The organism is Rhizobium mayense (assembly GCF_030272705.1).
GTDB lineage: Bacteria > Pseudomonadota > Alphaproteobacteria > Rhizobiales > Rhizobiaceae > Rhizobium > Rhizobium mayense.
Genome location: NZ_JARFYM010000001.1, coordinates 456,964 through 512,987, shown reverse-complemented (window position 1 = coordinate 512,987; position 56,024 = coordinate 456,964). Strand labels below are relative to the sequence as shown.

56 protein-coding genes, 1 pseudogene and 1 riboswitch (1 of these 58 running past the window's edge) are annotated in these 56,024 nt (G+C 60.5%); of the genes and pseudogenes, 22 read left to right on the top strand and 35 right to left on the bottom strand.

Annotated features, from left to right (window positions below; genetic code table 11):
- Positions 1-100 precede the first annotated feature (100 nt).
- The 4 genes from PY649_RS02505 to PY649_RS02490 all read left to right on the top strand — a co-directional run bounded on the left by PY649_RS02505 (position 101) and on the right by PY649_RS02490 (position 2,842).
- Entirely contained in the window at positions 101-883 is a 783-nt protein-coding gene (locus PY649_RS02505) for an adenosylcobinamide-GDP ribazoletransferase (RefSeq protein WP_285866517.1), read from the top strand.
- Between the two features lie 19 nt (positions 884-902).
- Positions 903-1,124, top strand: a complete 222-nt coding sequence (locus tag PY649_RS02500) for a DUF1289 domain-containing protein (RefSeq protein WP_285866516.1) — start codon at positions 903-905, stop codon at positions 1,122-1,124.
- On the top strand, positions 1,121-1,822 hold the full coding sequence (locus tag PY649_RS02495; protein ID WP_285866515.1) for a TIGR02281 family clan AA aspartic protease: 702 nt from the start codon (positions 1,121-1,123) through the stop codon (positions 1,820-1,822). Before PY649_RS02500 ends, PY649_RS02495 begins: the two co-directional genes overlap by 4 nt.
- A gap of 114 nt (positions 1,823-1,936) precedes the next feature.
- Positions 1,937-2,842: a DMT family transporter gene (locus PY649_RS02490; protein WP_285866514.1), complete on the top strand. Its 906-nt coding sequence runs from the start codon at positions 1,937-1,939 to the stop codon at positions 2,840-2,842.
- A 13-nt stretch (positions 2,843-2,855) separates the two neighbouring features.
- Here the strand turns inward: PY649_RS02490 and PY649_RS02485 are convergent, their stop codons facing one another.
- The 5 genes from PY649_RS02485 to PY649_RS02465 form a co-directional block, all read right to left on the bottom strand.
- Positions 2,856-3,392, bottom strand: coding sequence for a GNAT family N-acetyltransferase (locus tag PY649_RS02485; RefSeq protein ID WP_285866512.1), 537 nt, complete (start codon positions 3,390-3,392; stop codon positions 2,856-2,858).
- Positions 3,392-4,153: an ABC transporter permease gene (locus PY649_RS02480; protein WP_285866511.1), complete on the bottom strand. Its 762-nt coding sequence runs from the start codon at positions 4,151-4,153 to the stop codon at positions 3,392-3,394. Before PY649_RS02480 ends, PY649_RS02485 begins: the two co-directional genes overlap by 1 nt.
- Positions 4,150-5,076 (bottom strand): ABC transporter ATP-binding protein, encoded by a 927-nt coding sequence (locus PY649_RS02475; RefSeq protein ID WP_285866510.1) that lies wholly within the window; start codon positions 5,074-5,076, stop codon positions 4,150-4,152. The genes PY649_RS02480 and PY649_RS02475 overlap by 4 nt, the downstream gene beginning before the upstream one ends.
- A 408-nt stretch (positions 5,077-5,484) precedes the next feature.
- On the bottom strand, positions 5,485-5,739 hold the full coding sequence (locus PY649_RS02470) for a hypothetical protein (RefSeq protein WP_285866509.1): 255 nt from the start codon (positions 5,737-5,739) through the stop codon (positions 5,485-5,487).
- Between the two features lie 86 nt (positions 5,740-5,825).
- On the bottom strand, positions 5,826-7,031 hold the full coding sequence (locus tag PY649_RS02465) for an extensin-like domain-containing protein (RefSeq protein ID WP_285866508.1): 1,206 nt from the start codon (positions 7,029-7,031) through the stop codon (positions 5,826-5,828).
- Between the two features lie 254 nt (positions 7,032-7,285).
- On the opposite strand from PY649_RS02465, the gene PY649_RS02460 reads away from it, so the two are divergent.
- The 5 genes from PY649_RS02460 (at position 7,286) to PY649_RS02440 (ending at position 10,297) form a co-directional block, all read left to right on the top strand.
- The gene (locus tag PY649_RS02460) at positions 7,286-7,675 is read left to right on the top strand and encodes an acyl-CoA thioesterase (protein WP_285866506.1); all 390 of its coding nucleotides are present in this window, start codon (positions 7,286-7,288) and stop codon (positions 7,673-7,675) included.
- A 4-nt stretch (positions 7,676-7,679) separates the two neighbouring features.
- On the top strand, positions 7,680-8,270 hold the full coding sequence (locus tag PY649_RS02455; RefSeq protein ID WP_285866505.1) for a hypothetical protein: 591 nt from the start codon (positions 7,680-7,682) through the stop codon (positions 8,268-8,270).
- 114 nt (positions 8,271-8,384) lie between these two features.
- Entirely contained in the window at positions 8,385-8,525 is a 141-nt protein-coding gene (locus PY649_RS02450; RefSeq protein WP_285866504.1) for a hypothetical protein, read from the top strand.
- Positions 8,526-8,619: 94 nt separating this feature from the next.
- Positions 8,620-9,801, top strand: coding sequence for an SEL1-like repeat protein (locus tag PY649_RS02445; RefSeq protein ID WP_285866503.1), 1,182 nt, complete (start codon positions 8,620-8,622; stop codon positions 9,799-9,801).
- 97 nt (positions 9,802-9,898) lie between these two features.
- Positions 9,899-10,297, top strand: coding sequence for a tetratricopeptide repeat protein (locus PY649_RS02440; RefSeq protein ID WP_285866502.1), 399 nt, complete (start codon positions 9,899-9,901; stop codon positions 10,295-10,297).
- 9 nt (positions 10,298-10,306) lie between these two features.
- Here PY649_RS02440 and PY649_RS02435 read toward each other — a convergent pair whose 3' ends face one another.
- Entirely contained in the window at positions 10,307-11,233 is a 927-nt protein-coding gene (locus tag PY649_RS02435) for a phytanoyl-CoA dioxygenase family protein (protein ID WP_285866500.1), read from the bottom strand.
- A gap of 310 nt (positions 11,234-11,543) precedes the next feature.
- On the opposite strand from PY649_RS02435, the gene PY649_RS02430 reads away from it, so the two are divergent.
- Positions 11,544-12,056 (top strand): hypothetical protein, encoded by a 513-nt coding sequence (locus PY649_RS02430; protein WP_285866499.1) that lies wholly within the window; start codon positions 11,544-11,546, stop codon positions 12,054-12,056.
- Positions 12,057-12,109: 53 nt separating this feature from the next.
- Here PY649_RS02430 and PY649_RS02425 read toward each other — a convergent pair whose 3' ends face one another.
- On the bottom strand, positions 12,110-13,360 hold the full coding sequence (locus PY649_RS02425) for an MFS transporter (RefSeq protein ID WP_285866498.1): 1,251 nt from the start codon (positions 13,358-13,360) through the stop codon (positions 12,110-12,112).
- A 286-nt stretch (positions 13,361-13,646) separates the two neighbouring features.
- Here PY649_RS02425 and uvrB point away from each other — a divergent pair, with 286 nt between their 5' ends.
- Complete coding sequence (uvrB, locus tag PY649_RS02420) at positions 13,647-16,514, top strand: excinuclease ABC subunit UvrB (RefSeq protein ID WP_285866497.1); 2,868 nt, start codon at positions 13,647-13,649, stop codon at positions 16,512-16,514.
- Positions 16,515-16,526: 12 nt separating this feature from the next.
- Here uvrB and PY649_RS02415 read toward each other — a convergent pair whose 3' ends face one another.
- Positions 16,527-17,204, bottom strand: a complete 678-nt coding sequence (locus tag PY649_RS02415; protein ID WP_285866496.1) for a uracil-DNA glycosylase — start codon at positions 17,202-17,204, stop codon at positions 16,527-16,529.
- A gap of 208 nt (positions 17,205-17,412) precedes the next feature.
- On the opposite strand from PY649_RS02415, the gene PY649_RS02410 reads away from it, so the two are divergent.
- The 3 genes from PY649_RS02410 to PY649_RS02400 all read left to right on the top strand — a co-directional run bounded on the left by PY649_RS02410 (position 17,413) and on the right by PY649_RS02400 (position 19,627).
- The gene (locus tag PY649_RS02410) at positions 17,413-18,858 is read left to right on the top strand and encodes an adenylate/guanylate cyclase domain-containing protein (protein ID WP_285866495.1); all 1,446 of its coding nucleotides are present in this window, start codon (positions 17,413-17,415) and stop codon (positions 18,856-18,858) included.
- Positions 18,859-18,992: 134 nt separating this feature from the next.
- Positions 18,993-19,304, top strand: coding sequence for a hypothetical protein (locus tag PY649_RS02405; RefSeq protein ID WP_285866494.1), 312 nt, complete (start codon positions 18,993-18,995; stop codon positions 19,302-19,304).
- A gap of 110 nt (positions 19,305-19,414) precedes the next feature.
- Complete coding sequence (locus PY649_RS02400) at positions 19,415-19,627, top strand: cold-shock protein (RefSeq protein WP_028752932.1); 213 nt, start codon at positions 19,415-19,417, stop codon at positions 19,625-19,627.
- Positions 19,628-19,936: 309 nt separating this feature from the next.
- Here the strand turns inward: PY649_RS02400 and dusA are convergent, their stop codons facing one another.
- Both dusA and PY649_RS02390 read right to left on the bottom strand, forming a co-directional pair.
- Positions 19,937-20,977 (bottom strand): tRNA dihydrouridine(20/20a) synthase DusA, encoded by a 1,041-nt coding sequence (gene dusA / locus PY649_RS02395; protein WP_285866493.1) that lies wholly within the window; start codon positions 20,975-20,977, stop codon positions 19,937-19,939.
- A 220-nt stretch (positions 20,978-21,197) separates the two neighbouring features.
- On the bottom strand, positions 21,198-22,169 hold the full coding sequence (locus PY649_RS02390) for a DMT family transporter (RefSeq protein WP_285866492.1): 972 nt from the start codon (positions 22,167-22,169) through the stop codon (positions 21,198-21,200).
- Positions 22,170-22,411: 242 nt separating this feature from the next.
- Here PY649_RS02390 and PY649_RS02385 point away from each other — a divergent pair, with 242 nt between their 5' ends.
- Both PY649_RS02385 and PY649_RS02380 read left to right on the top strand, forming a co-directional pair.
- The gene (locus PY649_RS02385; RefSeq protein WP_285866491.1) at positions 22,412-23,107 is read left to right on the top strand and encodes a fumarylacetoacetate hydrolase family protein; all 696 of its coding nucleotides are present in this window, start codon (positions 22,412-22,414) and stop codon (positions 23,105-23,107) included.
- 15 nt (positions 23,108-23,122) lie between these two features.
- Positions 23,123-23,653, top strand: coding sequence for a gamma carbonic anhydrase family protein (locus tag PY649_RS02380; RefSeq protein WP_285866490.1), 531 nt, complete (start codon positions 23,123-23,125; stop codon positions 23,651-23,653).
- Positions 23,654-23,702: 49 nt separating this feature from the next.
- Here the strand turns inward: PY649_RS02380 and PY649_RS02375 are convergent, their stop codons facing one another.
- From PY649_RS02375 to PY649_RS02365, 3 genes are read right to left on the bottom strand one after another with little or no spacing between them, the layout of a single operon-like run.
- Positions 23,703-24,101 (bottom strand): Fur family transcriptional regulator, encoded by a 399-nt coding sequence (locus tag PY649_RS02375; protein ID WP_285866489.1) that lies wholly within the window; start codon positions 24,099-24,101, stop codon positions 23,703-23,705.
- Positions 24,098-24,925, bottom strand: coding sequence for a zinc ABC transporter permease subunit ZnuB (znuB, locus tag PY649_RS02370; RefSeq protein ID WP_285866573.1), 828 nt, complete (start codon positions 24,923-24,925; stop codon positions 24,098-24,100). Before znuB ends, PY649_RS02375 begins: the two co-directional genes overlap by 4 nt.
- Positions 24,918-25,823 (bottom strand): ATP-binding cassette domain-containing protein, encoded by a 906-nt coding sequence (locus tag PY649_RS02365; protein WP_285866487.1) that lies wholly within the window; start codon positions 25,821-25,823, stop codon positions 24,918-24,920. Before PY649_RS02365 ends, znuB begins: the two co-directional genes overlap by 8 nt.
- 100 nt (positions 25,824-25,923) lie before the next feature.
- Here PY649_RS02365 and PY649_RS02360 point away from each other — a divergent pair, with 100 nt between their 5' ends.
- Positions 25,924-26,874: a zinc ABC transporter substrate-binding protein gene (locus PY649_RS02360; protein ID WP_285866485.1), complete on the top strand. Its 951-nt coding sequence runs from the start codon at positions 25,924-25,926 to the stop codon at positions 26,872-26,874.
- Between the two features lie 241 nt (positions 26,875-27,115).
- Here PY649_RS02360 and PY649_RS02355 read toward each other — a convergent pair whose 3' ends face one another.
- The 14 genes from PY649_RS02355 to PY649_RS02290 form a co-directional block, all read right to left on the bottom strand.
- Positions 27,116-27,850 (bottom strand): PAS domain-containing protein, encoded by a 735-nt coding sequence (locus PY649_RS02355; RefSeq protein ID WP_285866484.1) that lies wholly within the window; start codon positions 27,848-27,850, stop codon positions 27,116-27,118.
- 271 nt (positions 27,851-28,121) lie between these two features.
- Positions 28,122-29,054: a lipid A biosynthesis lauroyl acyltransferase gene (locus PY649_RS02350; RefSeq protein ID WP_285866483.1), complete on the bottom strand. Its 933-nt coding sequence runs from the start codon at positions 29,052-29,054 to the stop codon at positions 28,122-28,124.
- Positions 29,055-29,059: 5 nt separating this feature from the next.
- Positions 29,060-30,088 carry a zinc-binding dehydrogenase gene (locus tag PY649_RS02345; RefSeq protein WP_285866482.1) on the bottom strand — a complete coding sequence of 343 codons (1,029 nt, stop codon included), beginning with the start codon at positions 30,086-30,088 and terminating at the stop codon, positions 29,060-29,062.
- A gap of 54 nt (positions 30,089-30,142) precedes the next feature.
- Positions 30,143-31,429 carry a beta-ketoacyl-ACP synthase gene (locus tag PY649_RS02340; RefSeq protein ID WP_285866480.1) on the bottom strand — a complete coding sequence of 429 codons (1,287 nt, stop codon included), beginning with the start codon at positions 31,427-31,429 and terminating at the stop codon, positions 30,143-30,145.
- A gap of 12 nt (positions 31,430-31,441) precedes the next feature.
- A complete protein-coding gene (locus PY649_RS02335) occupies positions 31,442-32,647 on the bottom strand; it encodes a beta-ketoacyl-ACP synthase (protein ID WP_285866479.1) in 1,206 nt (401 codons plus the stop codon).
- Positions 32,648-32,690: 43 nt separating this feature from the next.
- Positions 32,691-33,164, bottom strand: coding sequence for a 3-hydroxyacyl-ACP dehydratase FabZ family protein (locus tag PY649_RS02330; RefSeq protein WP_285866478.1), 474 nt, complete (start codon positions 33,162-33,164; stop codon positions 32,691-32,693).
- A 122-nt stretch (positions 33,165-33,286) separates the two neighbouring features.
- The gene (locus PY649_RS02325) at positions 33,287-33,571 is read right to left on the bottom strand and encodes an acyl carrier protein (protein WP_003495848.1); all 285 of its coding nucleotides are present in this window, start codon (positions 33,569-33,571) and stop codon (positions 33,287-33,289) included.
- A gap of 247 nt (positions 33,572-33,818) precedes the next feature.
- Positions 33,819-34,247, bottom strand: coding sequence for a L,D-transpeptidase (locus tag PY649_RS02320; RefSeq protein WP_285866476.1), 429 nt, complete (start codon positions 34,245-34,247; stop codon positions 33,819-33,821).
- A 121-nt stretch (positions 34,248-34,368) separates the two neighbouring features.
- Positions 34,369-35,349, bottom strand: coding sequence for an adenosylcobinamide-phosphate synthase CbiB (gene cbiB / locus PY649_RS02315; RefSeq protein ID WP_285866475.1), 981 nt, complete (start codon positions 35,347-35,349; stop codon positions 34,369-34,371).
- Complete coding sequence (gene cobD, locus PY649_RS02310) at positions 35,346-36,344, bottom strand: threonine-phosphate decarboxylase CobD (protein ID WP_285866474.1); 999 nt, start codon at positions 36,342-36,344, stop codon at positions 35,346-35,348. Before cobD ends, cbiB begins: the two co-directional genes overlap by 4 nt.
- Positions 36,341-37,648 (bottom strand): cobyrinic acid a,c-diamide synthase CobB, encoded by a 1,308-nt coding sequence (locus tag PY649_RS02305; protein WP_285866472.1) that lies wholly within the window; start codon positions 37,646-37,648, stop codon positions 36,341-36,343. Before PY649_RS02305 ends, cobD begins: the two co-directional genes overlap by 4 nt.
- The gene (gene cobA, locus PY649_RS02300; protein WP_285866471.1) at positions 37,645-38,493 is read right to left on the bottom strand and encodes a uroporphyrinogen-III C-methyltransferase; all 849 of its coding nucleotides are present in this window, start codon (positions 38,491-38,493) and stop codon (positions 37,645-37,647) included. Before cobA ends, PY649_RS02305 begins: the two co-directional genes overlap by 4 nt.
- A 307-nt stretch (positions 38,494-38,800) precedes the next feature.
- Positions 38,801-39,760 carry a nucleoside hydrolase gene (locus tag PY649_RS02295; RefSeq protein ID WP_285866470.1) on the bottom strand — a complete coding sequence of 320 codons (960 nt, stop codon included), beginning with the start codon at positions 39,758-39,760 and terminating at the stop codon, positions 38,801-38,803.
- A gap of 215 nt (positions 39,761-39,975) precedes the next feature.
- A complete protein-coding gene (locus tag PY649_RS02290; RefSeq protein WP_285866469.1) occupies positions 39,976-40,380 on the bottom strand; it encodes a cobalamin biosynthesis protein in 405 nt (134 codons plus the stop codon).
- Positions 40,381-40,740: 360 nt separating this feature from the next.
- On the opposite strand from PY649_RS02290, the gene PY649_RS02285 reads away from it, so the two are divergent.
- The 3 genes and pseudogenes from PY649_RS02285 (at position 40,741) to PY649_RS02275 (ending at position 42,804) form a co-directional block, all read left to right on the top strand.
- Positions 40,741-41,526 carry a TSUP family transporter gene (locus PY649_RS02285; RefSeq protein ID WP_285866468.1) on the top strand — a complete coding sequence of 262 codons (786 nt, stop codon included), beginning with the start codon at positions 40,741-40,743 and terminating at the stop codon, positions 41,524-41,526.
- A gap of 102 nt (positions 41,527-41,628) precedes the next feature.
- On the top strand, positions 41,629-41,994 hold the full coding sequence (locus tag PY649_RS02280; protein WP_285866466.1) for a nuclear transport factor 2 family protein: 366 nt from the start codon (positions 41,629-41,631) through the stop codon (positions 41,992-41,994).
- A pseudogene (locus PY649_RS02275) lies at positions 41,991-42,804 on the top strand (helix-turn-helix domain-containing protein). The gene PY649_RS02280 and the pseudogene PY649_RS02275 overlap by 4 nt, the downstream one beginning before the upstream one ends.
- 62 nt (positions 42,805-42,866) lie before the next feature.
- On the opposite strand, the gene PY649_RS02270 reads toward PY649_RS02275, so the two are convergent.
- Together PY649_RS02270 and PY649_RS02265 are read right to left on the bottom strand one after the other, a co-directional pair.
- Complete coding sequence (locus PY649_RS02270) at positions 42,867-43,976, bottom strand: DNA alkylation repair protein (protein ID WP_285866465.1); 1,110 nt, start codon at positions 43,974-43,976, stop codon at positions 42,867-42,869.
- An 8-nt stretch (positions 43,977-43,984) separates the two neighbouring features.
- Positions 43,985-44,302, bottom strand: a complete 318-nt coding sequence (locus PY649_RS02265; protein WP_285866464.1) for an antibiotic biosynthesis monooxygenase family protein — start codon at positions 44,300-44,302, stop codon at positions 43,985-43,987.
- A gap of 73 nt (positions 44,303-44,375) precedes the next feature.
- Here PY649_RS02265 and PY649_RS02260 point away from each other — a divergent pair, with 73 nt between their 5' ends.
- A complete protein-coding gene (locus tag PY649_RS02260) occupies positions 44,376-45,110 on the top strand; it encodes a helix-turn-helix transcriptional regulator (protein ID WP_285866462.1) in 735 nt (244 codons plus the stop codon).
- On the opposite strand, the gene cobO is transcribed toward PY649_RS02260, so the two are convergent.
- From cobO to cobU, 5 genes are read right to left on the bottom strand one after another with little or no spacing between them, the layout of a single operon-like run.
- Positions 45,111-45,755, bottom strand: a complete 645-nt coding sequence (gene cobO / locus PY649_RS02255; protein ID WP_285866461.1) for a cob(I)yrinic acid a,c-diamide adenosyltransferase — start codon at positions 45,753-45,755, stop codon at positions 45,111-45,113.
- Positions 45,752-46,351 carry a dimethylsulfonioproprionate lyase family protein gene (locus tag PY649_RS02250; protein ID WP_285866460.1) on the bottom strand — a complete coding sequence of 200 codons (600 nt, stop codon included), beginning with the start codon at positions 46,349-46,351 and terminating at the stop codon, positions 45,752-45,754. The genes cobO and PY649_RS02250 overlap by 4 nt, the downstream gene beginning before the upstream one ends.
- Entirely contained in the window at positions 46,348-50,484 is a 4,137-nt protein-coding gene (gene cobN, locus PY649_RS02245; RefSeq protein ID WP_285866459.1) for a cobaltochelatase subunit CobN, read from the bottom strand. Before cobN ends, PY649_RS02250 begins: the two co-directional genes overlap by 4 nt.
- A 9-nt stretch (positions 50,485-50,493) precedes the next feature.
- Positions 50,494-51,543, bottom strand: a complete 1,050-nt coding sequence (gene cobW / locus PY649_RS02240) for a cobalamin biosynthesis protein CobW (RefSeq protein WP_285866458.1) — start codon at positions 51,541-51,543, stop codon at positions 50,494-50,496.
- A 5-nt stretch (positions 51,544-51,548) separates the two neighbouring features.
- Positions 51,549-52,076 carry a bifunctional adenosylcobinamide kinase/adenosylcobinamide-phosphate guanylyltransferase gene (gene cobU, locus PY649_RS02235; RefSeq protein ID WP_285866456.1) on the bottom strand — a complete coding sequence of 176 codons (528 nt, stop codon included), beginning with the start codon at positions 52,074-52,076 and terminating at the stop codon, positions 51,549-51,551.
- Positions 52,077-52,393: 317 nt separating this feature from the next.
- Positions 52,394-52,617, bottom strand: a riboswitch (cobalamin riboswitch).
- A 179-nt stretch (positions 52,618-52,796) separates the two neighbouring features.
- On the opposite strand from cobU, the gene PY649_RS02230 reads away from it, so the two are divergent.
- Complete coding sequence (locus PY649_RS02230) at positions 52,797-54,593, top strand: chloride channel protein (protein WP_285866455.1); 1,797 nt, start codon at positions 52,797-52,799, stop codon at positions 54,591-54,593.
- A gap of 96 nt (positions 54,594-54,689) precedes the next feature.
- On the opposite strand, the gene PY649_RS02225 is transcribed toward PY649_RS02230, so the two are convergent.
- Positions 54,690-56,024: the 3' portion of a cobyric acid synthase gene (locus PY649_RS02225; RefSeq protein ID WP_285866453.1), read on the bottom strand. The gene runs 120 nt beyond the window's last position; 1,335 of the gene's 1,455 nt are visible here — the last part of the coding sequence; its start codon lies off the right edge, out of view — the gene reads right to left on this strand; it ends in the stop codon at positions 54,690-54,692.

The following is a 56,024-nucleotide window of genomic DNA, read 5'->3' as shown; positions in this document are numbered from 1 at the left end:
TCTCAAATCAGGTTTTTTGCGTGCGACTCTATTAGTCGCCGGCACCGTCGCGAACAACTCCAAAAACGCCCGATGCTGTCGCAGGAATGACGGGGAGTGGATGAATATTAGCGAATACACAAGCGATATAGCGCGCGCCGTCGCCTTCTTGAGTCGTATTCCAGTGCCGTCTTCTTTCTTCGAAGGTTATGACGGCAGGCTCGCCCGCGTCTCCCGTGCCTTCCCTCTCGCCGGCCTGCTGATTGCCTTGCCCGCCGCAATCGTCTTCGCCGTGCTGCTTGCCTTCCATGCCGACCCGTTGATGGCGTCGCTGCTGGCGCTTGCCGTCCAGACGATGGCGACCGGCGCCCTGCACGAGGACGGCCTCAGCGACACGGCGGATGGCCTTGGAGGCGGCAAGGATCGCGATAGGGCGCTAGCGATCATGAAGGATAGCCGCATCGGGACCTACGGCGCGATCGCATTGATCCTCTCTTTCGGATTGCGCGCTGCAGCGCTTGCCTCCATCGCCAGCGACCTTGCGCCCTTTGTCGCAGCCCTTGCGCTGCTGGCTGCAGCCGTACTCAGCCGCGCCGCCATGGTCTGGCATTGGTATGTTCTGCCTGCCGCCAAGCCGGACGGAGTTGCCGCCTCGGCCGGCAAGCCGGATTACGGCGCAATGCAAATTGCACTCATTGTGGCGCTGGTGCTTTCTGCTTTTCTGCTCTGGCCGAGCCTCAGGCTTCCTGGCTTTATCCTGTGCCTTTTTGTCACCGCGGCCGCGGCTCTTGTCTTTACCCGGCGCGTGCGCCAAAGGCTTTCCGGTCACACTGGCGACACCGTCGGTGCAACGCAGCAGATTTGCGAGATCGCCGTCCTCTGCACCCTTGCCATGTGCGTGTGAAGCATCGATATATGCTCTTATGCTAACACCCTGCATTCTCGTTTGCTCCATCGATACGAACACCGGCTATTGCTTCGGCTGCGGGCGCACGCGCGAAGAAATTGGCGCGTGGATGACCTACAGCGACGACGAGCGCCAGGACATCATGGCGGTATTGCCCGAGCGCCTCACCACCGTCGAACGCAAGCCGCGCCGTGAGACCCGCCGTCAGCGGATGGCACGGGAGCGCAGCGCCGTATGAACCGCCTGAACATCGCGCTTGCTGTCATTGGTATCGGCCTGGCGCTCCTCGTGTTCAACAATAGCAGTGGCACGACCTTGGGCATGGACAATAAGGCCTTCGCCCGCGTCATCTATCTGGTACCGCTCGCCCTGGTCATCGGCGCAGGCGTCTGGGCCAGCCGCCATACGGCCAGCCAATCCCTGCGCAGTCTGCTGATCTGGCTGGTCATCATCATGGCGCTGGCGACGGCTTATATCTACCGCCGCGATGCCCAGCAGGTCGGCGACCGACTGTGGGCGGGCCTTGTGCCTGGACACGCCGTCGTCGTCACGACCAGCGAAGGTGGCCAGGAAGTCATCCTCCACAAGCTGCTGAACGGCCATTTCGAGGCGCAAGTGATGATCAACGGCCAGCCGATCGACATGCTCGTCGATACCGGCGCCAGCACCATCGCATTGTCGCAGAGAGATGCCGAGCGCGTCGGCATCATCCCGGAAAACCTCACCTATTCCATGACGGTCGTCACCGCAAACGGCCGGACCAGGGCTGCTCCCGTTGAACTTGGTTCCGTCGCCATCGGTCCGATCCAGCGCCGCGACGTCAAAGCGACCGTCGCCGAAGACGGCAAGCTCGACCAGAGCCTGCTCGGCATGAGCTTCCTGGAGACCCTGGGCTCGATGCAAATGCAGACCGACGAACTGCGGTTGAGGGATTGAAGGTGACATTGAAAGTCAAAGCATCATACTTCGATCATGCCCGAAGCATTATGCACCAATTGGACGCTAGGACGGTGACGCAAATTCCATCATCGACCTCGAAAGTTCAGTCTGATGTCACCGACCAAAGCCAACACGACGACGGAGCTTATGCTCCTGCTCACGCTCGCGACTTTCTGGGGCGCCTCCTACACCTTCATCAGGGTCGGCGTGGCGACGATCCCGCCGATCACCCTGATCGCCGCACGCACGCTCATCGCCGGCGGCATATTATTCGCAATTGTCCGCTGGCGTGGGATAACGCTGCCGCGCGATCCGGCAATGTGGTGTCGTTTCCTCATTCAGGCCTGCCTCAACAGCGTCATTCCTTTTACGCTCATCGCCTGGGCGGAGCGTACGGTGGACGCCGGTCTGGCGACCATTTTGAATTCAACCACGCCGATCTTCACCTTCCTGCTGGCTGCCACCCTATTTCGAAACGAGCTCGTTACGGCACGTAAACTGTTCGGCATCGCGATGGGGCTGACGGGCATCTGCTTCATCATCGGCTTCAACGCCTTGAACGGTTTCGGCCAGCAATTGCCGGCACAGCTTGCGGTCGTGGCGGCGTCGATATGCTATGCAGGAGCCGCCTTGTTCGGTCGCAATTTCAAAGGTCTCGATCCGATGATGCCTGCCGTCAGCTCCCTTCTCTGCGGCGCCGTCGTTCTTATCCCGGTCAGCCTCGTCGTGGACCAGCCATGGACACTTACGCCATCGATGCCGTCGATCGCCGCTCTCTTGGCGCTTGCAATCCTGTCGACCGCCATTGCCTTCTCGATCTATTTCCGGCTGCTACAGACCCTTGGTTCGATTGGCACGACCGCGCAGGCCTATCTGCGCGTGCCAATCGGTGTCGCCATCGGCGCCGTCTTCCTCGCCGAGCCCTTGACCCCGACAGCCGGCATCGGTCTTGTCTGCGTCATCGTCGGCGTGATGGCCATGACGATTGCACCGCGAAAAAGGGCCGTCAGCGGATAAGAAGCCAGTGGGCCTACATCAGCAACGACAGATCATCCCACGCGACGACAATGTTATCGGATCGCCAGATTGGCCCGGGATCGGTATAGCGCCCAATCATCCGTCCACCCAGCGACTGATAGAATGCGATCGCCGGATCGTTGCCGGCGACGACACCCAGCGCGGCGCCGGGATACTGCAGGGCGGCAAGGTGTTCTGCCAGTTTTCCCATCAGACGACGGCCTAGACCCCTGCGCTTGATGGCGGGATCGACGTAAAGGGACCGTATCTCTCCTCGTCCTTCGAAGGCGGTCTGCGATGGCGCGCCGACCGCGCCGATGCCAACCAACCGATTGCCCTGTTCGGCAACAAGCACCAACTGATGACGATCGGGGTTGGCCAATGCAGCCGCCCATTTGTCCTCCCGGTAAGCTTCGTCGAGCACGCGGAACGCTTCTATAGGTGCAAGCTCGCGGTAAGTGTCACGCCAAACGGCCACATGCAGCCCAGCGATTGCCGTTGCATCAGCCATTGTGGCCGGTCGTATCCTGATGTCCTCCTGCTCGGCCATCAGTTCCGCAACCGATAGCCCGTCTTGAAAATCCAGCCCAAGGTCGCGAGGCAGATGACCAGGAAAAGCGTGATCATGCCGAGGCTCAGCACCGGATTGACATCGGCGATGCCAAAGAAGCTCCAGCGGAAACCACTGACGAGATAGAGCACGGGATTGAGGTGACTGACCGCTTGCCAGAAGGGCGGCAGCATGTTGATCGAATAGAAGCTGCCACCAAGGAAGGTCAATGGCGGCACGACCAGCATGGGAATGAGGTTGAGCTGCTCGAAATTCCCGGCCCATATGCCGATCATGAAACCGAACAGGCTGAAACTCACCGCCGTCAGCACGAAGAACAGGATCATCATGAAGGGATGTTGAATGGTGATATGCACGAAAAAGTTCGCCGTCAGCAGGATGATCAGCCCGATCAGCATGCCTTTGGTTGCGGCGGCGCCGACATAGCCGAGGATGATTTCCGCCATGGCGACAGGTGCGGAAAGCACCTCGTAGATCGTGCCGGTGAATTTCGGAAAATAGATGCCGAAGGAACCGTTGCTGATGCACTGGCCGAGCAGCGTCAGCATGATCAGGCCCGGCGTGATGAAGGCGCCGTAAGAGACGCCCTCCACCAACTGAATTCGCGAACCGATCGCGGCACCGAAGACGATAAAATAGAGCGACGTGGAAATGACCGGCGAAACGACGCTCTGCAGCAGCGTGCGGCGCGTGCGCGCCATCTCGAAGGCATAGATGGATTTGATCGCCTCGAAGTTCATTTGTCTTCTCCCACCAGCGATACGAAGATGTCTTCAAGCGAGCTCTGCCGCGTCGACAGGTCCTTGAAATGAATGCCCTCAGCCGCCAGGCGCGACAGCAGCGCCGCAATGCTCGATTGCTCGTGCTCGGCGTCGTAATCGTAGACTAACGTCGTGCCATTCGGCCCCAGCGACAAACCATTGCCGTCCAGACAGTGCGGAACGGCGTCGAGCGGCTCCATCAGGTCGAGGATCAGCTGTTTGCGGCCGAGCTTGGCCATCAGGGCCTTCTTCTCCTCCACCAGCAGCAGCTTGCCGTCATTGATGACGCCGACGCGGTCGGCGATCTCTTCGGCCTCTTCGATGTAATGCGTCGTCAGGATGATGGTGACGCCGGAAGCCCGCAGCCGTTCGACGACATGCCACATATCCTTGCGTAGCGTTACGTCTACGCCCGCCGTCGGTTCATCCAGAAAGAGGATTTCCGGTTCGTGCGACAGGGCTTTCGCGATCAGGACGCGCCGCTTCATGCCGCCGGAGAGTTGCCGCAGCATATTGTCCCTCTTGTCCCAAAGCGACAGGTCGCGCAGCACCCGCTCGATATGCGCCGGATTCGGTTTCTTGCCGTGCAGCCCGCGCGAAAAACTGACCGTGTTCCACACTGTCTCGAACTGGTCGGTCGTCAATTCCTGCGGCACCAGGCCGATCATCGCGCGCGTGGCGCGAAACTCCCTGACCACATCATGACCGCCGACAGTCACCGTGCCGGTGCTCGGATTCGTGATCCCGCAAACGATGGAGATCATCGTCGTCTTGCCGGCACCATTCGGACCGAGTAGTGCCAGAATCTCGCCCCGCTCGACATCGAGATCAATGCCTTTCAGTGCCTGAAACCCGTTGGAGTAGGTTTTGGTGAGGTTACGGATAGAAATGATCGGGGCCATGATGCAGGCGAAGTCCGGCTTTTCTGATTAGTTTTGCGGCGTTTGCCCGCTATATAGCCGCTAGGCCGCTTTTACCACCCCGCGGGAATGGAACAGTGCGTTCGCCTAGAGACAAGAAACAGTACGAAATCTGTCATCAAATCGTGACCTTCGTCGGGCATATCTTTCCTTAGGTGAGCAACGACTGTCGCATTCCGCCCAACGCCTCTTGGCGACAGCGCCGGCGCCTCTGATACTTCAATATTGATTGCCTTCGCATCTATATTGCACATGTCATTGCAACATGAAGTTTCTTTTCCGGAGCCAGCAAAGATCCCCTGTCGTTGCTGAGCGCCACTCCAGCCGGCCCAAGGCCGGCTTTTCTTTTTGCCGGCTACAGATCGGGAAATTACCAGTTGCCTCTGCAATTTACCAATTGCCGTTGACGCCGCACCCTGCCGGCGGCAGCGTCCTGTTTTCGAAGCGCGCCTTCAGCATCGCGCATCCTTTTTCGCGGATCGGGCCTGGCATCATCGAGTTGAGGCCAATGCCGACTTCATCGAACGGGTTGTCGGCATAGGCGACATAGGCATACCAGCGTCCGCCGATCACGAGAATGATCGCCACGAGAGCGACGATCAGCGCCTTCCCCAGACCTCTTTTCTTTCTTGGCGTTTCTGCCATGCAATAGGCCTCCCGTCTCGGCAACCGACGTTAACTGTGATTCCGTCCGGAGGTAAACCGGTTGCACCCCCGGTAAGTCTGCTGCATTACAGGCTGCAGTAGCGCCGCCCGCCCCTGCGATCCCTGAGATCGAAGTGGAAATGATTCCAATGCTCGGCGTTGCTGCCTGGGCCGAGCACCGTGTCGAAATAGTTGCAACTATCGCTGCGCACCGCCTTCAGCAGCCGGCCTTCACGGAAGGAAAACAGCCCTTTCTTGCGGACATCGATGACGTGGCCGTTCTTCAGGATGAAGGTGCCGACATCGATGGCATTGCCATGGGCGTGCTCCGACATTGGATTGTAGCGTTGGCGGCTATTGTTCATCCGCCGGCACGAATAGCCGCCGAGCGGCACGATGGTGCCGATGCCCGTCCAATAGCGTGTCCGGGCCGCTGGCGCCAATTCGTTCTTCACCCATTTGGCAAAGGCAAGCGTTACCTGGCAGTTCAGCGTCACTGCCGGCTTGACAGCGATGTTGCCGGAAAGCCCGCTCAAGGAAATCGGGTAAGGAACCTGGCAGGCTGGCCCATTGGAAATCGCCGGCTTGTCGTTATAGACGACACCCATCCGCTGCAGCTCCTGCCGGCAGGCAATCTCCGAAGCAGGCATCGCGCCGCCGGGCAACGATTGCGGCACCTCCTCTTGCTGTTCGATCCGCGGCATCGGATTGCCGACGCGTGGCAGCATGGCGACCTGCGTGCCCGATTGCTGGCGCCGGATCGGCGACTGATTGAGTTCAGCCTGCGCGGTCGGGCGTTGAATGATGGAACGGTTGGCCTGCACCGGTGTATCGGAGCCGATGCCATCGACGACGGGTTGGTCGGTCTCGCCTTCCGCGATATTCTGCTCTTCCTCCTGCGCCAGTCCGACGACCTGTCCGGACTGCGCTTCCTCATTCGGCCCGACGCCGAGCTCGGCGTCCATGTTGACACCTTCGGAGGGCACGTCCGATTGCTGCGCCAAGCCTTGCTGCACGTCGGTGGTGGTCACGGCCTCATTGCCGCTGCCCGTCGGCAAGCGGCCCTGCTTGTAGCTGTTGGCATAGTTAGCGGAGGCGGAATTAACGGGGGCTTGGTCGCCCTGATAGGTGAACTGCCTCGACGGCACACTACGATGTGGCGTGATCGAGCCGACGCGTGCGCTACTGTCGATGTTCGAAGGCGGTACGAGGCTATCGGCCGTACAGGCGACCAGTGTCGACGACACCAGCAACGGCAATGCAGCCCGCCGCAGAAAGGACAAATACGCCATACTCTAGATCCGCTCCTGCTGCCCCAGCCACGGTCGGCAACTATTACGAATCTTAAATAAAAACGGTGAATGAATACTTACCACCCAATGGAAGGCGGACAGCGCAGGCAGTCCCGAAGAGCGCGGAGCGTCTCGAAAAAGACCGTCTTCAATCGCGAGACCTGTTGTCGAATGAAGACGAAGTCTTCCCCATCGCGGCTCGATTGCGTAGGCTCAACAGCGGAATCAAGGACTTTGTCGATAGGAGCGAGTGAATGAACGACAGCGTCAGGCCGAAAGGCGAGTTGACATTGCGCACGCTGGCCATGCCTGCCGACGCCAACCCAGCCGGCGACATCTTCGGCGGCTGGGTCATGGCGCAGATGGACTTGGCGAGCGGCATTCGCGCCGCCGAGCGGGCTCGTGGCCGCGTCGTAACCGCTGCCGTCAAGGAAATGGCTTTCGAGCTTCCGGTGAAGATCGGCGATACGCTGAGCGTCTATACCCACATCGAGCGCGTCGGCCGCACGTCCATCACGCTTAACGTCGAGGCCTGGGCGCACCGTTCGCGCTACAACAAGCTTGAGAAGGTTACGGCCGGCACCTTCATCATGGTGGCACTCGACGAGAACGGCGCGCCCAAGCCCGTCCCCTCGGAGAGCTGACAGGATGGAAGCTGCACGCACGCCCGAGGTTTACGTCTATATCCGGACGGTCATGAGCATGGTCATCGGGCTTTCCCTCGCCCAGCTCCTGATGCGCCTCGCCGGTTTCGTGCAATCGCCCGGCAAACACCGCGTTTATCTGGTCCATATCGGCTGGATAGTGTCGATGTTCCTGTTCATCATCCATTTCTGGTGGTGGGAATATCGGCTACAATCCGTGGCGGAAATCGGCTTCGGCGTCTATCTTTTCCTCATCTGCTTCTGCTGCCTGTTCTACTTCCTCTGCGTGCTGCTGAACCCTCCCTCAATCGAGGACTATGGCGGATTCGAGGAGTATTTCATCTCCCGCCGTCGCTGGTTCTTCGGGCTCCTCGCCGTGACCTACGCCGTCGATCTCATCGATACGCTGCTGAAGGGCGAGGTTTATTTCCGCTCACTCGGCTGGGAATACCCGATCCGCAACGTTGTTTACATCGTCCTGTGCATCGTCGCCGCCATCACGGCCAATCGCCGCTTCCAGGCTGCCTTTGTAGCGATCGGGCTGATCTACCAGGTTACCTGGATCTTCCGTCTCTATGATGTGCTTTCGGGTTGATGGACAGCCGGCCACGCCGGCAACGGCGCCGAGCCTGACAATGTCGGTAAAATTGCTGCCATCTCCATGTTCTACAACCCTTGAATATCAGCTTGCAGGCGGGAGGACGTAGCTTTGCAATATGGCCTGAGTTACCGGGCGGCCAACGGCGACGGCCCGATCAACAACATTAGCCCGGAACCCATCAACACGAACGGGCAGAGCGAAGCGCTGGGTTGGGTCATTCTCCAGTTGCTGACGACGCTACGGCCATAAGCCGGTAACTTTGCCTGCAGGGACGTCTTGCTCCCTCGACCGGCGCATTATTTAGTATTCGCATATGAAGAGATCACGAGTTGAGGGATAGATCGTGCATTTCAAGAGGATGGCCATCGGACTGGTTTTTGTGCTCGCGGGCATCGGAATTGCGCATGCCGATCTCGGACAGGACGCCTATGATCGGGGCGACTACAAGGCGGCGCTGGACTATTGGCGCCCGCTCGCGAAAAAGGGCGATGCTGCCGCGCAACTGAAACTCGGCGAAATGTACGAAGAAGGCGACGGCGTCGAGAAGGATCTCACGCGAGCCCTCAACTGGTATCGCAAGGCGGCCGACCAGGGTAACGCCCAGGCCGAGTTCAACGTCGGCACCATGTATGACCAAGGCGAAGGTGTCGCAACCGACGACGCTCAGGCCGTCGTGTGGTATCGTAAGGCCGCTGAGCAAGGCTATGGCGACGCCCAATACAACCTCGCTTTGATGTACGACAATGGCGAAGGTGTGCCCCAGGACAAGGCGCAAGCCTTCATCTGGTACAAGAAGTCAGCCGACCAGGGTGACGCCGATGCGCAGTTCAACGTTGCGGACATGTACGACAACGGCGAAGGCGTGAGCCAGGACAAGACCGAGGCCATCGTTTGGTATCGCAAATCCGCCGATCAGGGCAATGCCGATGCGCAATACAATCTCGCCATCATGTACGACGAAGGCGACGGCGTCCCCCGCGACGATTCCCAGGCCGTGGTCTGGTACCAGAAGGCCGCCGACCAGGGCAAAATCGAAGCGGAATACAATCTCGCTATCATGTATCGCGACGGCGAAGGTGTGCCCAAGGACGGCAATCAGGCCGCCTCATGGTTCCGCAAGGCAGCCGATCAAGGTGACGCTGACGCGCAATATAATCTCGGCAGCATGTATGCCGATGGCGACGGAATTGCTGAAGACGATGCTGAGGCCATTGTCTGGTTCCGCAAGGCGGCGGATCAAAACGATGTCGAAGCGGAATACAATCTCGGCGTCATGTATCGCGACGGCGAAGGCGTCGCCAAGAATGGTCCCGAGGCGATCGACTGGTTCGAGAAAGCAGCCGCCCAGAACTATGTCGATGCTGCCTTCAACCTGGGAGTCATGTACCGCGATGGCGACGGCGTGCCGGTGGATTGGGCAAAATCTTTCGAATGGTTCCGCAAGGCCAAGGCCATGGGCCATAACGACAATGAACCCGATGACAATGAGGACACGCCGCCGCAGACGAAGAGCATCCCGATTTGAGATGAGCGGATAGACGCCGCCGCTCAGTGCCTTGAACCAGCCACTCCAGTAAGCTTAGGTCTTGGTCCGACAGGAATCACGGATGGGAGATTGCCGGATGCGGCTTAGACAAATAAGCCTTGGACTGACGCTGGCGCTCTCGATTGCCTCTCAGGCGCATGCCGATAACGGGCAAACCGCCTACGACAAAGGTGATTATGTCGGCGCTCTCGCCTATTGGCAGCCTTTGGCGGACAAGGGCGATGCGGCGTCGCAGGATGGTCTCGGCAGCCTTTATGCACTCGGAAAGGGCGTCCCGCAGGATTATGCCCAAGCCATCGCATGGTTTGCGAAGGCCGCCGGTCAGGGCCTGCCCAAGGCACAATTCCATATTGGTTTCGCTTATCTCCGCGGCGACGGCGTCACCAGAGACCGCAGCATAGCGATAGGCTGGTTCCGGAAGGCTGCCGCCCAAGGCTACCAGCCGGCGCAAAGCATTCTCGATCAGATGAATTGAGCGGGAACACTAGAGCATATCCCCCAAGCTCCAATGATTGCTCCAGCGGGCGTCGATTTCGTCCTCGACATTCTGATAGCGGATATCGGTCGAAAGCCGCAGGCGGCCGAGCGGGTCGCGATTGGTCGTGGAAGCATGGATCATATAAGGACTGTGCAGCATGACATCGCCGGCCTCGTAATCTGCGGCGAGCCAGCGCGTTTTGAAACGCTCCGCCATGTCGGGCAGATCCTTGGAAACCCAGCCGCCCTCGGTCATGTTCTTGTTGAAGGCGCTGATGCGTTCCTCCGGCGTGAGTGACGCACCCTTGATCGCGAATTCCTTCTCCATATCGGCGCCGATCCGGTGCGATCCCTCGAGATAGACAAGGCCGCCCATGTCGACCGGGATATCGCCGATCGGAATCCAGGCCGTGACGATGCGGCTCGTGCCGCCGCGCAGATAGACCAGATCGTAATGTGCGGGGGTGACGACGGCGGTATTCGGCCGGGTAAAGCGCATGATCTTGCGCTTGTGCAGATAGGAGATGCCCCGCAGGAATTCGTCCATGAACGAAGCCAATCGCGGCTGCGTGCAGAAACCCTCATAGGCCACCGAACGCACCAGCGCCATCAGCCTCCGGTCGGCCAGCGCCTTGTCCGCTTCTCCCTTGGCGGCAAGGCCGGTCAAGGGGTCGGAGCCGGGTTGAAGAAGCCCCGTGTCCATGAGATGCGCAAACACCCAGGCGCGGAAATTGAGCACATCCTGTCGCTTCAGAAATCCCTTGAGCCAGAGATAGCCATGCTCCTGATATTGTTCGCGAAGCTTGGCCATATCGGTCGCTGCATCGGTAGGTTCGAGATAGCCGAAACGGTTCTGCGCCATTGACAGGATCTTGCCATTAGCCTCAAGCGGCGCCAACCCGGACGCTGCTTCATCCAGCACTGAACCTAACATCTCCGCCCTCCCAGAATTTATCACTCGCCAGTGACCTCTCCTCAAAGGCTGGACCGGCATTATCTAATTCATAAGATGAATGGATACCGCTGCCTAGCGCCTTTCTTCTCTTTGGCCTCATCTGGAGGATCTATTCTCTGATCGTCTGACGCGGCAAAACGCCTTATGACCACTTCAGCGACTGCAAAGTAGCGAGGGGCGCGATCGCCGCGCCTCATCTTTGCCGCAGACGCGGGATTGCTACATCGGCTGGAGACATGGAAGAGTACGGCAAATAGCCTCCCATTTTATCTGTCAAGGATCGACCGTCGTGATCAAAACATCCCCGATATTGCCCTCTTCGCTCCGCCAGTCGCTGCGCATGGGGTTGTTGGCCGCTGCCTTCGCCCTGCCGCTTTCGCCCCCACCCACAGCCTCCGCACAGGCCGAGAGCGCTCCTGGGTCCTGCTGGTCGCTGCTACAAAGCAAGTTCGGTCCCCAGATCGAAAAATCGATCAATGAAGCCGACCCCTGCAAGAAGCTGCCAGGATTCGACCACAAGGAGAAATTCGAGGTCAAATCGCTCGATGTCTGCAGCGCCGGCGGCGGCGTGCAGATCAACGCCCGCGCCGATCTCGCCTGCAAATCGCACGGAATCGTCCAGGCGACCATGAAAGGGCAGCTCGAGGCCTCGGTGACCGTCGATGCCGGCGCCTGCAGGATCACCGATTCCCATGTCGGCGTCAGCGGACCGATCGGCGACCTGATCTCCCAGGTGGGTGGGATACAGGAACTGGCCCGCGGCTTTGCGCAGGCCAAGATTTCCGAAATTTGTGGCAAGTAAGGCCGGGGGCCGGCGGCTCATCACCGCCGGCCATGCTTCGACGAGGGCTGCGATCAGACTGGCATCGCGCCGCGGGACTCCTCCGTCCCCTTCCCGCCGAAGCGAATATCCTTTTTCTCGAACCCGAAGCCGGAAAACAGCGCCACGACGGCAGCGACGATGACCAACACGATCAACAGCGCAAAGGCATAGTCGCCGTTCCAACGCGCCGCCAGGCCTGCCTGAATGGTCGCATTGCCGGAGGCCAGCAGATTGCCGAGCTGATAAGAGAAACCCGGAAACGTCCCGCGCACCTCGTCGGGTGATAATTCGTTGAGATGCACCGGCACGATGCCCCAGGCGCCCTGCACGAAGAACTGCATCAGGAAAGCACCAACCGCGAGCAGCACCGGCCCAGGTGCATAGACCCACAGCGGCGCGGCCGGGATCGCCAGCACCGAAGCGATGACAATCGCCCGCCGCCGGCCAATACGCTGCGACAATGCCCCGAAGAACAAGCCGCCGATGATCGCGCCGATATTATAGACGATGGCAATGGCGCCGACCGTGTAGCTGCTATACTGCCGCTGGACCTGGAGGAAGGTCGGATAGAGATCCTGCGTACCGTGACTGAAGAAATTGAAGGCGGTCATCAACACCACCGCCCACAGGAACAGCGGGATGTTCTCGCGAAGTACGGTGAGGAATGGCCTTTGCGGTGCCGCCTGCCGTTGCAGGAAGGCCGGCGATTCCTGCACGCTGCGGCGGATGTAAAACACCAGCAGCGCCGGCACAGCACCGACCATGAACATGCCACGCCAGCCAATGATCGGGAACAGCAGGAAGAACAGGATCGAAGCCAGCAGATAGCCGGAGGGATAGCCCGCCTGCAGGATGCCGGACACGATGCCGCGCGACTCCGCGGACACGGTTTCCATGGTAAGCGACGCGCCGACACCCCATTCGCCGCCCATCGCGATGCCGAAGAGTGCCCGCAGTATCAGGAACATTGTCATCCCGGTCGAAAAGCCGGTGAGAAACTCGAACAGCGAATAAAGCAGCACATTCGCCATCAGTGTCACCCGCCGGCCGAAACGATCGGCGGCAAGTCCGAAAACCAGCGCACCGAGCGCGCGCATCGCAAGCGTCAGGAAGATCGCCACCGACACTGCCGGGACATCGGTGTGAAATTCCTCTGCGATATATTTGAGAACGAAGACCAATATGAAGAAATCGAATGCATCCAACGTCCAGCCGAGAAAGGCGGCGAGGACGGTGTGGCGTTGTTGTGGGGATAAAGAGCGCAAACTATCCAATGCTGACATCATGGTCCTCCGACCGGATGGCGGCGAGGCGGGCAATTCCGGATGCCGTCGAAGCAAGGTGGGACCCGACACTGCGGCCGGGCTGGTTCGACGCTGCGAAGGGCTTCCGCTCCGATACGCGCAAAAAGAGTGTGGCGGATGTCTTGGGCAGCTTTTTTCAAACGAATCTATCTTGTGCCGGTTCCATCACATTTCGCGTGATGGGAAGCGGAAAAATCTACTGTCTGTTTCCCTTTTGTACTCTTCCCCCCTTCACATCGGCGCTGACTCCCTCCATATTCCGCCCATGGCAAAATCACCGAAAAAATCCCCCGCCCCTACCGGTTTCGAAGAGGCGCCGCAGGCACCGTTTGAAGGTGCGCCACTCAGCGGCAGCGTCGCCGATTGGGTCAAGCAGCTCGAAGCGGAGGCCGAGGCCGGCGGCGTCGAGAGCCAGCGCGAGATCGCCTCCAAGGCCGGCAAGCACCGCAAGAAGGTGGAGATCGCCGCATCGAAATCGGCGCGCGGCACCTCCATGGGCGGTTCTACCGACCCGAAAACGCGTGCCGCCGCCGGGCTCAATCCCGTGGCCGGCATGGACACCACGCTGGAGGAAGCCGTCAATGCCGGCACGGCCGTCACCGCAACGGTCGAGGCGCTGTCGGCGCTGATCGAGAGCGGCAATCCGCTGCACAAGAACGGCAAGATCTGGACGCCGCACCGCCCTGCCCGGCCGGAGAAATCCGAAGGCGGCATCACGATCCGCATGAGCTCCGACTACCAGCCCGCCGGCGACCAGCCGACGGCGATCCGCGACCTCGTGGAGGGCCTGGAAAACGGCGACCGCAGCCAGGTTCTGCTCGGCGTCACCGGCTCCGGCAAGACCTTCACCATGGCCAAGGTGATCGAAGCGACGCAGCGCCCGGCTGTCATCCTGGCGCCGAACAAGACGCTGGCGGCGCAGCTCTATTCCGAGTTCAAGAACTTCTTCCCGGACAACGCCGTCGAATATTTCGTCTCCTACTACGATTATTACCAGCCGGAAGCCTACGTGCCGCGCTCGGACACCTATATCGAGAAGGAATCCTCCATTAACGAGCAGATCGACCGCATGCGCCACTCGGCGACGCGTTCGCTGCTGGAGCGCGACGACTGTATCATCGTCGCCTCGGTCTCCTGCATCTACGGTATCGGCTCGGTCGAGACCTATACGGCCATGACCTTCCAGATGAATGTCGGCGACCGGCTGGATCAGCGCCAGCTCCTCGCCGACCTCGTGGCGCAACAATACAAGCGCCGCGACATGGATTTCATCCGCGGCTCCTTCCGCGTGCGCGGCGACACCATCGAAATCTTCCCGGCCCACTTGGAGGATGCCGCCTGGCGCATCTCCATGTTCGGCGACGAGATCGACGCCATCACCGAATTCGATCCGCTGACCGGCCAGAAGACCGGCGACCTGAAATCGGTGAAGATCTACGCCAATTCGCACTATGTCACGCCGCGCCCGACACTGAACGGCGCCATCAAGGCGATCAAGGAGGAGCTGAAGCTCCGCCTCGCCGAGCTGGAAAAGGCTGGCCGACTGCTGGAAGCGCAGCGCCTGGAGCAGCGCACCCGCTACGATGTCGAAATGTTGGAGGCCACCGGCTCCTGCCAGGGCATCGAGAACTATTCGCGCTATCTCACCGGCCGCAACCCCGGCGAGCCGCCTCCGACCTTGTTCGAATATATCCCCGACAACGCCATCATCTTCATCGACGAAAGCCACGTCACAGTGCCGCAGATCGGCGGCATGTATCGCGGCGACTTCCGGCGCAAGGCAACGCTGGCCGAATATGGCTTCCGCCTGCCCTCCTGCATGGACAACCGGCCGCTGCGCTTCGAGGAATGGGACGCCATGCGCCCCGATACCGTCGCGGTGTCGGCAACGCCGGGCGGCTGGGAAATGGAGCAATCCGGCGGAGTCTTCGCCGAACAGGTCATCCGCCCGACCGGCCTGATCGACCCGCCGGTCGAAGTCCGCTCCGCCCGCACCCAGGTCGACGATGTCCTCGGCGAAATCCGCGAGACAGCCGCCAAGGGCTATCGCACCCTCTGCACCGTGCTGACCAAGCGCATGGCCGAGGACCTGACGGAATATCTGCATGAACAGGGCGTGCGCGTCCGCTACATGCACTCCGACATCGACACGCTGGAGCGTATCGAGATCATCCGCGACCTGCGCCTCGGCGCATTCGACGTGCTCGTCGGCATCAACCTGCTGCGCGAAGGCCTCGACATTCCCGAATGCGGCTTCGTCGCCATCCTCGACGCCGACAAGGAAGGTTTTCTGCGCTCGGAAACGTCGCTGATCCAGACGATCGGCCGCGCAGCGCGTAACGTCGACGGCAAGGTCATCCTCTATGCGGACACCGTCACCGGCTCGATGCAGCGGGCGATGGAGGAAACCAGCCGCCGCCGCGAAAAGCAGATGGCCTACAACGAGGAAAACGGCATCACGCCGGAATCGGTGAGGGCGAAGATTTCCGACATTCTCGACAGCGTCTACGAGAAGGACCATGTCCGCGCCGATATCGGCGGGGCCTCCGGCAAGGGCTTCGCCGATGGCGGCCACCTCGTCGGCAACAACCTGCAGGCCCATCTCAACGCGCTGGAAAAACAAATGCGCGACGCCGCCGCCGACCTCGACTTCGAAAAGGCCGCGCGACTGCGCGACGAAATCAAACGCCTCAAGGCCGCCGAACTCGCCGTCATGGACGACCCGATGGCGCGCGAGGAGGCAAGAAGCATCGAGAGCAAGGGTGGCCGCCCTAATCCTTCGAGGCTCCGCCCTTCGGGCTCCGCACCTCAGGATGAGGACGGAGCGGGCACCGCATCAGCACACCAAGGCACCCCTCATCCTGAGGAGGGAGCGCAGCGACCCTCGAAGGGCTACTTCGCCAAGCCCAACCTCGACGAAATGGGCCCCGGCAGCGACGCCGGCACGCCCCTCTTCCGCAAGAACACACTGGACGAAATGACCGTCGGCCGGACGGAAAAGCCGGTCCTCGGCAAGGTGCCGGACAAGCCGATCATTCGGGCAAAGCCGGGGGTCGGGTCCTATGAGGATGCGGTGGATGAGAAGCAGCGGAAGGGCCGGACCAAGGGGAAGACGGGGCGGCCTGGGAGGTAGGGCGGGAGCGAACTAAAGCAAACTTAGTTGAGCTTGAGAAATTCGGGCATCCCTAAGCTGATAGTAGCTTCTCATAGACGCAAGAAATTCGGTTTGCCCTCCGTAACTAGGATGTCGGACCGCCAAAGCGTCTATGTCTAATGTTGAAAGTGCTAATTGCGCATCGCGCCCAATCGCGATTATCTGCGCAGGCGCGAGCCGATCAATGAGCCAGTCGAGGAGAAATCGACAAGATTCAGCTTCCTTACGAGTATGAGCCCTGTTGCTCATCCGGTCATTGGACTCGTAAGGGTGAAGTGGAAAAACATTCCATAAAAATATCGGTTGCCTGACAGATTCAAGTATACTCCAGATGACTTTCGCTGTTCGCTCACCCTGTGGCGTGCCCTTTGTAGCTCGCTTAAGCGGGCGCGTGCCCATCAATTCAGCGTGCGCGGCAAGATGCAATTCGTCGGTTAGCGCAAGACCAGTTCGGCGTCCGCCGCGATAGCCCAAATCGCGCGCAATCCAAAGCGACGAAACGCCCTGATTTAGCGCTGCATATAACACTCTGAGTAAATTATCCCGCCGTATCTCAGGCGCATGTGCCAGATCAAATTCAGAGCAAATCTCGCTGTAAGGATTGAAAGCATAATCGAAACCCAAGGTCGCCAACACATCGACAAAGTCGCCAGCCGTCTCGATTCGCATATTCTTTCCCCTTCTTATCCCCAATCTGCGGGGCGTCCGAGCATCGAAAACAAGAGATCACCATCTTGGGCCGACGACGGGAAGGCTAAGTCCTTCTCCATCTTATCCCACGCGGACGCGCACCCCATTCTTTGCTATAATCTCAAATAGCCAAGACAGCTCCCAAGGCACGGCCAAACCTGATCGATAGCCGAAACGCAGGTGCCACATGACCGACATTCAGGAACGGCTCCTTGAAAGCAAGATCACCGAGATCGAGCAGGCCCGGTCCTGGAGTCCCCGGGTTATCTCCAATTTCGAAACACTGATCCGCAGCGGCGACGACCTGTCCCTCTACCGCGTCAATCCCCTCGCCTTCGCTCGTGACCGCGCCATCGCGGAGGCAGAGAGCATCGATCTGTTTCTCCATGCGACCCGAAGCGGCTTGTTCGAGATGAGCTGGGACGTGGTGTGCCCGCAATCCGGCATGGTGCTCGACAGTTTCGGCGCCTTGCGAACGTTGAAGACCCACTATGTCTGCGGTCTGTGCGATGTCAGCGGCGAAACCAATCTCGACGATTTCATCGAGGTCACCTTCACGGTGTCGCCGCACCTCCGCCGGCTGCCGTTTCATGATCCCGCCTCGCTCTCGGTCGAGGATTTTCACTGGAAGGCGCACTTCCTGAGCGACGCGCGGATACCCGGCCAGCAGATCCGCTTTCTCGACGTCCTGCAGGGTCTGGTTCGCGGCCTCTCTTTCCTTCCGCCCGGCTCGGTCACGACGCTAAGGGCGGAGCTCGGTCCCGGCGCCCTGGCGGGGGTCAATGTCCAGACCCAGGCCGGTTTCGCGTTACCGGTCGCGGGCGAGCCCGTGACAGCACCGACGCACCTGCGGATCGGGTATGACGGGCAGCGGTTTTCCGCTTCGCCGCCGGCAGTGCCACCAGGCCCTGTCATCATCGACGTGCAGAACTCCGGTGCCGTACGCGGCTCGCTGCTGCTGATCAATTGGCCGCCTGAAATCCTGGCGCAGACGATCAAGCCAGCCCTCGACTTCGCTCCCTACATGTCGGGCGGGATGCTGCTTGCCCGGCAGACTTTTCGGCGCCTGTTTCGCTCGGAAAACGTCGACGAAAAGGAAGGTCTGGGTATCCGCCAGGTGACCCTGCTGTTCACGGACCTCAAGGGGTCGACCGCCATGTATGAGCGGCTTGGCGATCTCAATGCCTATGCGCTGGTTCGCGAGCATTTCGCGTTGCTCGGCGCGACGGTGCAGGAGCATTCGGGCGCGATCGTCAAGACAATCGGCGACGCCGTGATGGCTGCCTTCTCCTGCCCGGCGGATGCTGTCTCGGCTGCGCTGCACATTCTGGGGGTAATCGCGCGCTACAATGCCGCGCATGGCGAGCCCAGCCTCATCCTGAAGATCGGAGCCCATTGCGGCCCCTCGATCGCCGTAAGCCTGAACGAAAACCTCGATTATTTCGGCCAGACCGTAAATGTCGCCGCGCGCGTGCAGTCGCTGGCTGACGCGGGGGAAATCTGCATTTCGGAAGCGCTGTTTTCGGCGCCGGGCGTCAGCAAGCTCCTCGCCGGCCACAGGCTGGTTGCCTTCGAAGCTCCTCTTCGGGGCGTCGAGGGAACTGCGTGCGTGTACCGCGTGATGCCCGATTAGACATCGTGGAGGGGCAACAGGTCTTCGCCAATTGTGCAGCGAAGGAGCCTGCTATCGGGCGGCCGCGGAAGCGCGGCGGCAGCCCCTTCCACGTCCCCGCCCGCATCACGAGGAACACAGCGGGGGTATGCGCCATGTCGAAGCCGCAGCAGCTGGGAGAATCTGCTATTTTGGATGAACGCAAAGCAAACAGGCGGCGCCAAAGCCAAGCCATCATCTCTGCTCCGTCATGGCACACCATGGCATCGCGACAACGGATCATTTCCAACCCCTTGAATTTCCCGCCCTATCTCGCACTGTTCTCGCTTTACCCCAATATTGCCCCTTGCCTTTTTATGCAAATCCTGTCACCCATATGCCCGCTCGGGCATTTGCATGCCGGTGACTGGACTGATTTGGCAATGCCGACTGCGCGAGGCAGCCTCAGAGGTTTATCCTCTGCGTAGACGTTCTTTCCCCGTACGTGACTTCTCGACTGGTCTTTGCGTAGGGCAAAGGCTAAACCGCTCGGGGCAGCCCGGGCAGACATCAGACTGAAGGGAAAAGGACTATCCCAATGGCCACCAAGGGCATCGTAAAGTTTTTCAACCAGGACAAGGGTTTTGGTTTCATCACCCCGGACGGCGGCGCTAAGGACGTATTCGTCCATATTTCCGCTCTCCAGGCTTCCGGCATCCAGTCGCTCCGCGAAGGCCAGCAGGTCACCTTCGACACCGAGCCGGATCGCATGGGCAAGGGCCCGAAGGCTGTCAACATCAAGGCTTCCTAAGTCTGAGTTGATACCTGGCTAAGGTTTCGAACGGCGCGGTGAAAACCGCGCCGTTTTTGCGTTTTGGGGTAGCCCAAACGAAGGCCAGCCGGTGCGGCAAGCGCGATGGCCTATCTCGCCCTTGGCGGGCGAGAAAGCAATTTCACTGGTTTAGGAATTGCGACACCGCAGCGTACCACAAGGTCAGGAGACCAACGCAATTTCTAAGCCATTGAAATTGCAAGAGAGGGGGTACCTTCTTGCGTTGATATGCAGAGAATTCGGTGCGCCCATGCCTACCCCCCTTGCAAAAACTAAGGCTCTGTGCCCTCACGCACTCACGCGCTCGCCCTCGCCGGCAAAATCCACCGCCGCAAATGCCGCCGCGATCACCTCCGGCCCTGCCCCCGGCTTGCTGGCGTCGGTGGAGAGGATCTGGCGGTAGCGGCGCGCGCCCGGCAGACCGGTGAAGAGGCCGACCATGTGGCGGGCGACATGCTGCAGGCGGCCGCCATGGGCGATGTGGCGCTCGGCGTAGGCCATCATCCGGTCGCGCAGGTCGTTCCAATCCGGCTCGACAGACGGTTCTCCATAGAAGCGATGGTCGACATCGGCGAGGATGGCGGCGTTCTGATAGGCGGCGCGACCGAGCATCACACCGTCGACATGGGCAAGATGCGCCTCGGCCTGATCCAGCGTCTGGATACCGCCGTTGATGCCGATGAAGACACCCGGCCAGCGCTCTTTCATCCTGTAGACGATGTCGTAATCCAGCGGCGGGATCTCGCGGTTTTCCTTCGGCGACAGGCCCTTCAGCCAGGCCTTGCGGGCATGGATCCAGATCGCATCGGCGCCGGCATCGAGCACGCGGGTGATAAGGTCGGGCAGCGCCTGTTCCGGTTCCTGCTCGTCGACGCCGATTCGGCATTTCACCGTCACTGGCACGCTGGAAACCTTCTTCATCGCCGCAACGCAATCCGCCACCGTCTCCGGCGTCAGCATCAAGCAGGCGCCGAACGTACCGGACTGCACGCGATCCGACGGGCAGCCGACATTGAGGTTGATCTCGTCATAACCATAAACTTCGGCAATCCGCACCGCTTCCGCCAGTTTGGCCGGATCGAAGCCGCCGAGTTGCAGCGCCACAGGATGCTCGCTGGCATCATGACCCAACAGCCGGTCGCGTGGCCCATGGATGATCGCATCCGCCACCACCATCTCGGTATAGAGCAGCGCATGCCGGCTGATCTGCCGGTGCAGATACCGACAATGCCGGTCCGTCCAGTCGATCATGGGAGCGACGGCGAAAACCGGCTTGCGGCTGTAAAGGTTATTCGCCAGCACTTCGGGCTTTTCCGCCGATTTTGTCATGTCTTATCTGCTCGCATAAACATTGTTCTGGCCCGCTCGAAGCGTCTGTTGCTGTATCGAAGCGACCCTAAAGGCGCACAGCAGCAGGATGGGCACGATTTCGAGAGGCGATATACAGCAGAGATAGGAATAAAGCGAGATGGCGTCAAAGTTCAAACGAGGCCGCAAGTCCTCGTCCGGAACAGCGTGGCCCTGACGACCAGCGACGTGACCGCAAGCCTCAGGGCTTCGCCGCCGCCAGTTCGGTCCTCGGCTTCAACAGGGTGACGAGAAGCAGGCCGACAATAATGATCGCCGCGCCTTCGAGGTGATAGAACTGCAACTGCTCGCCGAGCAGCAGATAGGCGAGCACGGCCGTGAAGATCGTCTGGAGGTAGAGCAGCACGCCCGCCCGGGCCGCACCCAGCGCCTCGACGCTGCGATTGAAAAGATAATAGGTCAGCGCCCCGCCAGGGATTGCCACATAGGCGAGAGCGATCAGCCCGTTGCCGTTGAGAGCAGAGCGCTCGTCGGACGCAAGCTCCCAGAGGTAAAAAGGCAGCGCGGTGAGCACCGCGGCACCGAGCAGCAACACCAGGAGCGGAAGGCGCTCTATATCGAATTTCGCGCGGCGGAGCAGGACGGCATAAAGACTGAAACAGAGGGAGCCGGCGACGATCCACAGCTCCCCTGGATTGATATCGAGTCGCATCAACGCGGCCGGGCTGCCCTTGACGACGATGACCACGATGCCGAGGAAAGCGATGATCGATCCCGCCACCTGCCAGGTTCCCATCGGCTCGCCCAGAATGAGGCGGGCAAGGATCATGGTGATGATGGGGATCAGAGCCATGATAATGCCGGCCGTCGTGACATCCGCATGCTCCAGGCCGGTGAAGAGCAGGCCCTGGCAGATCGCAAGACCGACGCCGCCAATACACAGGAGTTCAAGCGGACGAGCCCTCGCAAGCGCAACCATGGCGCCAAAATGCCGGCGCACGATCGGCAGCAGGATGGCGCAAGCGATCAGCACGCGCCAGAAGCAGAGCGCCCAGGGCGGCATTTCGTGAGACACCCATTTCGCGGCAATATAGACGCCAGCCGACAGCAGCCAACAGAGAACCGCCACGGAATAGGCCGACGCAAGCGAATTGCCCGCCGCCTGTCCCGTCCCGACGTGATCGGTGTGGACCCCCAAAACATTTATCGCCATGGTTTAGTTATGCCACAATTCCCATCATCTGCACAGATGGACGCGATCCGCAGTGGCCACGGCAAAATATCCCGCCATCGATCCTCAGGGCGTCACCACACAAAGAAAACCCTCTACCCTGCGCTTTATATCAAAACGATTCCGAAGGTTGGTTTTCTCCTCCGCTCCATTGGTGCTAGGTTGCCGTTGGAGTCGGAAGGCATGGATCTTCTGGCAGCAGACGAACTATTTGAGAGATTGTCATGACCGAACAATTTGCCACCGTCATTCCCCTGCCCGCGCCTGTCCTCCTGCCGATCGAGGGCGAAACCGCATCCTTCCCCGTGCGCCGCGTCTATTGCGTCGGCCGCAACTATGCCGACCACGCGATCGAGATGGGCCACGACCCCAGCCGGGAAGCGCCCTTCTTCTTCCAGAAGAACCCGGACAATCTGTTGCCGAAAGGCGATTTCCCCTATCCGCCGCTGTCGTCGGATGTGCATCACGAGGTCGAGCTGGTGATTGCACTGAAAAGCGGCGGCGCCGACATTCCGGCCGAGAGGGCACTCGACTGCATCTACGGCTATGCCGTCGGCATCGACTTCACCCGCCGCGACCTGCAGGGCGAAGCCAAGAAGCTCGGCCGCCCCTGGGAAGTCGCCAAGGCCTTCGAACATTCCGCCCCCGTTTCCGCGCTCGTCCCGGCAACACGCGTCGGCCATCCGGACAAGGGCGCCATCTGGCTGATCCGCAACGGTGAGTCGGCGCAGAGAGGCGACCTGTCGCAAATGATCTGGAAGGTGCCGGAAATCATCGCCGAGCTCTCGAAACTGTTCACGCTGGCGCCCGGCGATGTCATCATGACCGGCACGCCGGCCGGCGTCGGCCCTGTCTCGCGCGGCGACAAGATTACCTGCGCCGTAGATGGCGTCGCAGCCTTGACGCTAAACGTCGTTTGATCGGGGAGAAACGAGATGCCGCTTTATGCCCTTGCAGGTCTTGTGCCCAAGACGCCCGATCCCGGCCGCTATTGGATAGCGCCCGACGCAAGCGTGATCGGCAAGGTCGAGCTCGGCGAAGATGTCGGCATCTGGTTTGGATCGGTCCTGCGCGGCGACAACGAGCCGATCGTCGTCGGCAAGGGCACCAATATCCAGGAAGGGACGATGGTGCATACCGATCCCGCTTTCCCGACAGCGATCGGCGAAGGCTGTACCATCGGTCACCATGCGATCATCCACGGCTGCACAATCGGCGACAATTCGCTGATCGGGATGGGCGCCACCATCCTGAATGGCGCGAAGATCGGCAGGAACTGCCTCGTCGGTGCCAATGCACTGGTGACTGAAGGCAAGGAATTTCCGGATGGCTCCCTGATCGTCGGCGCTCCGGCCAAAGCGATCCGCACGCTCGACGCTGCCGTTATCGAAGGCCTGCGCCGTTCCGCCCGCAACTATGTCGCCAACTGGCAGCGCTTTGCGCGCGACCTCAAGAGACTGGATTAGGCGGCGTTCCCGACAGCCCGCGGCTTTAGGGATAAAGCCTCACTGACATTCAAGCGGCGCAGCTGGCGCAATGGCCGCGGATTTCGATGGTCGACTTCTCGGCCTTGAACTTATGTGATTTCAGCCAGTGCATCAGCCGATGATCCACCTCATGATCATGGAATTCGATCACCTGCCCGCAGCTTTCGCAGATGGCGAAGGCGACGAGGCCGTGGCTGTGGCAATTTTCGTCCGGATGGGCGCAAGCGACGAAGGAGTTGATGCTCTCCAGTCGATGGACGACGCCATATTCCAGCAGCTTGTCTAGCGCCCTATAGACCTGCAACGGCGCGCGGAAACCATGGTCGCGCAGCTTGTCGAGGATTGTATAGGCGCTGAGCGGCGCCTCCGCCTTGGTCAGGACATCGAAAACGAGTGACTGATTCTTGGTAAGTATCGGAGTGGTCATGATTCCTGTCCTCCCTGATGCGCCGCCGGCGCGCCGGCCCTGCGGGCAAGGGGCAGCAGACTGATGATAAACAGAACGAGCGCCGCCACCACGATCGACGGACCGGAGGGCGTATCGTAACGCAGCGAGCCGAACAGCCCGCCGACGACGGCGACGGCACCGATCAGCGAAGCAAAGACAGCCATCATCTCCGGTGTCGCGGCAAAGCGGCGAGCGGTCGCAGCAGGAATGATCAGCAGCGCGGTGATCAGCAGGATACCGACGATCTTCATGGCGATGGCGATGACGACGGCCATCAGCAGCATGAAAAACAGCTTCGCCCGCTCCGGCTCCAGCCCTTCCGCCTCGGCCAGCTCCGGATTGACGGTGGAGGCGAGCAACGGCCGCCAAAGCCAGGCAATGGCTGCCAAAACCAGAATGCCGCCGCCCCAGATCAGCGCGATATCCGAACGATTAACGGCGAGAATGTCGCCGAAGAGGAAAGCGATGAGATCAATCCGTACCCAGCTCATGAAAGCGACGATGACAAGGCCGATCGCAAGCGTCGCATGCGATAGAATGCCGAGCAGCGCGTCCGCCGACAGCGCCTGGCGACGCTGCAGGAACAGCAGCAGGATCGAGACGGCCGCGGCAACGGCGAAAACGGAGAGTGTCAGATTGAGCTGGAAGAGCAGCGACAGCGCCACGCCCAGCAATGCCGAATGCGAGATCGTATCGCCGAAATAGGCCATGCGCCGCCAGATGATGAAGCAGCCGAGCGGCCCGGTGGTCAGCGCCAGCCCGACACCCGCGACCACCGCGCGCAGGAAGAAATCGTCAAACATGACGTTCTCCTGCGGCGTGATGATCGTGATCGTGGTGGGCATGCTCGTGATCGTGCCCAGGATCATGATCGTGAACGTGATGATGGTCATGGCCGTGATGACCGTCGTCAGCGCGGCAATCATCGGTGATCGAACCATCGGCGTGCTGCACACGGCCGTCAGGCAGATGCGTATGGTCGTGATGATGGCTGTAGATCGCAAGCGATTGTGCCGCCCGCGTGCCGAACAGCCTGACATATTCCGGGCTCTGGGTGACCGCCTGCGGCGTGCCGCGGCAACAGACATGGCCATTGAGGCAAACAACCGTGTCAGTCGCAGCCATGACGACATGCAGATCATGCGAGATCAGCAGAATGCCGCAGCCTTCGGAATTGCGGATCGATTTGATGAGGTCGTAAAGTGCGATCTCGCCGCTGAAATCGACGCCTTGTACCGGCTCGTCCAGCACCAGCAGGTCCGGCTTGCGGGCAATGGCGCGCGCCAGCAAGGCTCGCTGGAACTCGCCGCCTGACAGATGCTGCACCTCCGCCTTGGCGAGATGGGCGATGCCCACGGCCTCCAAAGCCGCCTTCAGCTCCGATTCGCTCAACGGCCCGGTCAAGGTCATCAAACGATGGACGCTCAGAGGCAAGGTCCAGTCGATGGCGAGTTTTTGGGGCACATAACCGACCTTGAGACCGGCAATACGCTCGACGCGGCCTTCATTCGGCTTCAGCACGCCGATCGCGGTCTTGGCGCTCGTGGACTTGCCGGAGCCGTTCGGGCCGATCAGGGTGACGATCTCGCCGCGGCTCACTGAAAAATCGACGCCGCGCACCAGCCAGCGGCCGTCGCGGCGAACGCCAACGTCATGGAGCGACACTAGCGGTCGGCTCTTATTGTCCACGGAAGAAAGCATGAGATTTCCATTTGTGCTGTTGCGCCTTGCTATCGCACACGTTATAGCATAACGCAATTGATGTAATAACATAACAGAACCCGTTCAAGGTCAGTATCGCATGCCCCTGGCAAAGGCCATTCTCCCCCTCACCACCTCTTTGTTGCTTTTCGGGCTTTTCGCCAACCCGGCACCTGCCGCCGACCCGCCGGAGGTGGTGGTTTCGATCAAGCCGGTTCATTCCCTCGTCGCCGCGATCATGCAGGGCGTCGGCGCACCGGATCTGATTGTCGATGGTGCCGCCTCGCCACATACTTATGCGCTGAAACCCTCAAATGCGCGGGCACTGGAAGGGGCCAAGGTGGTCTTCTGGGTCGGTCCCGGCATGGAAGCGTTCCTGGAAAAACCACTCTCGGCCCTCGGCTCGAACGCCCTCGTCGTTGAGCTCGATAAGGCGCCGGGCATCACCAAACTGAAATTCCGCCAGGGCGGCGCATTCGAAGCGGATAACGATGGCGACGAACCGGCAGCAGATGCAGCCGATTCGCACGATCACGGCGCGTTCGACACACATCTCTGGCTCGATCCACACAACGCCAAGGCGATGACGGCCGAGATCACCACTACATTAGTCGCAGCCGATCCCGCCAACGCCCTGACATATGAAGCGAACCAGAAGGCACTGGACGACAAGCTGGACGCGCTCGACGCGGAAATCGCCTCAACCGTCGCGCCCGTCAAGGACAAGCCCTTCGTCGTCTTCCACGACGCCTATCAATATTTCGAGCGCCGCTATGGCGTGCATGTCGCAGGCTCGATCACGGTCAGCCCGGAAAGCATGCCGGGCGCGCAACGGGTGGCGGAAATCCACGGCAAGGTCGCCGATCTCGGCGCCACCTGCGTCTTCGCCGAGCCGCAATTCGAGCCAAAGCTGGTCAATGTTGTTATCGAGGGTACATCCGCCAAATCGGGCGTGCTCGATCCGGAAGCAGCGACGCTGCCACAAGGGCCGGATCTCTATTTCAACCTGATGCGCGGCATCGCCAATTCACTGAAAACCTGCCTCTCCTGATACACGCAATCATCGACGATGAGAACGAGCCATTTGCTCGCTTTTTTCACCACAAAATCTTAAAAATAACAGGCTTCGCTGCCTTTCCTTCGACTGGAGGCGGAGGACAGCGAAACGAATTCACCGAAAGAGGCTCGACGGCCGGTTTCTCAGGACCTGCGATGACGAGAAGGACAATAGCTGCGCGCCCACACATTTGCGCACAATCGAACCTCTCTTGTTCGGATGCTGAAACGGCCCGTCAGGCCACCAGCATATTCCTCGGAACGACGCCGACTTCATGTACGACCAGCAGAGCGCCGATCACTTCGTCTCTCGACTTGGTGGCGCGCAGCGGCGTCATCCGGCAATGCAGGGTCTTATTGGCATCCGTCGGGTGATAGGACGGATAGAGGCAATCAACCGTCTGACCGGCAAAGCACGCGTCGAGCTTGGACTTGACGCTGTTTTCAAACCGTTCAGGACCGATGAATTCGGAAAGATGGCGACCGACCAGCTCGATCGGTTTCGATTCCAGGAATTCGGAATTGGCCGCATTGCTGTAGAGATAGCGATAATCGCGCGTGATGACAGCGACACGGTCCGGCAGGCTGTCGAGAATGACATCATTCAAAACGTTGTCGTCGTCGAAGCCGGCGACCTCGCCTACCGGCTCGTTTTTCTTTGCGGAAAACGCCATCAGCACTTCAGCCGCAGCCTCGCTGGCACCGCCGAAATAGCGATCGATCAGCGACGACAGCGATGCAGAATTACGCACCACCCGTGAGCGATCATCCGATTCCTCGCGGATCAGGTTGCTCATGAATTGCAGCTGCATGTACATTTCGAGAAGGCTGGTGGCTTTATAGGACAGGATCGCTGCTACGAGCGGCTCCAATTCGCGATCGAGTGAACCAACCAGTTCATCATCACCCAGTTTGATCGCCCGTTGAATCTGGGTGCATTTCATGGAGAAGGCATGAAAGAGTGCCAGCAAATTGCCCTCCTGTCCTTGCCCATAGTTCAGCCTCGGGCCTCAACCCCGACGCTACTGTGAACAAGGATCTTCAGCCTGGCGTCCGCTATCTCGCCAAACTTTCTTGCGGTTGAAATAACATGACTTACCCTCACATTCAATCCTGATAGATTGAAGTTCCCGGGAAAGGCGAGTTTTTCGAAAGGCAAGGCTTACCTAAGGTCAAATATGGAAGCTCGTAGGCCTTGAATTGATCCGTTCTGCTACGAACGGCTTTATTTAAGTAACCTCTTTAAAAGACAGACTTTTTGATATTCCAGCGGTCGTGATACCACAGCCATTGCTCGGGATGTTCTCTTACCCAGCTTTCGACCTTGTCGTTCAGCAACTGCGCCGTCGCGGGCAGGTTGAGGTTGCCGCGCTCGTCGCGGGGCATCTCAAGTCGCGGCTCGATTTCCAGCCGATAACGGTTACCCGGCAACCGAATACAGCGAGCCGGATAAACCTCGCAATCAAACTGGCGGACCAGCTTCGGCAACAGCGGATTGGTCTTCACGTCGCGGCCGAAGAACAGCGTCTTCAGCCCCTTGCGAAACTTCTGGTCGACCAGCACACCGACGCCGCTGCCGGCCTCCAATTGCCGGGCCAGGGCGAAAGACGATCCCGCATGCGAAGGCACGAGGTTCCCCATGCGCTTGGCACGAAAATCGAAAACCTTCTGTGCCACATAGGGATTGTTCGGGGGGCGAAAGAGCACGGTGACCTTCAGCCCGAAAGCCGCACCCGCTACCGGCAGCAGCTCGAAATTGCCCGTGTGTCCCGTAAAGACGATGAACGGCCTCGGATTTTCCATGAGGTCGACAAAGATCGGAATGCCGGATACCTCGATGCGACCCGGCTTCTCGCTGTAAGGATCGAAATCGAACAGCCGATCGAGGAAGACATATTCCGCTGCCAGCCGCCCCATATTGCCCCAGCTTGCCAGCGCGATCTCGGCGATCTCCGCATCACTCTTCTCGGGAAATGCGTTGTGCAGGTTCGCCAGCATCAGCTTGTGCCGACGCATGCGCGGCCCGATCTTGCGGGTCAGCCAGTCAGCAAAGTTGATGCCGCCATCAGCCGGAAACAACTTCAGGAAGTTCAGAAAGCCGAAGATGATCTGCGCGGTCAGCCATTGCTGGAAATGCCGGACGGCAAGCACGATCCGGGTGATGACGAGCTTCACGCCGGTCAATCCATCTTGAGGATGATTTTGCCGAAAATCTGGCGCGATTCCATCCGCTCCAGCGCCCGGTCGATATCGCCGAAGCTCACTTCGGTGTCGATCACCGGATGCACCAGCCCGCGGGCCATCTTCTGCATGGCATTCGCCATATTTTCCATGCGGCAGCCGAAAGAACCCAACAGCTTCAACTGCTGCTGGAACAGCATCATCAGGTTCATGTCCGTAGAGACGCCGGAGGTCGAGCCGCAGGTGACGAGACGCCCGCCGCGCTTCATGCACAGCATCGAACCGGCCCAGGTATCCTTGCCGACATGTTCGAAGACGACGTCGACACCCTTCTTCTTCGTCAGCTTGCGCACCACGCCTTCGAAGCGGTCGGTACGATAATTGATGACGTGGTCGGCGCCGAGCGCCTTGGCCTTCTCGATCTTGTCGTCGGAGCCGACGGTCGTGATGACTGTGCAGCCGATCTTCTTGGCAAGCTGGATGGCAGCCGTGCCGATGCCGGAACCGCCGGCATGGACGAGGATCGTCTCACCCGGCTCTAGCTTGGCGTTGTCGAACAGCATATGCTCGACCGTGCCGAAAGTAACCGGCGCCAGCGCCGCACCGATCGCATCGACACCGGGAGGAGCCGGAACCAGCAGGCGAGCCGGCAGATTGACTTTCTCTTGCGCGAAGCCGTCGAGATGGAAACCATGGACGCCGCCGACATGTTCGCAGAGATTGTCGCGGCCTTCGCGGCAGTGACGGCAGAGTCCGCAAGTGCGCGCGCCATAGATCGACACGAGCTGGCCCGGCAGCACATTGGCCACTCCCGGCCCGATCGCTTCGACGACGCCGGCGGCCTCTGCGCCGATGACGAGCGGCATCTTGCGCTTGGCGAACGCCATGCCGCGCCAGCCCCAGACATCGATGTGATTCAGGGCGACCGCTTTGACGCGCAGGGTCACCTCACCCGCGCCCGGTGCCTCGGGCTCCGGCAGATCGGTGATCTCAAGTTTGCGGTCGTCGACCAGTTGCAAAGCGCGCATAGCAAAGTCCCTCGCCCCTCGGGCGCAATTATATTCTGTTTTTCAGACGTCCGATTAAGCCGGTTCAAGCGCCATGACAAGGCTGGCGTTCTGCCCACCGAACCCGAAAGAGTTCGAAAGGATGGCGCCCACCTGCTTTTCGCGTTTCTTGTTCGGCACGACGTCGAGAATGATCGACGGATCAGGATTGTTGTAGTTGATGGTCGGCGGCAGCGTGCCGGTCAGCATCGTCTGCAGCGAGAACACCGCTTCGACCGCGCCAGCCGCCGTCAGCGTATGGCCGATCATCGACTTGTTGGACGATACCGGGATGTTGGGCAGCCGGTCGCCGAAGACGGCGGACATGGATCCATATTCCATCTTGTCGTTTTCCGGCGTCGACGTGCCGTGCGCGTTGATATAGCCGATATCGGTCTCGGCCATCCCAGCATCCGCCAGAGCAGCGCGGATCGTTGCGATCGCCGGGCCGCCGTCCGGCGACGAGCGGGTACGATGGAAGGAATCGGCCTTGTCGCCGGCACCCTTCATGATGCCGAGGATCTTCGCGCCGCGGGCAACCGCCGCCTCCAGTGATTCCAGCACCAGCGTCGCGGCGCCTTCTGCGATGACGAAGCCGTCGCGGTCCTTGCTGAAGGGCTTGGATGCCTTGGTCGGTGGGTCGTTCTGCGTCGACAGCGCTGAAAGCAGCGAAAAGCGGATCAGCGCTTCAGCACTGAGCGAACCATCGGTCGCCACCGTCAGCGCCCGCGTCGTACGGCCCTGCCGGATTGCCTCAATGCCAAGCTGGATCGCGGTCACGCCCGATGCACAGGCGGTGGACAGGGTCACAGGCAGGCCGCGTGTGCCGAAACGGTCGGCAAGCCGCTCTGAAATGGCGCCGAACAGGGCTGCCTCATGGAAAGCCGGATCGGGGCGCTCACGCATCGCGGCGAGGAAGCGTTCATAGGCATCGCCCGGATGATCGGCCGGCGGCGAACGGTCGGCCAATTCGAAACGCGCGCTCCATTCCGGTTCGATCGGCGGAGCGGCAAGGAAAAGCGGTGCATTGAAATCGCCGGAAATGCCGGCCTGAGCGAGCGCCTCGATCGTGGTCTCGCGGGCGAAAGCATAGGACCGCTCGACGGCGTTCGGCACCGGGATGTCGATGAAATCCACCGTACCGGCAATGCGCGTCGAAAGACCATCGGTCGGGAAACGAGTGATACCGTGGATGCCCGACGTGCCCGATGAAAGCGCGTTCCAATTATCCTGCAGTCCCTGGCCAAGCGAGGTGATGATGCCCATGCCGGTAACGGCGACGATCGGGCGGCCAAGATGATCGTTGTAGGCGGATGCGGTCATGATCTTAACTCCTCACGCTTCGGCGGAAAGTACGGCGACACCTTCACCGCGCGCATGACCGACGGTGGTCACAACAGCTTTCTGCGCACCGGTATTCATCGGCTTTTCATGCGTGGCGTCAAAAGGCGGTACCTTGGCCTTATTGGCGACCGCGAGCGCCGCCAAGGCAAGTCCGAGCGGAAACTGGCTTTCAAGCCCGTGGCCGGAGACACCCGCATAGCCGCGAATGGCCGATGCCGGCAGCTGCGCCTCCAGCACGGACTTTTCGCGCGTCGCGAGATCGGGAATTGCCGTCGTTCCACAGAAGATGACGGTGCCGTCGCCCTCAGCGCGCTTGGCAGGTTCGAGCAAACGCTCCAGGCGCGCTTCGAGCTTGCCGCTGTCGCGGCTGCCGCGATCGCCTTCAATGGCGTCGATCGTTGCGTAAATGCGTGCGCCGCGGCCTTCGGCATGGGCACGCGATTCAAGCACGAGGAAGGCGCTGAGCGAACCCATGATCATGCCGCCGCCGTTTTCCGACTTGCGGGACCAAAGTGGGTGCCAATCGCCGATCGCGTGCGCGTTCACCGATTCGATCAGCAACACCATGTCGAGGCGCTCCGCAGAAAACGCGCCACCGACCAATGCGTGGCTCGATTCGCCCGATTTGATTCGATGGAAAGCGGTCTCGACGGCCGAAATGCCGGAAGCCTCCTCGCCCATGAAAGTGCGCGACGAACCCGTGACCTTATGGACGATCGAGATATTGCCGGCGAGCAAATTGGAAAGCTGCGCCAGGAACAGCGTCGGACGAAGCTCCGTCGTCAACTTCTCGTTCAGCAGCAGTTCGCGATCATTGCGCTTGAGGCCTTCATTGACGATCAGCGTATCGACATTGATGTCGCGCTCGCCGCCGCCGGCCGCAACGATCATGTCCATGCTGCCGCAAGCCTCGAGATCGTCCTTGAAGCCAGCGTCATCCAGCGCCAGGCCGGCTGTAAAGACGCCGATGCGCTGCCAGTTTTCCATCTGGCGCTGATCACCGCGCTTCGGGATCTGCTGTGACCAGTCGATCTCCGGCAGCGGATGCACGGGATAGGGCTTGAATTTTTCGGTTTCGACGATGGTCGGCGGCGCCTGTTCCGAAGTCAGCAAGGCGACGTGCGCATCCTTGCCGACACCCTGACAGGTGACGATGCCGATACCCGTGATCACCACATCATTCTGAGCCTTGCTCATTCATCAATCCTCTTAGAATGCGGCGCCATGCAAGCCTGAAACGTCAGCCATTGGCGGCGATGGCATCGAGAAGCCCGACCTCGCCCGCGCGCTTGCGCACGATATCGGCGAGCGGCACCTCATTAAACGGCATGGTGCGCAGCTTCAACTGCGCATCGCAGATCTTCTTCCCGGCTATGGTGATCCGCGCCTTCGTCACCGCAAAGCCCGAACCGTCATGCTCCAGTTCCGCCTCGATGTCGAGTTCGGCTTCCGGCTCGACGAAAGTGCGCATCTTGGCACCGTCGACCGACATCAGGAACGGCATATAGGCAAATTTCGTCGCCGCGAGCACAAGCATGCCCGACGCCTGCGCCATGGTTTCGATCAGGAGGACACCAGGAACAAGTGGCATGCCGGGAAAGTGGCCTTCGAAAACAGGGCTCTTTGCCGGGACGACCGAATGCGCCTTCAAAACGCCCTTGGATAGATCAACCGACTCGACCCGGTCAATCATCTGGAAATATTCCAGCAGCATCAACGCCTCCGATCCGACCCCGTAACGCGCTATGGCCCGGGCAGGATACGATAGTTAGGAACAAAACCGCCCGGCCGCCATATTCAGGGGCGGCTGGGCGTCAAAAAAAGCAAAGACGTTGCTTAGCCCTTCGCGGCGCGCAATTCGTCGATCTTGGCGCAGAGATTCTTGAGGACGAAGTATTCCTCGGTCGAAACCTTGCCTTCGTTGACTTCTTGCGTCCATTGTTCCAACGGAATCTTGATGCCGAATTCCTTGTCGATGGCGAAGACGATGTCCAGGAAGTCAAGGCTGTCGATGCCGAGGTCGTCGATCGTGTGGCTCTCTGGGGTGATCGTTTCACGGTCGATTTCGCTTGTTTCAGCGATAATGTCGGCAACTTTGTCGAATGTAGCAGTCACGCCCATACCTCTTGAAGTGATAATTCAACCCTCCTCATAGGGAAATCCATTCCAAAAGCCAATGGTTTCCGCCTGAGACCCCAGTAATTTGACGAAGCACTGTTGCTTAAACAGCAAAGATACTTCCGGTGCACAATTGCCGGAATAACGGCCGACATGCGAGCAAGATGCGGCAGTATTGCGGCTTGAAGGCAGTGCCGAGCAAATTAACCACAACCTTGCGCAGACCGTGGGAGCAAGGACCCAGCGACGATCATTGGCTGATAACGATGCGAGTATTGCGCAGCCCCGCCTCCGACGCCATAGAAAAAAATGTCGCCGCGTTGCGCGGCTCGAGACGTACGCAGCCATGGGAGGCCGGCCGGCCGAGATGTTTCAGCTCATAGGTGCCATGCACCGCATAACCGCCGTCGAAGAACACCGCATAAGGCATCGGCGCATTGTCGTATTTCTTCGAGCGATGATCGCGCGACAACCATTTCGCCGTATAGGAACCGGTCGGGGTCACATAGCCCGGGCGTGCCGTCGATATCTTCCAGCGATACTTGAGGACGCCATCCTCGGAAACGGTCATCGTCTGCGATCGAAGATCAATATTAGCAAGAACAGTTCCAGCCTGCGCCGAAGCGACATGAAGCTGCAGGCATAGACATGCGGCAGCGGCCGCCAATATTCGTTTCATCTTGTCCCCTCCATCGCTTGCTTCTTTTCGAAACAATTTCGATGAAAGGCAAAACTACCAGCTCTCAGATTATACTAGATTAATACAGATAGTGAGCGATTCGTTAACGAGGACCGACCGCTTACAGCAGCAACAGGAAGACGACGAAAGCTACCAGCGTCAGCATCGTGCATGCCGCATGGAAGATCGAGATACCGGCCTCGACATCGCTGACGGTGGCGGTATCGCGGCCGGAACCATTGATCATCGGTTCGAGCACGATCTCGCCACCATAGACGCGCGGCCCGGCAAGCTGGATATCCAATGCGCCCGCCATCGCCGCTTCCGGCCGGCCCGAATTCGGCGAGCGGTGCAGCCCGCCGTCGCGGACCGCAACGCGAATCGTATTGCCGAGCGCCGAAATTCCCTTCTTGGCGAGTGCGCCGGCGGCAATCAACAGGATCGACAGCCGCGCGGCCGGCCAGTTGGCGACGTCGTCCAACCGAGCGGCAGCCCAGCCGAAATCGATATAGGTCTCGGATTTATGACCGATCATCGAATCGGCGGTATTCAGCATCTTGTAGACAAACAGGCCCGGCAGACCAAAAATGGCATACCAAAGCGCCGGCGCCACGACGCCATCGGAAAAATTCTCGGCAAGACTCTCGATCGCGGCGCGGCAAACGCCGGGCTCATCCAGAGTTTCTGGGTCACGACCGACGATGCGCGATACGGCACGGCGTCCACCGTCCAATCCTTCGGTGCGCAGCGCCTTCGATACTTCGCCGACATGATCGGCCAAGCTCTTCTGCGCCAAAAAGATCGCCACCAGCCCTGCCTCGACCAAGATGCCGAGCCAGCCGAAAAAGACGAGCAGCCCATGCACGGCGAAGCCGGCTATGACCGCTCCGAAAAGCAGCGCAACGATCGACATCACGCCGTTGCGACGACGCGCGGGACCCGGCAGGTCCTTGGTGTTGAAATGGCGGTCGAAGAAGGAAATCGCCTTGCCGAACAGCACGACTGGATGCGGCACGCGCTGCCACAGCCAATCGGGGTCGCCGATAATGCGGTCCAATAGCAACGCCAGTATGAGGATGAGCAAGTGTAAGTCGATTGTCATATCGAATAATCCTCGAGCGCCCCGGCAAGCCTGCGATCGGCGTCCTCGTCTGGAGCAAGGCCGAAACGCAGCCAATTCGGCGCATAGTCGAACTTGCGGACGAGAACATGATGACGGCAGAGATGCGAATATATGTCGCTAGCATGGTCATCGGCAACCAGCGCGAACAGCCCCGTGCCTCCGATCGTCTTGAGTTTGGCTTGGCGAAGTACCGCATCCAGCGCAGATCTGCGATCGAGAACGCGGTTGCGAACGGTTGTCGTATCACCGGCCATAAGGGAGGCGGCCAGTGAAAGCGCAGGCCCGGAGACGGCCCAAGGGCCTAGCCAGTCTTCGAAACGCCCCAAGATCGAGGCTTCCGCGATCACGAAACCGAGGCGCAGACCGGCCAAGCCAAAAAACTTTCCGAAGGAGCGAAATATGATGAGGTTCGGCATGGAGGCAGCGTGCGGCGCAAGGCTGCTTTCGGGTTCCATGTCCCCGAACGCTTCGTCGACAACGAGCACGCCGCCGCGTTCCTGCAGCCGATCATGTAATTGCCGGAGGCGGGACACCGACAGCGTCCTGCCATCCGGATTGTTGGGATTGACGACGATGACCAGCTTGTGTTCGGGGGTAAGATCATCGATCTCGGCAATCCCAGGGGCCGGCAGCCCGGCGAGCGCAAAGGCGCGGGCATATTCCCCATAGGTCGGCGACAGGATGGCGGCATTGCCGGCCGATCGAAGTCGCGGCAGAAGCTGGATCACCGATTGCGTACCCGGGACGGGCAACGGCTGGACATCGCCGGTGCGATAATAGATCCGCGCGGCCTCCCTCGCTCGTTCCACGAGATGCTGGTCCGGCAGCCGATGCCATGCGGAAACTGGGATCTCTGGCAAAGCGATGGGATTGGGATTGATGCCCGTCGACAGATCGAGCCAGTCCTCCGGTCGCCCGCCATAAAGGCGAGCCGCTGCCGTGATGCCGCCTCCATGCGCAATTCTGTTGGTCATGCATCGTCACCGGCAAGGTCGATCAGGTGCATATAGGAACCGGCGACATTGCCGCGCTGCAGGCCCGCCGTGCCGAGATCGGCCCCGAGCGCGTCCTTGACCGCAAACAGCCGATCCGCCTCGCCTTCGGAGACGATGGTGGAGTAATGAAATTCGTGCGCGGTCATCGGCCGGTCGAAGAAAGAACCGGCAAGCGGCGCCACGCGCCGGTAACCGAGATGCCGCTGGCGCTTCTCATAGCTGGTGACGACCGGCAGCAGGCCGAGCATTTCATGGCGTATACCGGCGGCATCCACCAATCCATCGCCAAGCACCATATAGCCGCCACACTCGCCATAAATTCGCGCACCGCGCTCGGCTGCAGCCTGTATAGCCCCGTGAAAATGAGTCGCGGTCGCAAGCTTGCCTGCATGCAGTTCCGGATAGCCGCCGGGCAAGTAGATAGCGTCCGTGTCCGCCGCCGGAGCCTCATTGGCAAGCGGCGAAAAAAACGAAATCTCCGCCCCCCGCCGCCGCCAGCCGAGCAGCATGTGCTCGTAACAGAAGGCAAAAGCGATATCGCGCGCCACGGCGATGCGCTGTCCGAACGGCATCAGCCGGGCAATGTTGGCGGCCGATGGCCGCACGATATTCTGGTGTGCGGCACGCAGCAGCAATCCGAAATCACACGCTGTGGCCAGCGTCTCCGCCGCGTGTTCGATGAACTCTTCCAGCCCGTTGTGTTCCCCAGCCTGCACCAGCCCCAGATGCCGTTCAGGCAGCGTGAGCCCCTTGTCGCCGCGAATGACGGCGGCAACGGGAATGCGCACGGCCTCCAGTGCCCGGCGCAACATCGCTTCGTGCCGGTCGCTGCCGACGCGGTTGAGAACGACACCGGCGATGCGCACATCGGCGCGGAAATTAGCAAAGCCGCTGACGAGAGCGGCAACCGACTGGGACATGCGCGAAGCATCGACCACCAGCACCACGGAAAGCCCAAGGAAAGCGGCAAGATCGGCCGGTGTGCCGGAACCATCAGCCGCTCCGTCAAACAGCCCCATCATGGCTTCGATGACCAGCATCCGTCCGCCGGCGCGATGCAGCGCCGAATTGGCGGAAATCAATTCGGGTCGCATGGCCCAGGGATCGAAATTGAGGCAGGGCGAACCGCTGGCAGCGGCGAGGAACGCGGGGTCAATATAGTCAGGGCCGGCCTTGCCCGGCGCCACCGCGATTCCTTTTTTCCGTAACGCCCGCAACAGGCCGAGCGTAACCGTGGTCTTGCCCGAGCCCGAGGCCGGCGCGGCGATCAGCAGGCCGCTCATGCCGACACCTTGTGAGCCGCCGCCGCCCGCACCTCCGTCTCCGGCAGGAGCTGACGGCCGGACAGAGCACCCAGCCAGTCGAGGGAAGGCCGCAACCGCACAACATCACCGACCACGACGATCGCCGGCGGCTCCAGGCCGGACGCCGCAACATCGTCCTCAGCCCTCCCGAGCGTCGTCTCCAGCACCTGCTGCGCAGGCGTCGCGGCATTGCAGACGAAAGCGACCGGTTCATCGGCCGAGCGGCCGGCGGCAATGAGGTTGGCGCTGATCTGAGCTATATGCTTCATTGCCATATACATGACGATGACCGGCGAGCCCTTGCCGACCGCCTCCCAATTGATCGCGTCCGGCACAACGCCGGAGGAATCATGGCCTGTCAAAAAAGTAACAGCATGATTGACGTCACGATGAGTGACGGGAATGCCGGCATAGGCGAGACCACCGATACCGGCGGTGATGCCCGGCACGATGCGGAATGGAATACCGTGTTCGACCAGCGTCAAGGCCTCTTCGCCACCGCGCCCAAAAACAAAGGGATCGCCGCCCTTCAGCCGCAACACCCGCTTGCCCGCACGCGCCAGCTCGACAAGACGCAGCGAAATATCCCGCTGCCTGGCCGACGGCTTGCCGCCGCGCTTGCCTGCATATTCCAGCATCGCACCTGGATTGGCGAGTTTCAGGCAGTCCTCGTTGACGAGCGCGTCGTGCACGATGATATCCGCCTCCGCCAGTCCTTTGGCCGCAAGCAAGGTCAGCAGCCCGGGATCGCCCGGCCCGGCGCCAACGAGCCAGACGGAGCCCGGCTCGAGCGCCGGCAGATTGGAAAATGCGGTATCGTTCATCCCACCTGTCCTATGCCCGGATGGGCAAAATTGCAATCTTGAGAATGGGATAAGGCGGCTTCGGCTCGCCCCCCATTTCTATCCCAGGATGATAGGACAGAGCGGGTCTCTGCAGCAGCGACGCTGCGCTATTCCCTTTTCCCAAGGCGACGAAGACGCCGGAAGGAAGAAGACGATTCACTGCTTTAAATGTCTGAATCTAATTCTCTGAAAGCCAACACAAACATTTGATAATATTATAAAACAATTTGCCTTGAGGAAGAGGCATTTTGGAGAGGGCAGCCGAGCTGCCCTCTCCAAACCAACCTTAGTGGTTCACCTTGCCGAGAATCACATCGCGGATCAGGTCTATAACCGCTTTCGAGCGAATACCGGTGCAGACGATCTGGCTCGGCAAATTGTCCCATTCGCTCGGCGGAAAGCGTCGTCCGTTCTGCTTGACGATCGTCTGGCCGTCGGCAATACCGCCACAGACGACGCGCACGGAACCCTCGATCGTATCGAACAGCTCCGGTGCCACGACATAGACGCAGGCGCAGCTATCATGCACCATCATGCCGTCGTCCACCGCATGGCTGTAGAAATCGATATAGGACTGCGAAAGGTCCGACAGCAACTGCACGGACGGGCCGCCGGCCTTCGCCATGTCGGCAAGATAGCTGCGGCTCATCGTCGTGATCGCGGTCACGTCGAGACCAACGACCACGACTTTCCAGGATGCGGTCAGGACGGCATCGGCGGCTTCCGGATCGCCATGGATATTGGCTTCGGCCACGGGCGTCACGTTGCCCGGAACATAGAAGTTGCCGCCCATGATGACGACGTCTTTCACCAGCTTGGCGATCTCAGGGTCGTGCTTCAGCGCCAACGCCAGATTGGTCATGCGGCCGACGGCGACCAGGGTCACCTCACCCGGATTGGCGCGGACGGTATCGATGATGAACTGATAGGCCGGGCGCGGATCGGTCGGCAGATCGATCGTCGCCGGCACCTCGACGTCCCCTAGGCCGTTATGGCCGTGTACATAGGTCGGCCAAGGCCGCTCCTTCCGCGACGGATCGAATGTGACGCTGGCGCCACGGGCAACCGGGCACGGGATGTTCCACTCGCGCTTCAGGAACAGCGCATTGCGAGTCGTCGTATCAACCGAAGCGTTGCCGAATACCGTGGTGACGCCCAGCAGATCGATATTCGGATGACGGTGCAGAAAGAGAAGTGCCATAGCATCGTCGACGCCAGGATCTGTGTCGTAAATGATCTTGTGCATGATTTTTCCTTGTTATCCTTTTGATTAAGCTTGATCTTATCCAAAAGCCGCGCAACACTTTTGGGGGATCATGTGTGCGAGGCTGCCGGGAGATGCGAGAACCGCGATTGGCGAAATCGCCACCATAGCTACGGCCGCCAGTTCCGCAATATCGGATGCAATCTCGCGTGAATTCGCCACAGATTGCGACAAATCGATGCCGGCGAACCGAAAATTCAACCGATTTTCGCAATTGCTGCGGTGGAAAAGCCGGATTTGATTTTCGGAAGCACGAGTTCTGCAATGGGTCCGGCGGCAGCCAGCGCGGCGGCCTCAGCGACGCCATGGCAGCCGACGCGAGAAAAGACGAGTTCGGACGGATTTTTCAAACGCGGCGTCTCGCGCTCCAGCGTTGCGGCGTCGAAAAAACGCAGCGGCAGGCGAAGATGAGCAGCCGTCTCCAGGATCGCCGGCTCGTTGCTACGCGTATCGATCGAGGCGATCGCAAGGATCTGGTCGGTCGCTATCCCGCTCTCCCGCAAGGCCCTTTCAGCAAGCAAGCGCATATCGGTCCAGTCCGTACCGCGCTCGCAGCCGAGGCCAAGGATGTAGCGGCGGGTCATAGGATCAGGAATCGTCATGGGGCCTCAGCGACGGCGGTTATGATTGGCACGTTCTCCGTTGCTGCGCCCTTGTGCCTAGCCCCTCACCCTAGCCCTCTCCCCGCAATGCGGCGAGAGGGAACTACAGCGCCTGAGACTCCTGCTCACCATCGAGTGACAAGGACCTGTTGGTTTGCTCCGTCGTCCCCTCTCCCTGTTCCAACGGGAGAGGGCTAGGGTGAGGGGCCATGCACAATGCTGCGGCAAAAACGCACTCACCTAATCACTTACAGAACCATCCCACTGCCCGTCAATTTCGCCGGGTGTGTCACTATGGCAATTGCCCTGATGCACTCGCAGTGCCAGAAGACGTCTCAATTTCACGCCCGAGTTCCCGCCTTGCAAGACATCACCCTTCATCTGCTGCTTCTGCTCTTCGCCGCCGCCTTCTTCGCCGGTTTTGTCGATTCGATCGCCGGCGGCGGCGGACTGATCACCGTGCCTGCCATGCTGCTTGCCGGCATCCCGCCATTGCAGACGCTCGGCACCAACAAGGTGCAGTCGATCTGCGGCGCCGCATCCGCGACCATCGCCTATGCCCGCCAGGGCCATGTGCGGCTGCGCACGCAATTGCCGATGGCCCTGATGGCGGTTATCGGCGGCATGCTGGGCGCAGCACTGGCGACGATCATGCCAGGCGATGTCCTGCGCATCATCCTGCCATTCCTGCTGATCGCCATCGCCCTTTATTTCGCCTTCAAGCCCAATCTCAACGATATGGAAAAACACGGCCGCATGAGCGCAGCGCTGTTCGGCTTTACCTTCGTACCGCTGATCGGCTTCTATGACGGCGCCTTCGGCCCCGGCACCGGCTCGTTCTTCATGCTCGCTTTCGTCACACTGGTCGGCTTTGGCATGCTGAAGGCGACGGCTCATACGAAGCTATTGAATTTCGGCTCGAACCTTGGCGGCCTGATCGTCTTCATCTTCTCTGGTGTCATCCTCTGGAAAGTCGGCCTCACCATGGGTCTCGGCCAGTTCCTCGGCGCCCAGGCCGGCTCACGGCTCGCCATGCGCATTGGCGCAAAGCTGATCAAGCCGCTGCTGGTCATCGTCTGCATCGCCTTCGCCATCAAGCTGCTGGCCGACCCGACCAATCCCGTTCGCGTCTGGCTGGCGCTCTGATCGCGGGGGCTTTGATTACCTGCGACGTAATTGATAGTGCCGAGGGGCTCGCCCATGATCGCCTTGCCTGAACGGTTCAGGCGATCCAAAGGAGTTGACCCGATGACCGATGCGACAACCATTGCCGAACGCTATCTCGCCGTCTGGAACGAGACCGAAGCCGAACGCCGCCGCGCCCTCATCACCGAGGCCTGGACGGAATCCTGCAGCTACGTCGATCCGCTGATGCGTGGTGAAGGCCACGAGCAGATCGATGCGCTGGTCGCCGCCGTGCATACTCGTCTCCCCGGCTTCCGCTTCAAGCTCGCCGGCCTGGCCGATCGCTACGGCGACAACATCCGTTTCTCCTGGAGCCTCGGGACGGAAGGCGAAGAGCCTCTGATCAAGGGCACGGACTTCGCCATTCTCGACGGCGAACGGCTGAAAACGGTTCACGGCTTTCTCGACCAAGCGCCGGCGTCCCTATGATGATGCCAGCCCGCTCTCTCGGCAATTTTCTGCGCGAATGGCGGCAGCGCCGTCATTTGAGCCAACTCGAATTCGCCCTTGAAGCCGAGATATCGCAACGACATCTCAGTTTCATCGAGAGCGGGCGCGCCCTTCCGAGCCGCGACATGCTGATACATCTCGCCGAGCGCCTGGGCGTGCCGCTCAGGGACCGCAACCCGATGCTGCTGGCCGCCGGTTTTGCCCCCGGTCTTCCCGGAACGCTCGCTGGACGATCCGGCGCTGGCTCCCGCGCGCCGGGCCATCGACGTGGTTCTGAAGGGCCATGAACCCTTTCCGGCATTGGCGATCGACCGGCATTGGACCCTGATCACAGCAAACGCCGCTGTCGCGCCCCTGCTCTCCGGCGTCGCGGATGTCACGCTGATTGAGCCGCCGGTGAATGTCCTGCGGCTCAGCCTGCATGCGAACGGCCTTGCACCGCATATCTTCAATCTTCCGGAGTGGCGGGCGCATTTGCTGGAAAGGTTGCGCCAGCAGATCACTGCCACCGGGGATGCGGTGCTCTCCGATTTGCACAGGGAAATCTCGGCCTACGCCGCACCCACAGCGCATAAACCAAGCTCACCCAACCGCGATTTTGCGGGTATCGCCGTGCCTTTGGAACTCATCATCGACGGCGCACGCCTCTCGTTCATTTCGACCACGACTATCTTCGGCACGCCCGTCGATATCACCCTGGCAGAGCTTGCGATCGAATCCCTTTTTCCTGCGGATCAGGCAACCGCCGAGGCGTTGAAAGAGATGGCGGCAGTCGTGCGGGATAGCTGAGACAGGCTAGGCGCGTTCAAATTCCAGTAGCGCGTCCGACACCAGGCTAGCATTTTCAGCCGCTAGTCCAGCACGAACTCCCCAACTTGCATCGCGACACCATTCACCATGGCTTCGACCCGATGGAGACCGGGATAATGTTTCCGCGTCGTCAGATCGTCCAGGCGCAACACCTTTGAGAATTGGGCGGTTTCACCGGGTGCCAATGAGACCGACGTCAACTTGAACACCTTTGGCTTTGCCGAGCCGTTCGCCTTGACGAAGTGCACGGCAAAATCGACCAGCAGAGACTGCGCAGCTTGTCCATCATTGACAAGGGAAAAGCCGATGCGAACGACATCGCCCATCTGCGCCTTCGCTGGCATTATCTCCGCGCTGCCGACGCGAATGCCTTCTGCCGCGGTATACCCCATGGCCCCGATCGCATCGGCTTCGCCACGCTTGACGGCGGAGCGCAGCGCATGACGGATCAGGCGCTGACGCTCCTCGGGCGCATCCACACTCCAGCGGCGTACAGTATCGATGAGAAGGCCGGGATGATCCTTGCCGATATCGTTGAGATTATTGGCGACGGAACGACGAACATAAAGCTCCGGATCGTCCTTCAGCAATTCCAGCAGCTCAAGCACAGGCGCTGGATCGGCCTGGAAAGCGCGAAGCCGCTGTGCCCATGGAAGACGTGGCCGTGTACCTTCAGACACCAGCCGCCGGACATGCACATTGGCGTCGCGGGCCCAGATGCGCAGCCGCTCCAACGTCTCCGCCTGCCTTTTGTCGAGAAAGGTGCGGATGGAGAATTCGGCGGTAAAACGCTTCGTCAGCTCATATTGCGCCCGCATGGACGGCTCGAAGTGATTGATCCCGTTGTCGGCAACGAAGATCGTGTGCGGCAGATAAAGAAACGGCGTCATGCCGAAATTGTCGCTGCCATCCATTTCCGGCCCAAGCGAGCGAATGAGAATATCGACCGCCTCGGGATATTCCACGGGCAAAAACGCCTTGAGCTTGCGCGCAATCGCTCGCCCGCGGTCCATCAGCTCCAACGGCTCGTATCCGTCGAGCGTCGCCGCGATGAAACCTTTCCGGTCGAATGCCGGATGCACCGCCCCGATCATTTCGGCGATGCGGGCCGGCACCTCGGCGCCGAAACGATCCTTCAGGCGTTCAGCCATTGTATCCCTCAAAAGCTCCGCAGTTGTTCGAAATGCAGTACGCTGGTGCCGGCATTGACGGCATCGATCTGCATATGATCGAAATAGTCGAGGCAATCCTTGCTCGCATGCACCTTCGGCAGAGCGGCCACCGCGTCAGCATGAGAGCGCCACCAGATGACATCGACATAGGTGCCATCATTGCCGCGCACCAGTTCGCGGTTGAGATAGCCGGGCTGCCGCCTCAGAAAACGATCCTGCATCCTCGCAGCCGCTTCGAGAAGCGCGCCTTCGGATACGTCGGCGCGAAGCTTGAACGGCGCCCATTCCATAACTTTTCCCGTCATCGTCTCTTCCTCGGGTTCGGTCGGATGGCGGTGGTCTATTGCCTAATAGGACAGATAACGACATATTTCAGCCATGGCGCGCACGGCAGATGGAACAAGGCTGAACAGGCTGGAGGAGCTGAAAGGGCTGCTTCGCGAACGTGAGCACGCGACCGCCGCTGAACTTGCAGCCGAAATGGGCGTCAGCCTGCGCACCCTCAACCGCGACATTGCGCTACTGCGCGAAAGCGGCCTGCCGATCGACGCCGACCGTGGTCGTGGCGGCGGGATGCAGTTGCACCGTAGCTGGTCGCTCGGCCGGCTGCATCTCGATCATCTCGAAACCATCGACCTGCTGCTCAGCATCACCATTGCCGAAAAAGTCGGCTCGCCTTTGCTTTTGCAGCATCTGACGTCGATAAAACGCAAGGTGTCTGCCGCCTTCGCGGAAGGCTATCAGGGCCGCATCCGCGACCTGCGCCGCCGCATCATCGTCGGCGCGCCGGCAACGCTCAACGTCGTCAACAGCTATGTGCCGCCAAGCCGCGCCAATCTTGCGCTGATATCCCAGGCCTTCTTTGAGCAGCGGCAGGTGATCATCGATTACGAGGCCGGCGACGGCGTTGTCACCAGCCGCCGGATTGAGCCGCAGTTCCTCTATTTGAATGCGCCCGTCTGGTATCTCATTACCTGGGACCATCTGCGCGGCGACATCAGAACCTTCCGCGTCGACCGCATCCGCACGGCCGAACTCCAGCCGGCAACCTTTCGCGTCGGCGATCCGAAGATCTACATCGCCTCCGCGGACCGAAGTGCATCGCTGCTCTAATTAGAACTCGACGCCCGGCTGCCCCTTGATGCCGGAGCGGAACGGGTGCTTGATCAGCTCCATTTCGGTGACGAGATCGGCGATCTCGATCAGCTCTTCCTTGGCGTTGCGGCCGGTCAGGACCACATGCGTCATATGTGGCTTCTCCGTTTTCAGGAAGTCAAGGACGTCTTTGATATCGAGATAATCGTAACGCAGCGCGATGTTGATCTCGTCGAGCAGAACCATCGAATTGCGTTCGTCGCGGATCAGTTCCTTGGCCTTTTCCCAGGCAGCACCAGCCGCGGCGACGTCACGGGCACGATCCTGCGTCTCCCAGGTGAACCCCTCGCCCATGGTGTAGAACTGGCAGATATCGGAGAAATGCTTTTCGATCAGATCGCGCTCACCGGTCCACATCGCGCCCTTGATGAACTGCACCACCGCACAGGGCTTCCCGTGGGCGATATGGCGGAAAATCATGCCGAAGGCGGCCGACGACTTGCCCTTGCCCTTGCCGGTATGGACGATGACCAGGCCCTTTTCGTCCGTCTTCGTCGCCATGATCTTGTCACGCGCGGCCTTCTTCTTGGCCATCTTGTCGGCGTGGCGTGCGTCATCGTTCGCCGGTGCCTCATTGCCTGATTCGACCGTTTTTTCGCTCATTCTTGTCTCCCTGCAATTATCGATTTCTGTGCCAGCGGTCCGCCACGCCAAAGATAGAGCGCCACCAGCGGCGTCCCCTCGGTTCGCATGGCATGGCGAATATTGGAGGGGTGGTGAATGATCTCGCCTGTCCAGCGCGGCAGGAAGGCTTGGCTATCCTTGCTCCACAACGACCCATCAGTCAGCGGAATATAGATTTCCTCGGCTAGATGATGATGATCCGGATAGTGCACATCCGGTCCGAGCAGCAGGAAGCCGCCGGCGATTTCGTCGCTCACGAAGTGGCCGCGCGTACCAAAAAGCTCGACCCAGCCGTATTTCTGCAGAAAATCGGCGCCGAAATCGGCGATACTATAGGTTTGAGCCCAGTGCAATGCGCTGGCAGCGCCCACGAGGCTGGAAAACAGTTCACCCTCCGCAGCGTCGGCCGGCTGGCGGAGCCCCTTCAGATAGTCCACAACCGGCAGACTGTGGGCCGCAAGCATCCGCTCGTCCGTCCGCCAATCGACACCCTCGACGAAACGCCGCAGCGCGGGATCGCTCCGTGAAGTGATGTAGTGGTGAAAAGCCCGCCGAAGATCATCGATCACACTCACGCCAGGACCTCCCTATCCCCAGTCAAAGCCTGCAGATCGAATTGTGCCGAATTGCTGCGTGGCGTCCATAGCTGACGATCGATCGCCTCCAGCAGGCGCTCTTTCAACTCCTCCAAAGCCGCCGGATTCTTCTCCGCCATGAAATCACGCACCAGGGGATCGACGACAAAGGCCTGATAGACCGCCTCGAAATGATGATTGCGCACGGCACCCGTCGTCGCAGCGAAGGCGAAGAGATAGTCGACCGTGGCTGATATCTCGGAGGCACCTTTGTAGCCGTGGCGCATGACTCCATCGATCCACTTCGGATTGACGACGCGGCCGCGCACGACACGGCCGATTTCCTCTTCCAGTGAGCGGACGACTGGCTTTTCCGGCCGGGAATGGTCGTTGTGATAGATCGCAGGCCGTGCGCCGGCAAGCTGCTCGGCCGCGGCCGCCATGCCACCCTCAAACTGATAGTAATCGTCGCTGTCGAGCAGGTCGTGCTCTCGATTGTCCTGGTTCTGGACCACCGCCTGGATCGAGCGCAGCCGCTCCTCGAATACGCCGCGCTCGGCTTTACCGTCCTCGCCGGCACCATAGGCATAGCCGCCCCAGACGAGATAGGCCTCGGCCAGATCGGCGCGCCGCTCCCAACCCTTTTCGTCGATCAGCGCCTGCAGACCGGCCCCATAGGCACCGGGTTTAGAGCCGAAGATGCGGTAACCGGCGCGCCGGCTGGCCGAAACCGCGTCCAGTCCGGCAGCTTCCAGCCGCGTAATCTCGCCCCGCATGCGCGCCGCGATGGGATTGTCGATGGCATCCTCATCCAGCGATCCAACCGCGCGGATCGCCTTGTCGAAAAGCGCAATCTGCTCTGGAAAGGCATCCCGGAAGAAGCCGGAAATCCGCAGCGTCACATCGACGCGCGGCCGGCCGAGCTTGGCCGGTGGAATGATCTCATAGCCAGTGACACGCCGCGACGTCATGTCCCAAACCGGCTTGACGCCGATCAGGGCCAACGCCTGGGCAACATCGTCACCGCCGGTACGCATATTCGACGTGCCCCAGGCTGTCAGCCCGAACGAAACCGGCCACTCGCCGTGATCCTGCACATAGCGGCGGATCAGCAACTCGGCCGACTTCTTGCCAAGCTCATAGGCCGCCGGCGTCGGCACGGCGCGGCTGTCGACGGAATAGAAATTCCTCCCCGTCGGCAAGACATCCGGCCGCCCACGCGTCGGTGCACCAGAAGGGCCTGGCGACACGAACCGGCCATCGAGGCCTTTTATCAAGGCGGAGATCTCGGCATCTCCGCAGGCGAGAATCGAAGGTTTCAGGCGGGTTTCGATTTCGGCAAGAACGGAGCTGGTTTGCAGCCAGCCCTCGGGACAGGCGATTTCGCCTGCCACGAGTTTCGCAGCCAGGAGTTCGATACGCTCGACTGTATCGCCCAGCGTGCGCCAGGGAGCGTCGGAACTATCAGCGAGAATGTTGGGGCGGTGGCCAGTCCATGTTGCGGCCATATCGCAATCCAACGGATCGAATGGCGTATGCGGAGGAATACCCCCCTCTGTCAGCTTCGCCGACATCTCCCCCACAAGGGGGGAGATCGGTGGGAGTATACCGCTCTGCTTTCCCAAATCGCCCCGCACTGCATCAACGGATGCAATCTCCGTTTGATACGAGGAAACGCCTTGGGCGAACGATCTCCCCCCTTGTGGGGGAGATGTCGCGAAAGGTCCGAAGGACGAGGGGGGTATCGGAGCCTCCGCTTTCTCCGGTCCGAACGCATCCCGTGCAATCGCCCGCTGCAAGCTCTGATCGCCACCCTCGCCGAGTCCTCGCGGCACACGCGCCAGGGCCACCGTCAAATCCGTCAGCAGCCTTCCGGATGGCGAGACGCCGAAGACATGCAATCCGTCGCGGATCTGCATTTCCTTGAGATCGCAGAGATAGGCATCGAGTTTCTTCAGCGCCTCATCCTCGCCTTCGCCCTTGGCAATGCCGGCATCCTGATCGAGGCCGATATCGGCGACCAGATCGAGGATCTGCTTGCGCAGGAGACGAATGCGGCGGGGATCGCCGCCAGAAGCCTCGTAATATTCATCCACCAGCGCCTCGAGGTCCTTGAGCGGACCATAGCTTTCGGCGCGGGTCAAAGGCGGGGTCAGGTGGTCGATGATGACTGCGCTCGCGCGGCGCTTGGCCTGCGTGCCCTCGCCAGGATCGTTGACGATGAACGGATAGAGATGCGGCAATGGCCCGAGGATCGCTTCCGGATAGCAGGTCTCCGACAACGCCAAAGCCTTACCCGGTAGCCATTCGAGATTGCCGTGTTTGCCCATGTGGATGACGGCATGCGCGCCGAAAGATTTGCGCAGGAATGCGTAGAAGGCGAGATAGCCATGCGGCGGCACGAGGTCCGGGGAATGATAGCTTTCTTTTGGATCGATATTGTAGCCGCGAGCCGGTTGAATGCCGACCAGCACATCGCCGAAACGGGTGAAAGGCAGGGCAAAAGCATCATCGCGAACATAGGGGTCGCTCTCCGCATCTCCCCAACGAGCAGTGATCTCGTCCTGAATCTGAATCGGAAGAGACGATAGGAAATATTTGTATTCGCTTATAGAAAGCGTCTCGTGAACGACCTTACCGTCGTGGCCGGAATTGGTCGGCCCGTCCATCAAACGACGCATCAGCATATCGCCGTCAGCAGGCAAATCGGCGACTGGATAGCCCGCCGCCTGCATCGCTCTCAGCACTTCCATCGTGCCCGCCGGCGTATCGAGCCCGACGCCGTTACCGAGCCGTCCGTCGCGATTGGGATAGTTGGCCATGACCAACGCCACCCGCCGATCTCGCGGCGGAGTCTTGCGCAGATGCGTCCAATTGGCCGCCAATCGTGCGGCATAGCGCATACGGTCCTCAGCCGGCTCGCTCGCAACGATGTTGGCCTCGACGCGATCATCATAATGCGCTGCCGCCTTGAACGAGACGGCGCGGACAAGCACGCGCCCATCCACTTCCGGTAGCGCGACATTCATGCCGAGATCGCGCGCCGATAGCCCCTGCGACGAGGCTTCCCAAGCCTCCCGGGAGGAGGCGGAGAAGATCGCCTGCAGCACGACAGCGTCGCTCGCCTCCAACACGGTCGGCTGGCGATCAGCCCCCGGCGCCGAAACCGCAAAGCCGGTCGTGTTGACGACGACATCCGGCTTCAGCTCGGCGAAAACGCTTTCGAGAATGCCGACTGAGACGGGGTCCTTGAGGCTATAGGCAAACACCGGCAATGGCCGCATGCCTTCGGCGATGAGCGCCTCGATCATGGCTTCGACGGGTTTGGTTTCGCCGCTCTGCACGAGAGCGCGGTAGAAGGAAATGGCGACCGTCGGGGGTTCGATTGCCGCTGCGCGCGACGAACCCTGTATCGCCCCCTCACCCGGCGCTGACGCGCCACCCTTTCCCCGCCGGAGCGAAGGTATAGATACTCCGCTCTCGATTTCCGCCTTCTCCCCTCGGGGGGAAGGTGCCCGAAGGGCGGATGAGGGGGGGTCCCCATATGACGCAGAAAGTCTCCTCCACTCCTCAATCCCGATCACACCCCTGCCCGGCCACCAGATCCCCGCCTTCATCAACGGCGCTGCCGGCGTCGGTTTCTCCGCTCCCGACAGCATCGCCTCGGCGTAAGCGAGAAATGCCCGCGAATTGGCGTCGCCCCCTTCGATCAGATAGGACCACAGCGCATTTAGGTCCTCGAGCGCGACATTGGAAAACGGCGTGAGCCCAGGATCGGGTTTCGAATCCCCGGGCAGCACTGCGATGAGCGCGCCGCTACGAACAGCGCAGGCATGCAGCGCCTCGAGCGCATAGTGAAAATAGCTGGCCCCGCCGAGCGCTCGGACGATGATCAGCTTCGCATGACGCACCGTCCGTTCGACATAGGCGTCGACGGACATGGGATGCTTGAGACTCATCAAGCTCGCAAGTCGCAGCGAAAAAGCAGCTTCCGCCGGCCTATGGGCAGTGGCTATCGCCGCAAGCTCGGTATCGGCCGCTGACAGGAATAGGATATCGCCCGGCGACTGGCCGAGATCGATCGCCTCCTCGCCGTCGCTGATTGTTCCCTTTTGGGCTAGGAGGAGATGCATGGCTTCGCCTTAGACCAACGCTTCTATCGCCTTGCGCACGATCCCCTCATCCATCTCGTGCAGACCAATCACCACGAGCCGCGTCGCGCGCGCTTCGCCCGGCGTCCAGGCGCGATCGAAATAGTGGTCAATGCGGCTGCCGACGGCCTGGATCTGCAGGCGCATCGGCTTGCCGGGCACATCGACGAAGCCCTTGAGGCGCAGGACATCGTGTTCAGCAATCACGCCCTTCAGCTTCTCGATAAAGACGACCGGATCGGCGATCGGGCCGAGCTCGACGACGAAGCTGTCAAATTCGTCATGATCGTGCGGTGTGCCGTCCTCATGCTCCAGCTCGTGATGCGATTTGCGGTTGGCAATGTCGCCCTCTGTGCCGATGCCTAGGCCGAGCAGGACGGCGGCCGGAACGACGCCGTTCTTCGCTTCGATAATCGTCGGCTTGCGGGTAGTGCGGGACGCAACTTCGGTACGGACGCGACCAAGGCCGGCGACATCGATCAGGTCGGTCTTGTTGAGGACGATGAGATCGGCACAGGTCAACTGATCCTCGAACAGCTCCTCGATCGGGCTTTCGTGATCGAGCGATTCGTCCTCTACACGTCTGGCTTCGACGGCATCATGGTCATCGGCGAAACGGCCGGCGGCAACGGCTGCGCTATCGACCACGGTGATGACGCCGTCGACGGTGACCTGGGTCCGGATATCCGGCCAGTTGAAGGCGGCGACCAGCGGCTGCGGAAGAGCGAGGCCGGAGGTCTCGATGACGATATGGTCGGGACGCGCTTCACGCTCCAAAAGCTTGGCCATGGTCGGGATGAAATCGTCCGCGACCGTGCAGCAGATGCAGCCATTGGTCAGCTCGATGATATCGTCCTCGGTGCAGTTCTCCGCGCCGCAACCCTTCAGCACGTCGCCGTCGACGCCGAGATCGCCGAATTCGTTGATGATCAAGGCGATCTTCTTCCCGCCGGCGTTCTGCAAGAGGTTGCGGATCATCGTCGTCTTGCCGGCGCCAAGGAAGCCGGTGATGACGGTGGCGGGAATCTTTTCCTGGTTCATGCGGATCAACCCTTCATTTTCAGCGGCAGTCCCGCCGCGATAAAATAGACTTCGGCGCTCGCCGCCGCGATCATCTGGTGCAGCCGGCCGGCATGATCGCGAAACTCGCGCGCCATACGGTTTTCGGGCACGATGCCGAGCCCGACCTCGTTGGAAACGAGGACAAGGCGCGCCTTTGCGCCCGGTAGAAATTCGGTGAGAGCGGAAAATTCCGCCGCGATATTGCGCTCGGCCATCATCAGATTGGTAACCCAGAGCGTCAGGCAATCAACGAGAACAGCGCGGTCTTCGCTGTCGATTGCCGCCAGCCGCGCAGTCAGATCGAGCGGCTCCTCATGCGTCGTCCAGAGCAGATCGCCGCGATCGGCGCGATGCTGGGCTATACGATCGCGCATTTCGTCGTCCCAGGCCTGGCCCGTCGCCACATAGTGACGTTCCAGGCCGGTGTCCGAGATCAGCGATTCGGCGAATCGGGATTTGCCGGAGCGTGCGCCGCCGAGAACAAGAGCGGCGCGGGACGATGAGGATAGCATCGGCTATATCCGTCCCAACACAAAAGCGACGGCCGGCGCGACGCTGCGGAAGCCGAAAGGCAGGCGCTTGCACGCCAAAAACTCGTTTCGCGCCATGACAACCTCCGTGCTGGCAACGGGACATCCGTCCCTGGGGTGGGCCTTGTGCCCGGCACGTATGGCAGGTCTCCTGGCTCGCGGATGAGGCACAGCTAGCGGGGGCGGACCGAAATCGATCGCCCCCGATCCTGCACCAGCGGATCTCCCTCACCTTCCCGGCAAACATCATGAAAAGGCGGACGATTCGTAGAATTAGAGGCGTCCAGCCCTGGTTGATCATGATGCCACACCAGTGGCTTTTCCGGCTCGAAGCTGCTTTCGCCTGCCCGCACCATGCAGCGCCATCAGCGAAACACCCTCAGACCGGATGGAAGACCCTGACCGCTCTACAGTCGCGGGGTCGGCTGTGATGAGAACGCCCGAGTTGGGTCCGCCCCTTCACATTCCCTTTTCATCCCATGCGGCAGATCGCCGCTCGGGAACCATTCGTTATGCCGTAATGATTAGGCTTTCGGCCTGCGCAAGTCAATCAAGGCGGCAGATACGACATCGGCTGTCCCGACAGCGAAATTGGCGCAAAAGTCGTGGGTTTCTGCGATCTTTTTGCCGTATTTCTTTGATGTTAGGAGTTTATAGAAGCTTAGCGTATACACCTGAGCACAAAACTGTCGTCCGTTCCCCATGTTGCAGAAATTCCAGCCGCGCCGTCTAGGCGTTCTCTCCGCCTTTTTTAGCGCTAGCCGGCTAAGGGCGCTTTTCCGTCGTGGCGAACTCGGTCTCGTCATTGCCGGCGCCTTCGTTGGTATCACCTCCGGCTGTGCTGTCACGGCGATGAGCCTGATCTCACGCCAACTGCACAGCCTCGTCTACGGCATCGCCGATGACGACCGGTTGAGCGCGGCCGCCGTGAACATCACCGACAAATCGGTTCTGCTGATGGCCCCGATCGCCGGCGGCATCCTGCTCGGCCTCATGATCTTCATCCTGTCGCGCACGCGAAAAAAGCCGATGGTCGACCCGATCGAGGCCAATGCCTTGCATGGCGGTCGTCTGTCCTTGACGGACAGCATCCTGGTGGCGGTGCAGAACCTCCTCTCCAATGGTTTCGGCGCCTCCGTGGGATTAGAGGCCGGCTACACCCAGCTTGCCGCCGGTATCGCTTCCAAATTCGGCCACAAGCTGCAGTTCCGCCGCGCCGACCTTAGAATGTTGGTCGGCTGCGGTGCTGCCGGTGCCATCGCTGCCGCCTTCAACGCGCCGCTCACCGGCGCCTTCTACGCTTTCGAGCTGATTATCGGCAGCTATTCGATCCTGACCCTGACGCCCGTCGTCGTCTCGGCGCTGATCTCGACCCTGATCGCCCGCCTGTTGGCCGGTGATGATTTCGCCATCGATGTCGACCGATTCGGCGCTGTCGTCCCCGCCGACTACATCCCGGCGATACTGCTCGGCGGTTTCTGCGCCGGCGTCGGCATCCTGATCATGCAGGGCGTCGCCTTCATCGAAGAAATGGCGCGCAAGAGTTCGATCGCGCCGCCCTTCCGCCCGGCGCTCGGCGGGGTTGTCGTCGGGCTTCTGGCAATGATTTCGCCGCAAGTTCTCTCTGCCGGCCATGGCGCCTTGCATCTGAACCTTGCCAACGAGGTCACCCTGTCGGCCCTTGTCGGCCTGTTCCTGCTAAAGTCGCTTGCCTCAGCGGTGTCGATCGGTTCCGGCTTCAGAGGCGGTCTGTTTTTCGCTTCGCTGTTCATGGGCGCCTTGCTCGGCAAAATCTTCGCCTATTGCGCACCCTATTTCGACCATGCCACCCTGACGCCGGTCATCTATGCCGTAGTCGGCATGAGTTCGCTTGCTGTCGCTATTATCGGCGGGCCGCTGACCATGACCTTTTTGGCGCTCGAAATCACCGGCGATTTTCCGATCACCGCGCTGGTGCTTGCTGCCGTTATCACCTCGTCGCTGGTGGTGCGCACCACCTTCGGCTATTCGTTCGCCACATGGCGCTTCCATCTGCGCGGAGAAAGCATCCGCAGCGCCCATGACGTCGGCTGGATCCGCAACCTGACGGTCGCCCGCATGATGCGTCCGGATGTGCATACGGCCGGTGTCGGCATGAGCATCGAGGAGTTTCGACAGCGTTTTCCGATCGGCTCGGCCCAGCGCGTCATTCTCATCGACAAGGACGAAAAATATGCCGGCATGGTGCTTATGCCGGACATTTACGCGAGCCCGGTCGAGAAGGACGATGAAGAACACGGCCTTGCCGACTTCATCCGCCATCGCAACGACTTCTTGCAGCCACAGATGAACGCGAAACAGGCAGCGGCCTTGTTTGACCAGACCGAAAGCGAAGCATTGGTGGTGATCAACGACCTGATCGAGCGCAAGGTGATCGGTCTGCTCACGGAAAGTTACACGCTGCGCCGCTATAGCGAAGAACTCGACCGCCGACGCCGCGAGGTCTCGGGCGAGCTTTAAAGCATTTTGAGGGAAAGTGCGACGCGGTTTTCCGTCCGGAACCGCGAAGGAACAAAGACAGAATGGCTCTGCTATTCCGGGAAAAGCCAAGCCCCTCTAGTGTACCAGGCTGTCAAGCCAGGCCGGATCGAGCACCGCTTCCAGCTCTGCCGCAATCTCGTCCAGTGCTGCCTCGACGCCGGCGCGGTAATCCAGCCGCTCGCCGGTCAGGCCGAAACTCGCCAGCAGTTTTGCCCGGTAGGCATCGCTGGTGAAAAGCCCGTGCAGATAGGTACCCATGATCAGGCCGTCGCTGGAGAGCGCGCCATCCGGCCGACCGTCGATCGTGGTCGAGGGCCGCTCGCAATCGGTGCCGCGTGTCACACCGAGATGGATCTCATAGCCCGAAAGCGGCGCATTGTACTCCCGGGAAAAAGCCACGCTATTGCGCACGGTCTTTTCCGGCGCCATCTCGGTCTCGATATCGAGCAAGCCGAGCCCCGGCATGTCCGTCACCGAACCCTCGATGCCAAGCGGATCATGCACCATGCGGCCAAGCATCTGGTAGCCGCCGCAAATGCCAATAACGCGGCCGCCACGGTGGGCGTGAGCCGCGATGTCCTTATCCCACCCCTGTGCCCGCAGATCCATGAGATCGCCGATGGTCGACTTCGAGCCCGGCAGAACCACGAGTCCCGCATCCGCGGGTATCTGCTCTCCGGCACGAACGAAGACGAGATCGACATCCGGTTCGGCGCGCAACGGATCAAAATCATCGAAATTGGCAATACGCGGCAGGACTGGCACGGCGATCTTCAGCGCGGCGTCCGAGCCGCGCGCCAGCCGTTCGAGCACAACCGAATCCTCGGCCGGCAACCGGCTCGCTGCCTTCAGCCAAGGCACGACACCATAGCAGGGCCAGCCAGTGAAGCCGCCGATCGCATCCACTCCTTCGCCAAACAGCGAGAGATCGCCGCGAAACTTGTTGATCAGGTAGCCGCGGATCATCCGCCGGTCTTCATCCGGCAGGATATGATGCGTGCCGACCAGCGAAGCGATCACGCCGCCGCGATCGATATCGCCGACCAGCACTACGGGAACGTTGGCCCGGGTCGCAAACCCCATATTGGCGATGTCACCCTTCCTGAGGTTGATCTCGGCTGGCGAACCGGCACCTTCGACGATCACCAGGTCGGTTCCGGCACGCATGGTCGCAAAGCTTTGTAGGACGGCACCGAGCAGCTGCGGTTTCAGTGCCTGATAGTCCCGGCCCTTTGCCTGCCCCCAGACCTTGCCCTGCACGATGATCTGGCTGCCGGTCTCCGATTGCGGCTTCAGCAGCACCGGGTTCATATGCACCGACGAGGGTACCCGCGCAGCGAGCGATTGCAGCCATTGCGCCCGGCCGATCTCGCCGCCATCCTCGGCGACCGCCGCGTTGTTCGACATGTT

Bases quoted from the DNA above. Each gene is read 5' to 3' on its own strand.
- PY649_RS02505 (WP_285866517.1), top strand. From the start codon at position 101: ATGAATATTAGCGAATACACAAGCGATATAGCGCGCGCCGTCGCCTTC.
- PY649_RS02500 (WP_285866516.1), top strand. From the start codon at position 903: ATGCTAACACCCTGCATTCTCGTTTGCTCCATCGATACGAACACCGGC.
- PY649_RS02495 (WP_285866515.1), top strand. From the start codon at position 1,121: ATGAACCGCCTGAACATCGCGCTTGCTGTCATTGGTATCGGCCTGGCG.
- PY649_RS02490 (WP_285866514.1), top strand. From the start codon at position 1,937: ATGTCACCGACCAAAGCCAACACGACGACGGAGCTTATGCTCCTGCTC.
- PY649_RS02485 (WP_285866512.1), bottom strand. From the start codon at position 3,392: ATGGCCGAGCAGGAGGACATCAGGATACGACCGGCCACAATGGCTGAT.
- PY649_RS02480 (WP_285866511.1), bottom strand. From the start codon at position 4,153: ATGAACTTCGAGGCGATCAAATCCATCTATGCCTTCGAGATGGCGCGC.
- PY649_RS02475 (WP_285866510.1), bottom strand. From the start codon at position 5,076: ATGGCCCCGATCATTTCTATCCGTAACCTCACCAAAACCTACTCCAAC.
- PY649_RS02470 (WP_285866509.1), bottom strand. From the start codon at position 5,739: ATGGCAGAAACGCCAAGAAAGAAAAGAGGTCTGGGGAAGGCGCTGATC.
- PY649_RS02465 (WP_285866508.1), bottom strand. From the start codon at position 7,031: ATGGCGTATTTGTCCTTTCTGCGGCGGGCTGCATTGCCGTTGCTGGTG.
- PY649_RS02460 (WP_285866506.1), top strand. From the start codon at position 7,286: ATGAACGACAGCGTCAGGCCGAAAGGCGAGTTGACATTGCGCACGCTG.
- PY649_RS02455 (WP_285866505.1), top strand. From the start codon at position 7,680: ATGGAAGCTGCACGCACGCCCGAGGTTTACGTCTATATCCGGACGGTC.
- PY649_RS02440 (WP_285866502.1), top strand. From the start codon at position 9,899: ATGCGGCTTAGACAAATAAGCCTTGGACTGACGCTGGCGCTCTCGATT.
- PY649_RS02435 (WP_285866500.1), bottom strand. From the start codon at position 11,233: ATGTTAGGTTCAGTGCTGGATGAAGCAGCGTCCGGGTTGGCGCCGCTT.
- PY649_RS02425 (WP_285866498.1), bottom strand. From the start codon at position 13,360: ATGTCAGCATTGGATAGTTTGCGCTCTTTATCCCCACAACAACGCCAC.
- uvrB (WP_285866497.1), top strand. From the start codon at position 13,647: ATGGCAAAATCACCGAAAAAATCCCCCGCCCCTACCGGTTTCGAAGAG.
- PY649_RS02415 (WP_285866496.1), bottom strand. From the start codon at position 17,204: ATGCGAATCGAGACGGCTGGCGACTTTGTCGATGTGTTGGCGACCTTG.
- PY649_RS02410 (WP_285866495.1), top strand. From the start codon at position 17,413: ATGACCGACATTCAGGAACGGCTCCTTGAAAGCAAGATCACCGAGATC.
- PY649_RS02405 (WP_285866494.1), top strand. From the start codon at position 18,993: ATGTCGAAGCCGCAGCAGCTGGGAGAATCTGCTATTTTGGATGAACGC.
- PY649_RS02400 (WP_028752932.1), top strand. From the start codon at position 19,415: ATGGCCACCAAGGGCATCGTAAAGTTTTTCAACCAGGACAAGGGTTTT.
- dusA (WP_285866493.1), bottom strand. From the start codon at position 20,977: ATGACAAAATCGGCGGAAAAGCCCGAAGTGCTGGCGAATAACCTTTAC.
- PY649_RS02390 (WP_285866492.1), bottom strand. From the start codon at position 22,169: ATGGCGATAAATGTTTTGGGGGTCCACACCGATCACGTCGGGACGGGA.
- PY649_RS02385 (WP_285866491.1), top strand. From the start codon at position 22,412: ATGACCGAACAATTTGCCACCGTCATTCCCCTGCCCGCGCCTGTCCTC.
- PY649_RS02380 (WP_285866490.1), top strand. From the start codon at position 23,123: ATGCCGCTTTATGCCCTTGCAGGTCTTGTGCCCAAGACGCCCGATCCC.
- PY649_RS02375 (WP_285866489.1), bottom strand. From the start codon at position 24,101: ATGACCACTCCGATACTTACCAAGAATCAGTCACTCGTTTTCGATGTC.
- znuB (WP_285866573.1), bottom strand. From the start codon at position 24,925: ATGTTTGACGATTTCTTCCTGCGCGCGGTGGTCGCGGGTGTCGGGCTG.
- PY649_RS02365 (WP_285866487.1), bottom strand. From the start codon at position 25,823: ATGCTTTCTTCCGTGGACAATAAGAGCCGACCGCTAGTGTCGCTCCAT.
- PY649_RS02360 (WP_285866485.1), top strand. From the start codon at position 25,924: ATGCCCCTGGCAAAGGCCATTCTCCCCCTCACCACCTCTTTGTTGCTT.
- PY649_RS02345 (WP_285866482.1), bottom strand. From the start codon at position 30,088: ATGCGCGCTTTGCAACTGGTCGACGACCGCAAACTTGAGATCACCGAT.
- PY649_RS02340 (WP_285866480.1), bottom strand. From the start codon at position 31,429: ATGACCGCATCCGCCTACAACGATCATCTTGGCCGCCCGATCGTCGCC.
- PY649_RS02335 (WP_285866479.1), bottom strand. From the start codon at position 32,647: ATGAGCAAGGCTCAGAATGATGTGGTGATCACGGGTATCGGCATCGTC.
- PY649_RS02330 (WP_285866478.1), bottom strand. From the start codon at position 33,164: ATGCTGCTGGAATATTTCCAGATGATTGACCGGGTCGAGTCGGTTGAT.
- PY649_RS02325 (WP_003495848.1), bottom strand. From the start codon at position 33,571: ATGGGCGTGACTGCTACATTCGACAAAGTTGCCGACATTATCGCTGAA.
- PY649_RS02320 (WP_285866476.1), bottom strand. From the start codon at position 34,247: ATGAAACGAATATTGGCGGCCGCTGCCGCATGTCTATGCCTGCAGCTT.
- cbiB (WP_285866475.1), bottom strand. From the start codon at position 35,349: ATGACAATCGACTTACACTTGCTCATCCTCATACTGGCGTTGCTATTG.
- cobD (WP_285866474.1), bottom strand. From the start codon at position 36,344: ATGACCAACAGAATTGCGCATGGAGGCGGCATCACGGCAGCGGCTCGC.
- PY649_RS02305 (WP_285866472.1), bottom strand. From the start codon at position 37,648: ATGAGCGGCCTGCTGATCGCCGCGCCGGCCTCGGGCTCGGGCAAGACC.
- cobA (WP_285866471.1), bottom strand. From the start codon at position 38,493: ATGAACGATACCGCATTTTCCAATCTGCCGGCGCTCGAGCCGGGCTCC.
- PY649_RS02295 (WP_285866470.1), bottom strand. From the start codon at position 39,760: ATGCACAAGATCATTTACGACACAGATCCTGGCGTCGACGATGCTATG.
- PY649_RS02290 (WP_285866469.1), bottom strand. From the start codon at position 40,380: ATGACGATTCCTGATCCTATGACCCGCCGCTACATCCTTGGCCTCGGC.
- PY649_RS02280 (WP_285866466.1), top strand. From the start codon at position 41,629: ATGACCGATGCGACAACCATTGCCGAACGCTATCTCGCCGTCTGGAAC.
- PY649_RS02270 (WP_285866465.1), bottom strand. From the start codon at position 43,976: ATGGCTGAACGCCTGAAGGATCGTTTCGGCGCCGAGGTGCCGGCCCGC.
- PY649_RS02265 (WP_285866464.1), bottom strand. From the start codon at position 44,302: ATGACGGGAAAAGTTATGGAATGGGCGCCGTTCAAGCTTCGCGCCGAC.
- PY649_RS02260 (WP_285866462.1), top strand. From the start codon at position 44,376: ATGGCGCGCACGGCAGATGGAACAAGGCTGAACAGGCTGGAGGAGCTG.
- cobO (WP_285866461.1), bottom strand. From the start codon at position 45,755: ATGAGCGAAAAAACGGTCGAATCAGGCAATGAGGCACCGGCGAACGAT.
- cobN (WP_285866459.1), bottom strand. From the start codon at position 50,484: ATGCATCTCCTCCTAGCCCAAAAGGGAACAATCAGCGACGGCGAGGAG.
- cobW (WP_285866458.1), bottom strand. From the start codon at position 51,543: ATGAACCAGGAAAAGATTCCCGCCACCGTCATCACCGGCTTCCTTGGC.
- cobU (WP_285866456.1), bottom strand. From the start codon at position 52,076: ATGCTATCCTCATCGTCCCGCGCCGCTCTTGTTCTCGGCGGCGCACGC.
- PY649_RS02230 (WP_285866455.1), top strand. From the start codon at position 52,797: ATGTTGCAGAAATTCCAGCCGCGCCGTCTAGGCGTTCTCTCCGCCTTT.